Annotated in this window: 56 protein-coding genes and 1 tRNA gene (2 of these 57 running past the window's edge); 26 read left to right on the top strand and 31 right to left on the bottom strand. The window is 50.0% G+C overall.

Annotated elements, in window-relative coordinates:
- The 11 genes from K7H08_RS01400 to K7H08_RS01350 all read left to right on the top strand — a co-directional run.
- On the top strand, positions 1 to 1,061 hold the 3' portion of the coding sequence (locus K7H08_RS01400; protein ID WP_231657006.1) for a UDP-glucose dehydrogenase family protein. The gene continues 322 nt to the left of window position 1, outside the view; 1,061 of the gene's 1,383 nt are visible here — the last part of the coding sequence; its start codon lies off the left edge, out of view; it ends in the stop codon at positions 1,059 to 1,061.
- Positions 1,062 to 1,144: 83 nt separating this feature from the next.
- Positions 1,145 to 1,768: a sugar transferase gene (locus tag K7H08_RS01395; RefSeq protein ID WP_231657005.1), complete on the top strand. Its 624-nt coding sequence runs from the start codon at positions 1,145 to 1,147 to the stop codon at positions 1,766 to 1,768.
- On the top strand, positions 1,761 to 2,837 hold the full coding sequence (locus tag K7H08_RS01390) for a hypothetical protein (RefSeq protein ID WP_231657004.1): 1,077 nt from the start codon (positions 1,761 to 1,763) through the stop codon (positions 2,835 to 2,837). The genes K7H08_RS01395 and K7H08_RS01390 overlap by 8 nt, the downstream gene beginning before the upstream one ends.
- Complete coding sequence (locus tag K7H08_RS01385; protein WP_231657003.1) at positions 2,830 to 4,035, top strand: DegT/DnrJ/EryC1/StrS family aminotransferase; 1,206 nt, start codon at positions 2,830 to 2,832, stop codon at positions 4,033 to 4,035. The genes K7H08_RS01390 and K7H08_RS01385 overlap by 8 nt, the downstream gene beginning before the upstream one ends.
- A 158-nt stretch (positions 4,036 to 4,193) precedes the next feature.
- Positions 4,194 to 5,408: a glycosyltransferase family 4 protein gene (locus K7H08_RS01380; protein WP_231657002.1), complete on the top strand. Its 1,215-nt coding sequence runs from the start codon at positions 4,194 to 4,196 to the stop codon at positions 5,406 to 5,408.
- Between the two features lie 88 nt (positions 5,409 to 5,496).
- Positions 5,497 to 6,417 carry a glycosyltransferase family A protein gene (locus tag K7H08_RS01375; RefSeq protein WP_051626481.1) on the top strand — a complete coding sequence of 307 codons (921 nt, stop codon included), beginning with the start codon at positions 5,497 to 5,499 and terminating at the stop codon, positions 6,415 to 6,417.
- A 27-nt stretch (positions 6,418 to 6,444) separates the two neighbouring features.
- Positions 6,445 to 6,906 (top strand): glycerol-3-phosphate cytidylyltransferase, encoded by a 462-nt coding sequence (tagD, locus tag K7H08_RS01370; RefSeq protein WP_038484831.1) that lies wholly within the window; start codon positions 6,445 to 6,447, stop codon positions 6,904 to 6,906.
- Positions 6,907 to 6,946: 40 nt separating this feature from the next.
- Positions 6,947 to 8,158, top strand: coding sequence for a CDP-glycerol glycerophosphotransferase family protein (locus tag K7H08_RS01365; RefSeq protein WP_231657001.1), 1,212 nt, complete (start codon positions 6,947 to 6,949; stop codon positions 8,156 to 8,158).
- A 79-nt stretch (positions 8,159 to 8,237) separates the two neighbouring features.
- The gene (locus tag K7H08_RS01360) at positions 8,238 to 9,179 is read left to right on the top strand and encodes a glycosyltransferase (protein WP_231657000.1); all 942 of its coding nucleotides are present in this window, start codon (positions 8,238 to 8,240) and stop codon (positions 9,177 to 9,179) included.
- A 316-nt stretch (positions 9,180 to 9,495) separates the two neighbouring features.
- Complete coding sequence (locus K7H08_RS01355) at positions 9,496 to 9,894, top strand: antitoxin Xre-like helix-turn-helix domain-containing protein (protein ID WP_095603026.1); 399 nt, start codon at positions 9,496 to 9,498, stop codon at positions 9,892 to 9,894.
- Positions 9,888 to 10,604, top strand: a complete 717-nt coding sequence (locus K7H08_RS01350; RefSeq protein ID WP_231656999.1) for an RES family NAD+ phosphorylase — start codon at positions 9,888 to 9,890, stop codon at positions 10,602 to 10,604. The genes K7H08_RS01355 and K7H08_RS01350 overlap by 7 nt, the downstream gene beginning before the upstream one ends.
- A 14-nt stretch (positions 10,605 to 10,618) precedes the next feature.
- On the opposite strand, the gene mntR is transcribed toward K7H08_RS01350, so the two are convergent.
- Positions 10,619 to 11,095, bottom strand: coding sequence for a manganese-binding transcriptional regulator MntR (mntR, locus tag K7H08_RS01345; protein ID WP_038484825.1), 477 nt, complete (start codon positions 11,093 to 11,095; stop codon positions 10,619 to 10,621).
- Between the two features lie 153 nt (positions 11,096 to 11,248).
- Here mntR and K7H08_RS01340 point away from each other — a divergent pair, with 153 nt between their 5' ends.
- Entirely contained in the window at positions 11,249 to 11,389 is a 141-nt protein-coding gene (locus K7H08_RS01340) for a hypothetical protein (protein ID WP_198349692.1), read from the top strand.
- Here K7H08_RS01340 and K7H08_RS01335 read toward each other — a convergent pair.
- From K7H08_RS01335 to K7H08_RS01325, 4 genes are read right to left on the bottom strand one after another with little or no spacing between them, the layout of a single operon-like run.
- Positions 11,386 to 12,924, bottom strand: coding sequence for a cation:proton antiporter domain-containing protein (locus tag K7H08_RS01335; RefSeq protein WP_231656998.1), 1,539 nt, complete (start codon positions 12,922 to 12,924; stop codon positions 11,386 to 11,388). The two genes, K7H08_RS01340 and K7H08_RS01335, sit on opposite strands and share 4 nt — an antisense overlap.
- A 29-nt stretch (positions 12,925 to 12,953) precedes the next feature.
- Positions 12,954 to 13,403 carry an ion channel gene (locus K7H08_RS01330; RefSeq protein WP_038484818.1) on the bottom strand — a complete coding sequence of 150 codons (450 nt, stop codon included), beginning with the start codon at positions 13,401 to 13,403 and terminating at the stop codon, positions 12,954 to 12,956.
- A 35-nt stretch (positions 13,404 to 13,438) separates the two neighbouring features.
- Entirely contained in the window at positions 13,439 to 13,570 is a 132-nt protein-coding gene (locus K7H08_RS18345) for a hypothetical protein (protein WP_269438752.1), read from the bottom strand.
- Positions 13,567 to 14,775, bottom strand: coding sequence for an MFS transporter (locus K7H08_RS01325; protein ID WP_231656997.1), 1,209 nt, complete (start codon positions 14,773 to 14,775; stop codon positions 13,567 to 13,569). Before K7H08_RS01325 ends, K7H08_RS18345 begins: the two co-directional genes overlap by 4 nt.
- A 325-nt stretch (positions 14,776 to 15,100) precedes the next feature.
- On the opposite strand from K7H08_RS01325, the gene fabI reads away from it, so the two are divergent.
- From fabI to K7H08_RS01305, 4 genes are all read left to right on the top strand, one after another.
- Positions 15,101 to 15,874: an enoyl-ACP reductase FabI gene (gene fabI / locus K7H08_RS01320; protein ID WP_038484812.1), complete on the top strand. Its 774-nt coding sequence runs from the start codon at positions 15,101 to 15,103 to the stop codon at positions 15,872 to 15,874.
- 58 nt (positions 15,875 to 15,932) lie between these two features.
- Positions 15,933 to 17,360 carry a bifunctional enoyl-CoA hydratase/phosphate acetyltransferase gene (locus tag K7H08_RS01315; protein WP_231656996.1) on the top strand — a complete coding sequence of 476 codons (1,428 nt, stop codon included), beginning with the start codon at positions 15,933 to 15,935 and terminating at the stop codon, positions 17,358 to 17,360.
- Between the two features lie 2 nt (positions 17,361 to 17,362).
- Positions 17,363 to 18,598, top strand: coding sequence for an acetate/propionate family kinase (locus K7H08_RS01310; RefSeq protein WP_231656995.1), 1,236 nt, complete (start codon positions 17,363 to 17,365; stop codon positions 18,596 to 18,598).
- Positions 18,599 to 18,782: 184 nt separating this feature from the next.
- Complete coding sequence (locus tag K7H08_RS01305; RefSeq protein WP_038484802.1) at positions 18,783 to 20,129, top strand: Na+/H+ antiporter family protein; 1,347 nt, start codon at positions 18,783 to 18,785, stop codon at positions 20,127 to 20,129.
- Positions 20,130 to 20,203: 74 nt separating this feature from the next.
- On the opposite strand, the gene K7H08_RS01300 is transcribed toward K7H08_RS01305, so the two are convergent.
- From K7H08_RS01300 to K7H08_RS01285, 4 genes are all read right to left on the bottom strand, one after another.
- The gene (locus K7H08_RS01300; protein ID WP_120386887.1) at positions 20,204 to 20,938 is read right to left on the bottom strand and encodes an RNA methyltransferase; all 735 of its coding nucleotides are present in this window, start codon (positions 20,936 to 20,938) and stop codon (positions 20,204 to 20,206) included.
- A gap of 156 nt (positions 20,939 to 21,094) precedes the next feature.
- Entirely contained in the window at positions 21,095 to 22,738 is a 1,644-nt protein-coding gene (groL, locus tag K7H08_RS01295) for a chaperonin GroEL (protein WP_030072731.1), read from the bottom strand.
- Between the two features lie 58 nt (positions 22,739 to 22,796).
- Positions 22,797 to 23,090: a co-chaperone GroES gene (locus K7H08_RS01290; protein ID WP_038484796.1), complete on the bottom strand. Its 294-nt coding sequence runs from the start codon at positions 23,088 to 23,090 to the stop codon at positions 22,797 to 22,799.
- Between the two features lie 230 nt (positions 23,091 to 23,320).
- Positions 23,321 to 23,791, bottom strand: coding sequence for an FxsA family protein (locus K7H08_RS01285; RefSeq protein ID WP_231656994.1), 471 nt, complete (start codon positions 23,789 to 23,791; stop codon positions 23,321 to 23,323).
- 229 nt (positions 23,792 to 24,020) lie between these two features.
- On the opposite strand from K7H08_RS01285, the gene K7H08_RS01280 reads away from it, so the two are divergent.
- On the top strand, positions 24,021 to 24,782 hold the full coding sequence (locus tag K7H08_RS01280; protein ID WP_038484790.1) for an SDR family oxidoreductase: 762 nt from the start codon (positions 24,021 to 24,023) through the stop codon (positions 24,780 to 24,782).
- A gap of 79 nt (positions 24,783 to 24,861) precedes the next feature.
- Here K7H08_RS01280 and K7H08_RS01275 read toward each other — a convergent pair whose 3' ends face one another.
- From K7H08_RS01275 to K7H08_RS01265, 3 genes are all read right to left on the bottom strand, one after another.
- A complete protein-coding gene (locus K7H08_RS01275; protein WP_231656993.1) occupies positions 24,862 to 25,902 on the bottom strand; it encodes a hypothetical protein in 1,041 nt (346 codons plus the stop codon).
- Positions 25,903 to 25,941: 39 nt separating this feature from the next.
- The gene (locus tag K7H08_RS01270; protein WP_231656992.1) at positions 25,942 to 26,571 is read right to left on the bottom strand and encodes a hypothetical protein; all 630 of its coding nucleotides are present in this window, start codon (positions 26,569 to 26,571) and stop codon (positions 25,942 to 25,944) included.
- 158 nt (positions 26,572 to 26,729) lie between these two features.
- Positions 26,730 to 26,814: transfer RNA gene (locus K7H08_RS01265), tRNA-Leu, on the bottom strand.
- A gap of 86 nt (positions 26,815 to 26,900) precedes the next feature.
- On the opposite strand from K7H08_RS01265, the gene K7H08_RS01260 reads away from it, so the two are divergent.
- Together K7H08_RS01260 and K7H08_RS01255 are read left to right on the top strand one after the other, a co-directional pair.
- Positions 26,901 to 27,383: a ComF family protein gene (locus K7H08_RS01260; protein WP_231656991.1), complete on the top strand. Its 483-nt coding sequence runs from the start codon at positions 26,901 to 26,903 to the stop codon at positions 27,381 to 27,383.
- Between the two features lie 270 nt (positions 27,384 to 27,653).
- A complete protein-coding gene (locus K7H08_RS01255; protein ID WP_038484778.1) occupies positions 27,654 to 28,628 on the top strand; it encodes a serine/threonine protein kinase in 975 nt (324 codons plus the stop codon).
- Positions 28,629 to 28,684: 56 nt separating this feature from the next.
- Here K7H08_RS01255 and K7H08_RS01250 read toward each other — a convergent pair whose 3' ends face one another.
- Complete coding sequence (locus K7H08_RS01250) at positions 28,685 to 29,278, bottom strand: hypothetical protein (protein WP_120386890.1); 594 nt, start codon at positions 29,276 to 29,278, stop codon at positions 28,685 to 28,687.
- Positions 29,279 to 29,575: 297 nt separating this feature from the next.
- On the opposite strand from K7H08_RS01250, the gene folE reads away from it, so the two are divergent.
- Entirely contained in the window at positions 29,576 to 30,127 is a 552-nt protein-coding gene (gene folE, locus K7H08_RS01245; RefSeq protein WP_038484772.1) for a GTP cyclohydrolase I FolE, read from the top strand.
- 119 nt (positions 30,128 to 30,246) lie between these two features.
- Complete coding sequence (locus tag K7H08_RS01240) at positions 30,247 to 31,704, top strand: NAD-dependent succinate-semialdehyde dehydrogenase (protein ID WP_038484769.1); 1,458 nt, start codon at positions 30,247 to 30,249, stop codon at positions 31,702 to 31,704.
- Positions 31,705 to 31,818: 114 nt separating this feature from the next.
- Here K7H08_RS01240 and purH read toward each other — a convergent pair whose 3' ends face one another.
- The 8 genes from purH to ppa form a co-directional block, all read right to left on the bottom strand.
- The gene (gene purH, locus K7H08_RS01235; protein ID WP_231656990.1) at positions 31,819 to 33,399 is read right to left on the bottom strand and encodes a bifunctional phosphoribosylaminoimidazolecarboxamide formyltransferase/IMP cyclohydrolase; all 1,581 of its coding nucleotides are present in this window, start codon (positions 33,397 to 33,399) and stop codon (positions 31,819 to 31,821) included.
- 60 nt (positions 33,400 to 33,459) lie between these two features.
- Entirely contained in the window at positions 33,460 to 33,783 is a 324-nt protein-coding gene (gene fis / locus K7H08_RS01230; RefSeq protein ID WP_231656989.1) for a DNA-binding transcriptional regulator Fis, read from the bottom strand.
- The gene (gene dusB, locus K7H08_RS01225; protein ID WP_231656988.1) at positions 33,780 to 34,820 is read right to left on the bottom strand and encodes a tRNA dihydrouridine synthase DusB; all 1,041 of its coding nucleotides are present in this window, start codon (positions 34,818 to 34,820) and stop codon (positions 33,780 to 33,782) included. Before dusB ends, fis begins: the two co-directional genes overlap by 4 nt.
- Before the next feature lie 99 nt (positions 34,821 to 34,919).
- On the bottom strand, positions 34,920 to 35,831 hold the full coding sequence (gene prmA / locus K7H08_RS01220) for a 50S ribosomal protein L11 methyltransferase (protein WP_231656987.1): 912 nt from the start codon (positions 35,829 to 35,831) through the stop codon (positions 34,920 to 34,922).
- Positions 35,832 to 35,961: 130 nt separating this feature from the next.
- The gene (gene accC, locus K7H08_RS01215; RefSeq protein WP_038484756.1) at positions 35,962 to 37,302 is read right to left on the bottom strand and encodes an acetyl-CoA carboxylase biotin carboxylase subunit; all 1,341 of its coding nucleotides are present in this window, start codon (positions 37,300 to 37,302) and stop codon (positions 35,962 to 35,964) included.
- Positions 37,303 to 37,332: 30 nt separating this feature from the next.
- Positions 37,333 to 37,797 (bottom strand): acetyl-CoA carboxylase biotin carboxyl carrier protein, encoded by a 465-nt coding sequence (accB, locus tag K7H08_RS01210; RefSeq protein WP_038484753.1) that lies wholly within the window; start codon positions 37,795 to 37,797, stop codon positions 37,333 to 37,335.
- A gap of 296 nt (positions 37,798 to 38,093) precedes the next feature.
- Entirely contained in the window at positions 38,094 to 39,974 is a 1,881-nt protein-coding gene (dsbD, locus tag K7H08_RS01205; RefSeq protein ID WP_231656986.1) for a protein-disulfide reductase DsbD, read from the bottom strand.
- Between the two features lie 217 nt (positions 39,975 to 40,191).
- Entirely contained in the window at positions 40,192 to 40,722 is a 531-nt protein-coding gene (ppa, locus tag K7H08_RS01200; RefSeq protein WP_009724723.1) for an inorganic diphosphatase, read from the bottom strand.
- A 257-nt stretch (positions 40,723 to 40,979) separates the two neighbouring features.
- Here ppa and K7H08_RS01195 point away from each other — a divergent pair, with 257 nt between their 5' ends.
- A complete protein-coding gene (locus tag K7H08_RS01195; protein ID WP_038484747.1) occupies positions 40,980 to 42,695 on the top strand; it encodes a bifunctional protein-serine/threonine kinase/phosphatase in 1,716 nt (571 codons plus the stop codon).
- A gap of 91 nt (positions 42,696 to 42,786) precedes the next feature.
- Here the strand turns inward: K7H08_RS01195 and K7H08_RS01190 are convergent, their stop codons facing one another.
- Both K7H08_RS01190 and rnt read right to left on the bottom strand, forming a co-directional pair.
- Positions 42,787 to 44,046, bottom strand: coding sequence for a 6-phosphofructokinase (locus K7H08_RS01190; protein ID WP_038484744.1), 1,260 nt, complete (start codon positions 44,044 to 44,046; stop codon positions 42,787 to 42,789).
- A gap of 199 nt (positions 44,047 to 44,245) precedes the next feature.
- Positions 44,246 to 44,914, bottom strand: coding sequence for a ribonuclease T (gene rnt / locus K7H08_RS01185; RefSeq protein ID WP_038484741.1), 669 nt, complete (start codon positions 44,912 to 44,914; stop codon positions 44,246 to 44,248).
- A 209-nt stretch (positions 44,915 to 45,123) separates the two neighbouring features.
- Between rnt and K7H08_RS01180 the strand changes: the two genes are divergently transcribed.
- From K7H08_RS01180 to K7H08_RS01170, 3 genes are read left to right on the top strand one after another with little or no spacing between them, the layout of a single operon-like run.
- Complete coding sequence (locus K7H08_RS01180; RefSeq protein WP_038484737.1) at positions 45,124 to 46,344, top strand: argininosuccinate synthase; 1,221 nt, start codon at positions 45,124 to 45,126, stop codon at positions 46,342 to 46,344.
- Between the two features lie 53 nt (positions 46,345 to 46,397).
- On the top strand, positions 46,398 to 46,724 hold the full coding sequence (locus tag K7H08_RS01175) for an HlyU family transcriptional regulator (protein ID WP_038484734.1): 327 nt from the start codon (positions 46,398 to 46,400) through the stop codon (positions 46,722 to 46,724).
- 30 nt (positions 46,725 to 46,754) lie between these two features.
- Positions 46,755 to 47,882, top strand: coding sequence for a DUF294 nucleotidyltransferase-like domain-containing protein (locus tag K7H08_RS01170; RefSeq protein WP_120386897.1), 1,128 nt, complete (start codon positions 46,755 to 46,757; stop codon positions 47,880 to 47,882).
- A gap of 3 nt (positions 47,883 to 47,885) precedes the next feature.
- Here the strand turns inward: K7H08_RS01170 and K7H08_RS01165 are convergent, their stop codons facing one another.
- Genes K7H08_RS01165 through K7H08_RS01150 form a run of 4 tightly spaced genes read right to left on the bottom strand, consistent with a single transcriptional unit; the run spans position 47,886 to position 53,288 of the window.
- On the bottom strand, positions 47,886 to 50,654 hold the full coding sequence (locus K7H08_RS01165; protein ID WP_231656985.1) for an ATP-binding protein: 2,769 nt from the start codon (positions 50,652 to 50,654) through the stop codon (positions 47,886 to 47,888).
- A 2-nt stretch (positions 50,655 to 50,656) separates the two neighbouring features.
- Positions 50,657 to 50,860, bottom strand: a complete 204-nt coding sequence (locus K7H08_RS01160) for a hypothetical protein (RefSeq protein ID WP_038484725.1) — start codon at positions 50,858 to 50,860, stop codon at positions 50,657 to 50,659.
- A complete protein-coding gene (locus K7H08_RS01155) occupies positions 50,857 to 52,917 on the bottom strand; it encodes a 3'-5' exonuclease (protein ID WP_231656984.1) in 2,061 nt (686 codons plus the stop codon). The genes K7H08_RS01160 and K7H08_RS01155 overlap by 4 nt, the downstream gene beginning before the upstream one ends.
- Positions 52,914 to 53,288 carry a response regulator transcription factor gene (locus K7H08_RS01150; RefSeq protein WP_038484719.1) on the bottom strand — a complete coding sequence of 125 codons (375 nt, stop codon included), beginning with the start codon at positions 53,286 to 53,288 and terminating at the stop codon, positions 52,914 to 52,916. The genes K7H08_RS01155 and K7H08_RS01150 overlap by 4 nt, the downstream gene beginning before the upstream one ends.
- A gap of 153 nt (positions 53,289 to 53,441) precedes the next feature.
- Here K7H08_RS01150 and K7H08_RS01145 point away from each other — a divergent pair, with 153 nt between their 5' ends.
- Positions 53,442 to 54,500, top strand: coding sequence for a tRNA-queuosine alpha-mannosyltransferase domain-containing protein (locus K7H08_RS01145; RefSeq protein WP_198349671.1), 1,059 nt, complete (start codon positions 53,442 to 53,444; stop codon positions 54,498 to 54,500).
- A 53-nt stretch (positions 54,501 to 54,553) separates the two neighbouring features.
- On the opposite strand, the gene nth is transcribed toward K7H08_RS01145, so the two are convergent.
- The 4 genes in view from nth to K7H08_RS01125 are tightly spaced (at most 15 nt apart) and all read right to left on the bottom strand, a layout consistent with a single transcriptional unit that may run on beyond the window.
- On the bottom strand, positions 54,554 to 55,192 hold the full coding sequence (nth, locus tag K7H08_RS01140) for an endonuclease III (RefSeq protein ID WP_038484713.1): 639 nt from the start codon (positions 55,190 to 55,192) through the stop codon (positions 54,554 to 54,556).
- Between the two features lie 15 nt (positions 55,193 to 55,207).
- On the bottom strand, positions 55,208 to 55,909 hold the full coding sequence (locus K7H08_RS01135) for an electron transport complex subunit E (protein WP_038484710.1): 702 nt from the start codon (positions 55,907 to 55,909) through the stop codon (positions 55,208 to 55,210).
- On the bottom strand, positions 55,906 to 56,541 hold the full coding sequence (gene rsxG, locus K7H08_RS01130) for an electron transport complex subunit RsxG (protein WP_038484707.1): 636 nt from the start codon (positions 56,539 to 56,541) through the stop codon (positions 55,906 to 55,908). The genes K7H08_RS01135 and rsxG overlap by 4 nt, the downstream gene beginning before the upstream one ends.
- Positions 56,538 to 56,688: the final stretch of an RnfABCDGE type electron transport complex subunit D gene (locus K7H08_RS01125; RefSeq protein WP_038484704.1), read on the bottom strand. It continues 899 nt past the right edge of the window; the window shows 151 of its 1,050 coding nt (coding positions 900-1,050); its start codon lies beyond the right edge, outside the window; its stop codon occupies positions 56,538 to 56,540. The genes rsxG and K7H08_RS01125 overlap by 4 nt, the downstream gene beginning before the upstream one ends.

The raw sequence follows: 56,688 nt of genomic DNA, 5'->3' as shown, positions 1-56,688 counted from the left end.
AACACATGGAGCGCGACCAAGTTATCGTTAACAAATCCACTGTGCCAGTAGGTAGCGCCGACAAAGTTCGTGTCGTGATGGAAGAAGTATTGAAAAGGCGTGGTCGAAGCGACATCAGCTTTGAAGTGGTGTCTAATCCTGAGTTTCTAAAGGAAGGTAGTGCCGTCGTAGACTGCCAAAAGCCAGATCGAATTATTATTGGTACCAGTTGCGATGCAACAATAGAGGTCATGCGAGAATTATATGCGCCTTTTAATCGCAATCACGACAAAGTTATCGTGATGGATGTAAAAAGCGCTGAGTTAACAAAGTATGCTGCTAACTGCATGTTAGCAACCAAGATTAGTTTTATGAACGAAATGGCAAACTTAGCCGAGCTACTGGGAGCCGATATTGAAGCCGTGCGTAAGGGAATCGGCTCGGATCCACGCATTGGCTACCACTTTATTTACCCTGGTGTAGGCTACGGGGGTTCCTGCTTTCCCAAAGACCTACAGGCGCTTATTCACACTGCAAATAGTATCGACTTTGACGCCAAACTGCTCAAAGCGGTGGAATTCCGTAATAAAGAGCAAAAAACCACACTTTTCCAGAAAATAAATCAGCACTTCAATGCACAGTTAAAGGGTAAAACCTTTGCTATTTGGGGTCTTTCCTTCAAGCCCAATACGGACGATATGCGTGATGCGCCCAGCCGAGTGCTTATGGAGGCTCTATGGGCGGCAGGTGCAAAGGTACAGGCCTATGACCCGGAAGCTATGGAAGAAGCGCAGCGAATCTATGGCAGTCGTGAGCATTTAACCCTTTGTGGAACCAAAGAAGCCGCGTTAAAAAATAGTGATGCGTTAATTATCGTTACCGAGTGGCAAAATTTCCGAGCGCCTGATTTTGAGCTTATCAAGGCTCAGTTATCGGAACCGACTATCTTTGATGGTCGAAATCTTTATGAGCCACACAGAATGGAAGCTAAAGGGTTTAACTACTACTCGGTAGGTAGAGCCAACCCAACGCTGTCAATAACATCCCAAGCTGAACGCCATCTGGTAACTGCCAGTAATTAAAGACGATATCTAATATGGTTGTTTTTTTGGGTATTTAATTGTTGTAGCTGGCTTTGTATTGTGTTTTTAATGGTAGGTGGCTCATGTTAAAGCGCCAGATTGATATTGCTATTTCAGTAATAGGGTTAGTATTGCTATCCCCTTTGCTAGTTGTTATAGCACTGCTTGTTCGCTATAAACTAGGCACGCCAGTTCTCTTTCGTCAATATCGTCCAGGGCTAAACGGTAAGCCATTTGAAATCATCAAGTTTCGCTCTATGCGAGATGCCTATGATGAGCAAGGCCGAAAATTATCAGAAAAAGAGCGGCTGACTCCTTTTGGTCGACGTTTGCGTGCTACCAGTCTGGATGAGCTTCCCGAACTATGGAATGTACTGAAAGGAGATATGAGCTTGGTCGGCCCCAGGCCTTTATTAATGGAATATTTGCCTTATTACAGCGCCCACCAATTTCGTCGGCATGAAGCCCGCCCCGGTGTGACAGGTTGGGCACAAGTAAATGGTCGTAATGGTATCTCATGGGAAAAAAAGTTTGATTACGATATTTGGTATGTAGATAACCAGACACTGCTTTTGGATATAAAAATACTACTATTAACAGTGAAAAAAGTTTTTTTCCGCGAAGGTATCAGTTACTCGGGTGATGTAGCGATGCCAAACTTTAAAGAATCAAAACTGAAAAACGACAAAGGTGGACAAAATGGCTAAAAAAATTAATATCCTTGTCACTGGCGTCGGTGGGCCAACGCCACGCAGCTTTGTCAGGTCTATCCTTGATTCTGGAACTGATAGTTATTGTTTTATTGGTGTTGATGCTAACCCGTTAGCGATTGGTCTTTATGATAAATCTTCATATGAACATACCTATTTAGTACCAAGGGCTGATGATGAACGTTACTGGTTAGAAATATCAAAAATAATTGATCATCATCAGATTCAATTTGCGGTTGTATTGCCTGAAGTTGAAGTAGTGGCATGGTCGAAGCGGAAAGACCTTGAAGGCTTGCCTTGTAAAACATTTATTTCTTCAAGCCAGCCTACCGAAGCGATAATAGATAAGAAAAAGCTGCATGAAATACTGATGAATAAGCCTTATATACCCCGTTACTGTACTTTTTTAAACGGCTTTAAAAGCCGTGATCTGACGCTTGATTATCCTTTTTGGGTACGCGGCACTGTTGGTTCAAGCGGTCTAGGTTCTTTAAAAATTACAAGTGAAAAAGAGCTTGATGAATGGATGCAAATAAACCCTCTCATTGAGGAATTCATCGCATCTGAGTTTTTGCCGGGAAGAAACCTTGCGTGTAAGGTTATTTATATGGACGGCAAGATTATACGCTCCGCTTGTGCCGAGAGAGTAACGTATATCATGTCTAAGGTTGCACCTTCTGGAATAACTGGCAACACTGCGTTTGGTCGTATGATTAATGATACTCAGCTTGTGAATATTGCTGATGATGCGATTAGTTCATTTTTTAATCACTATCAATCGAAAGCGAATGGCATATTCACAGTAGATTTCAAAGAGGATGCGCAGGGGAATCCAATGATCACCGAAATAAATGTAAGGTTTGTTGCTTTTATTTCCTCTTTGGCTCAAGCAGGCGCTAATCTTCCTCTAGACTATCTTGAGATGAATCTTAATCCAGACAACTTTTCACACGTATACAAACATTATGAGTTTCCAAAAGGCACAATATTTTTAAGAGATGTGGATGAAAAGCCAGTTGTAATGAATGAAAAAGATCTATTAAATATGGATCCCCACCATGCTTAACGGACCATTTTCTCCTTGGCCTTCCTTTACTCTGGAAGAGGCCCAGGCTGTTCAGGACGTACTGCTTTCCAACAGAGTGAACTATTGGACAGGTAAGGAGTGCGTTGAATTCGAAAAGGAGTTTGCTCAATTTGCCGAGGCTAAGCATGCCATAGCGTTAGCAAATGGGACTAACGCGCTAGACTTAGCTCTAAAAGGGCTGGGTATTGGCGAAAAAGAGCATGAAGAGGTGATTGTTACCTCTCGAACGTTCGTGGCTTCAGCATCATGCATTGCGAATGTCGGGGCTGTGCCAATCTTTGCTGATGTTGATCGCGACTCTCAAAATATCACTGCCGCCACGGTCGCTGAAAAAATTACCCCGCGTACTCGCGCTATTGTTGCCGTACATCTAGCAGGATGGCCCTGCGAAATGCAGGAACTCATGGCGTTGGCAGAGCAATATGGGCTTTATGTAATCGAAGATTGCGCTCAGGCTCATGGCGCTCGTTACCAAGGCCGAAGCGTCGGAGGAATAGGTCATGTGGGGTGTTGGTCGTTCTGCCAGGACAAAATTATGACCACCGGTGGCGAAGGGGGAATGGTCACTACCAATGACACCGCGCTTTGGAAACGAATGTGGGCTTATAAAGATCATGGCAAGAGCTGGGACGCTGTCTATGTGCAAGAACATCCACCGGGTTTCCGCTGGTTGCATGATACGTTTGGCACCAATTGGCGCATGACTGAAATGCAGGCCGTCATTGGTCGTATTCAACTTAAACGGATGCCTGAGTGGAATGCGATTCGCCAGATGAATGCTCAACATATCTGGCAAGCTGCGTTGGATTGTAAAGGGTTGCGTGTACCTGATTTTTGTTTAGATATGACCTCTGGATCACGAAGGCAAGATACCAAGCATGCCGCTTATAAATGCTATGTATTCATTGATCCGCGTCAGCTTCGGGATGGCTGGGATCGCGATCGTATCCTGAGTGATATCAACCTAAGAGGAGTACCCTGTTTTCCAGGCAGTTGCTCTGAAGTATATCTCGAAAAGGCCTTTTTAAACGCTGGCTGGCAGCCACAAAGCAATTTGCCAGTTGCACAAGAGCTTGGTCAAACCAGTCTGATGTTTTTGTGCCATCCGACACTCTCCCAAGAAGAAATTGATAAGACATGTCAAGTGCTCAAAGAGGTCATGGCGCTAGCTGTTTAATCATTTTTTCAAGCCTTCCAGAATTTAAAAGATCATCTGTATTTAAAAGATCAGCTGTCTTTAAAGCTACCTGCATTTAAAGCTCACTATTTAAAATAGCTAATGTCGGCAAACGAGCACTCAAACTGTGTGGCTTGGTGTTTCGTTAAGGAGTTTTTATGAAGCCTAAGGTTGCTACATCGAATAAGCGTTTTTTGCTGATATCGGGCACAAGCTATTCGTTGGTCAATTTTCGAGGGCCACTGGTGCAAGCCTTGATCAAAGCTGGATTAGACGTCCATGTGGCTGCTCCAGGGCTTCTTGAAGACATGACTACTCGCCAGCAACTTGAAGCTTGGGGGGCTGTTGCTCACGACTTTCCGATGCAGAGAAATGGACTAAACCCGTGGCGCGATGCTTTAACGCTGCGCGCACTTTATCGTCTTATGTGCAGAATTCGCCCAGAAATGGTGCTTAGCTACACGATCAAGCCAGTTGTTTACGGACTACTAGCAGCCTGGCTGGCTAGAGTTCCTCGCCGCTATGCATTAGTTACCGGGCTAGGTTACGCATTTGCTAGTCAGGCCAGCGGCAAGCGTGCTCTGGTCTATCAAGTTGTGCGCAGGTTGTATGCCGCGGCACTCAATAGAGCAGACAAGGTGTTTTTTCAGAATCCTGATGATAACGCTTTGTTTCGTGAGTTGGGGATACTGCGTGAGAAGGTGCCTTCGCAGGTTCTCAATGGATCAGGGGTAGACATGAACCATTTTACGGTAGCTCCTATACCCGTAGGCCCACCGCGCTTCTTACTGATTGCTCGCCTGTTGGGCGATAAAGGCGTGCGTCAATATGCTGATGCTGCACGCCGAATCAAACAGCGGCATCCCGAGATAGTATTTCAACTGGCCGGTGATATTGATAGTAATCCCGATACGATTACCCGGGAAGAATTGGATACCTGGATTAAGGAGGGCTCAATTGATCATTTAGGCTGGCTTAATGACGTGCGCCCGGCAATAGCGAATTGCAGTGTTTATGTACTTCCCAGCTATTACCGGGAAGGAACACCCCGTTCAGTGTTGGAAGCCATGGCGATGGGGCGGGCGGTGATCACTACCGATGCGCCTGGATGCCGAGAGACTGTCATTGAGGGTGATAATGGCTACTTGATACCCGTTAGAGATGTCGATGCGCTAGAGGTTTCCATGCAGACGTTCATTGATAGTCCTGCCCTAGTACAAACCATGGGCCGACGTTCGTATGAAATTGCTAAAGATAGGTACAATGTTCATAAAGTTAATGCCGTCATGCTTAAATCGATGGAAATAAAAGGTCTGGTATCGAGTAGCCGAGAGCAAGAGCTAGTTAATAATAATGCTATTAATGAAGTCTGAAAATATAAAATTATTTCCTAAGATTTGATGGTCTGTTGGATAAAACCTATTAATCCTATTCCTAATACAATTATGAGAACCTATTGATATGGCTTTCTTCTCGGTGATCATGCCTGTTTATAATAAGGTGAACACTTTAAGTGATTCCCTGGAGTGTATATATAGGCAAAATTTCAAAGATTTTGAGGTGATTGCCGTAGATGATGGTTCTACAGATGGCTCTCTTGGCATTTTGCAGCAGTATGAGAAGGCCGGTTTATTAAGGCTTTACCAGCGTGATTCTCCCGGTTCAGGAGGATATGCCGCGCGCAACTTAGGGGCAGATAAATCAACCGGTGAGTGGTTGGTTTTTTTTGACGCTGACGACATTATGTTATCAGACCACTTGTCATGTTTTGCCAATGCAATTAGTCAATATTCTGATATTGAGTTATACGTCAATGCTTACCAGAAGATGGAAGGCTGGCGGCGGCTGCCGAGAATAAAAGGACGGGCTAGTGGTCGCCTGAGTCGCTTGGAGGCCTTAGAATTCTTTGCACTTTTCGACTTTATTCACATGAATGGTGCGTGTATTTCGCGTCAGCGTTTTTTATCTATGGGAGGGTTTCCTGCTGGGCTTTATCGCCGAGGTGGCGATGTATATTTCTGGTTGAAAGTGCTCTGCGAATTAAAAACGATTCACTACAACGCCAATGTGACTACTTTATGGCTGCTTGAAAACAGCGATATCACGCGTGATAAACGCAACCTTGTTGGTTTACATCCTGGTGTTGATCTTTTTAAACAGTATGAATCTACATTAAAGCGTAGTGAGCGGCGACAATTGCGTTTGGCAATAAATCGCAAAGTTCTTTCTTGGGCCGTTGAGAAGAAGCTGCTTGGCCAATCAGTGCGCTTGGATTTAGAAGCATTAAGATTGGGAGGGATGAACATGCGTTTATGGCTGCATGCTATCTCATTACTAGTGCCCCAACCTTATTACAATCAGTTGCGTCGCCGTATTAAATAATCTTTGCAAGCAAAGGGGGCAGCACTCATGACCAAGACAGTAATTACTTATGGCACCTTTGACATGTTCCATATTGGCCATCTGAATTTGCTAAGACGTTTGGCTGAAATGGGGGATCGTTTGGTAGTGGGAATCTCAACGGATGAGTTTAACACGCTCAAAGGCAAGCGCACGTTGATTCCATTTGAGCACCGTGCTGAGATTGTACGCTCCTTGCGCTATGTCGACCAAGTGATTCCCGAGACCGACTGGGAACAAAAGCTTCAGGATATCATGCGCTATTCAGTTGACACTTTTGCCATTGGTGATGATTGGAAAGGCCACTTTGACTTTCTTTCACCCCACTGTGAAGTGATATATCTGCCACGTACCGATGGCGTCTCTACGACTCAATTGAAACGTTCACTTAATCCTTTCTATAGCGTTTCACGTGATGAATTAATGAATGCCTTTGACGTGCTCGATACGTTAAGAAAAGACTTCGGCTAATGTTCTTTTGATTGATGGCGATAGTGCCAAGGAAATCACAATGTCCTCTTACACACTTCGTTTAGCAAAACAGCTGGCATGGTTACCGCTGTGCCTGATCGGCGGATGCTTCCCCCGCAATGATCGTTTATGGATATTTGGTGCTTGGCACGGTCGCCAGTTCGCTGACAACACAAGCTATTTGTATCGCCATGTACGTGATCATGAGCCTAGCTTGAGAGCGGTTTGGCTTGCGCATGATCAAGAGGTTGTTAAGCGAGTTCGCGAAGAGGGCGGAGAAGCCTATCTTGCTTACTCAGTCAAAGGAATCCTGTTGTCGCTGCGTGCGCGGCTTTTTCTTGTCACTCATTCGGCAGAAGATGTTAATCCCCATGCGTCATTTGGAGGACAGCTAATCAATCTGACTCATGGAACCCCTCTTAAGCGCTTGGTTCAGGATGCTCGCTCTTCTCGGCTTGGCGTTTTTACCGGCGTATTTGATCGTTACCTGCGCCGAGTACTACCTGGGCAGCGCAGGCCTCAGCAAGTATTAGTGGCTTCCGACGTCGGCCGAGAGCGAATGATCTCTGCCTTCGGTTTACCAAGCGATCGTGTCACTGCCCTTGGCTATCCTCGCTGGAGTGCTTTCCAAGAAAATGCGTCAACATTATTGCAACAGGCTGGCATCGATATATTGGCGTACGACAAGGTAGTGCTATATGCACCGACCCTTAGAATGCAAGGCAAGGGGGGGCTTGATGTGTCCCAAGGAGAACGCCTAGAAGCATTACTGCCATGGCTTGAAAAGCATCGAGTGCTATTGCTAATCCGCGGGCACACCTCGTTGAAAATGAGCGGTGTACAAGCGTTAATGGAGGGGAATGCGAGTATTCGTGAAGCGCCTGTCAGTATATTTCCAGATGTAAATGCTTTATTTCCGGCAGTGGATGTACTTATCACTGACTACTCGAGTTTGATGTTCGACTATGCTTGTTTGAATCGCCCCATCATTTTGATGGCACCTGACCTGGATGATTATCTCAACCTCGATGTAGGGGTTTATGGAGATTATCTTGCTGACGCGCCAGGTCCGGTAATCGAATCTTGGGAGTATTTACCTGAAGCCTGGGACTCCTTGACTAAAAAGGTCCATCACCAGCGCTTAGCAACTTTTGTAGCTCGCCATGCCGCTATGAACGATGGCAGAGAGTGTGAACGCGTCACCTCTCATCTGCGTAACAGCTGTCGCCTCGAAGTAACCAGCCATGCCTGAATGACTGTAAATACAAGATGAGTACGTAGTTTGAATAGAGAATAAAGCTAGCTTCTCAATGATTTTATGGGGATGCGACATGTCATTTTATGAAAAAGGGACAAAGAGCAGGCAGATAGGTGACGATGCCAATGGTGGTGCTCGAGTTGGTTTTCCAAGGGTTTCTGTGATTGTACCGACTTATTATGACTGGTCACGTCTAAAAAAGTGTGTTGCTGCATTAGAGAACCAGTCGCTTGCCCAAGACAATTTTGAAGTCATTATTGTCAATAATGCCTCTGATGATTCTCCGCCAGCAGACTTTTACTTACCCAAAAACTTCACCATGATCAAAGAAGCGAAACCAGGCTCATATGCAGCAAGAAATGCCGCATTAAAGATTTCTCGAGGTGAAATAGTTGCGTTTACTGATTCTGATTGTATCCCAGATCCTTATTGGCTGGAGACAGCTATTAATCGACTCGATAAAGGTGCAGAACGCGTTGCTGGTAAAGTAGAGCTTTTCTTCAAATCTGAAAAACTGACGCTTGTTGAAATTTATGAAAAGGCCTTTGGATTTGATCAAGAACGCTATGCTCAGCGGGGAGGAGCGGTGACTGCTAATATGGTGACTTGGTCAAAAAACTTTGAAATAGTTGGATTTTTTAACGATAACCTTATGTCTGGCGGTGACAATGAATGGGGAGTGCGTGCGAGCGAAAAAGGGATTCCTGTTGAATACGCCCAGGAGGTTATTGTTAACCATCCTGCACGCTCAAATGTAAAGGATATTCTTAAAAAACGAAGGAGAGTGATGGGAGGGCAGTTGCATAAAATGAAAAAGAATTCGAAGAGAAGTTTTATTATAATTTTAGCTAAAGGCTATTTCCCACCAATAAAAGCGCTAAAGTTGTTTTTAGAAAAAGAGTTGACTTTTTCAGAGAGGTTTTTGGCTTATCTGTTGTGTTATTATTTTAAATCTTATTCAGCCACGTACAGGTTGGCGCTACTCCTCGGCCTGGCTAAGCCAGAAAGATCTTAGCTTGAAATTATGTGAGTGGTGAGTGGTGAGTGGTGATGGGTTAGCGGTAGTCGAGTATTGTTTTTATAAATGCCTCGCCGAATGTTAAAGAAATATTCGGCGAGGCATTTTTTTTACTTAATATTTTTAGGGAGCAGCAGACTATCGTCTTCATCAGTAGGTGCCTGATAAGTCTAAGGTTACGCATTGAGGTGAATAGTCTTATGAATTAAGTTGTATTTGTAGATACGGTATTGACAGGCATAGTCTTTGCAGACACAAATTTTTTGATTTAGTATCTATGGATAGGTGGATGCAGACAGGGTACGAGGTGCTTATGCAAACAGCCAGCAATGTTATTCAGGACAAGGCCGCCGCTGCGGCTGGTCTAAAAGCCGCTGTGCGTATTTTGGATAAATGGCGGGCGACAGGTGAGCAGGGCGAATCGATTCTACGCGTCTCCCACAGCAGCTATGCCCGCGCGCGGCGGGGAGATTTGGCTGAGATCAAGTTAGATAGTGATCAATTGGCACGAATCAGTTATTTGCTCAATATTCATGCGGCACTGCGAATGCTGTTTGAAAACCCTGATAATGTTTACGGGTTCGTCTCTATGGCAAATCACAATCCTTACTTTAACGGGCGTACGCCGCTTGAAGTGATCGGTACTGGAGATTTCGCAGCACTTTATGAAACCTTCAAGCGTATTGATAGCTTGCGAGGTGCTCAGTGGTAGATTCGGCGGGAATAAGCGAAGGTTCGCTGCCCCTTTGTCAATCGAAAGAGGTAGTGGGGTATCGCTTAGTCAACAGTAAATTTCCTCCCATTGGGCTGTTTGATGATGTTGCGAGCCTCGATGAGTTTGAAGCGCTTTATGCCCTGCAGGCGCTGACGAATCCAAGGCTGCGTAACGAGGCTGGTGATTTGGGGCTCATTCCTCACAACCAGATTCCCTTTGGTATCCGAGGATGCTCTTATGCGACAGCGCCTTTTACCCACGTTAACCCGGAAGGTTCTCGCTTTAGCGACGGCAGCTTTGGTGTGCTTTACATTGCGGATGCACAACCAACGGCAATCAGTGAAGTGAGGCACCATCAGGAAATCTATTGGAAAAACGTACCATCGTTACATTTTGAACGGTTTATCTTCCGTGGGCTTAAGTGCCTATTTAATGAAAAAGCCTGTCGTGATGGCTTGGCGCTTCAGCCATCCCATGCCATTTATGATGCCGACGATTATCGAGCAGCGCGCACGTTAGGCAGAGAGCTTCGCAAAGAGCAACGTACCGGTTTGCGTTACCATTCTGTTCGGCAACCAGGTGCCACTTGCTGGGCGTTAATGACGCCGCAGTTCGTCCTGGATATTATCCAGACCACTCATATTGAGATGATCTGGAACGGGCGAATAGCCCAAGTGAATCGCCTCTCAGCGGTACCCATCAAGTGAATTCAGTAGAGTAATTATGTTCGCTGTTGCTCGGTGAAGCGCTGCATGATCGTGAGTGTTTTATCACTAACATGATGCTCCATGCCCTCTGCATCAATACGCGCTGTGCTGTCATCAACTCCAAGGGCACGCAAGAAATGCAGCACCACATCGTGGCGTGACCGGGAAATTTCGGCCATTTTTTGCCCTTCTTCGGTCAAGAAGAGCGAGCGATAGGGCTTGCTTGTCACTAGGCCCAGCTCATTCAGGCGGCGAATCATTTTAGAGACGGTAGCTTGGCTAACGGCCATTCGGGTGGCGATATCGGCTGCGCGAGCCTCTCCACGGTGGCGTAATAAGTCGCCGATTAACTCGACATAATCTTCGATCAGTTCCGTTTCGTGGGCATTACGCACCGTCTCATACTGCTGTGCATGCTGTTCCACTGGCGGTAGCGCATCTCCATCTTGGCCGTATGCGGTAGGAGAGTGTTGCTGTTGGTATTCACTCATTGGCAAAATTTATCAAGGTTAGTGGAAACGTTAATTAGTGATGGTAGCGCATTTTTTTAGATAATTGTTAGCCATGGCTAAACTGTTTACATAAAGCTTTTTTGTTGAGCTGCAGCTGTACTTATTGGGATCCTAGCACAGGAGGAAGAAATAATGACCAAGCAGTATGGCTGGTTAATCATTGTGCTAGTAGCGACTTGCTGCTTTTTCCTGATCCTGTTGTTTTCACCCAGGCACAGCGTGTTAATGCGCTTATGGGGGCATCGTAAGATCGGTACTGCCGATAACGCTTAAGAGCGATATTGGAGACTTTCCCATGCCTTCTCTGCGATGCCAATACCAGCCCCTGTCATTAATAAGTAGGTTTGGTCGACACCTGCCTCATGTAATGGGGCTGCTTCATCCTGAAAGTGTATGCCCGCAAGCAGCTGTCCAGTAAAGCCTGCTTTACGCAGCTCGCGAGTTGCAATTAATTTACTTTCAAGCTCTGGGGTGGCCAACGTTACTGCCAACAGCTTGGAAATATCTAATTGATGCCAAAATCCCACGTCTTCTATATCGCCATAGTAGACGTGGCGTTTGTGTTCCGATTTATTAGGATCAGAATCAATACCCGCAACTGACACCCCCTTATCGTTAAAAAAGTCGTAGGCAGCGCTACCTGTGCGTCCCATTCCAAGTATTAACACGGTAGCATTACCGATATTAACGGGTTGTTCATCTGGATGGCGTGTATCACGCTCAAAGCGTGTTAACGACCTTTCCCAGCGATCGAAAAGTCCATGAGCCAAGCGGTTTAGAGGTGCCGAAATGACAAAAGATAATGCGACAGCGATGGCGAGCGGTACCAACCACTCCTCTAAAATACTAGAGGCAACGATTAGGCCAAATTCACTGTAGGCAGTTAGGCTTAAACCTCCCAGAAAAGCGTTACGTGCCCGGATACGAAATGCGATCAACAGCGCAAAAAATAATAGTCCTTTTAAGGGCAGTGCTAAGGCGAGAACTCCAGCAAAAATCAAGGCATTGGTGTCGGGTAGCCCAGCCATTCCTATTTGTAAGAAAAAGCTGATTAGGAGCATTTCCTTTATTCCCCATAGCGCCTTTGAAAGCTCCTGGGCGCGCGGGTGTTTGGCAAGCAATAGACCCATGACTAAGGCACCTACCTCTGAGCTTAACCCGACGGCTTCAAATCCCATTCCACCGATAGCAATTGCTAGCACAGCGCCTAGCAGTACCAGCAGCTCATCGTGTTGGGCAATACTCATTAACCAATAAAGAAGGGGTCTAAGTAGTGGTAGTAAAAATACCAGTAGTGCCCACGAGCTGGGGGTCTGGCCACTATAAAAGCTGAGTACTGCAATGGCGACCAAGTCTTGAATAATTAAAATACCGATGGCAATTCGGCCATGGAGAGCCCGCAATTCTCGCTTCGCCTCAAGTACCTTAGCGGCAAGAACGGTGCTTGAAAATGACAGAGCAATGGCAAGCAATATTGCCTTATCCATAGATAGCGATAAAAACACGACGAAGCCAATCGTAAAAAATAAGCAGGTAATGGCTAGGTGTATAAATGCGCTTCCAAGCACGACGGGCTCAGCAAGGCTCTTCACGTTAAGTTTTAGGCCAATGGTAAAGAGCAGCAATAGAACGCCTAAGTGGGCAAGATGTTCTAGTAATGGACCTGCTTCACTGGGCAGGCCAACGCTAGGGCCGAAGGCGTTGAGTGCAAACCCGGCAGCCAAAAAGCCCACCAAGGGCGGTAAGCTAAGCTGACGGGCAATAATCCCGAAGACAAGAGCAAACGATAAAATAAGCACTTCAAACATGCTGAATCCCTAACATAAAGGTGGCTAGGTTATCTTCCCACCCGCCAATGTTTTTGCATTTCAATAAAGGTGAACGATGCCGACCAAGTGATCAGGACAAAGCCTGTTAATGCCAGCGTTCCGTATAGGAATCGAACGGGGCCTGTTGCATAAATATCCCCATAACCGACTGTGGTGTAGGTGACGGCAGAAAAGAATATATAATCTAATAGATTAAAGCTGTCATAACCTTGCAGGGCGCCAATACCGTTGAGCGCTGTTAGCCACCATCCGGTCATACCAAACAGCCAAATTTCGGCAACGTGCGTCAATAAAACACCAAATGCCATACCAAGGATACGCTGGCGATGAGGCTTATGTGATCGTTCAATTTGTCGTGAGATAAGCCACAGTGATTCGTAGTGAAGCAGCACCGCTAGTACCACAGCGATGAAAGTAGTTATTACGACGACCAAATGTTCGGGGTATGGAATGGTCAAGTAGTAAGAATCCCAAAGTCGCTATGAGAAAATGTTCAGCACAATCGACTGCCAAATAGCAGCAGCGAGCCATCTAAAGAGTGCCAGCCCCACCAGGCTAGCACCACCCCGCCCAGCAGTAGCGTTGCTAGTACGATCAACAGTGTAAACGCTGTTAGTTGCTTCATGAGACCACCTGAGGGGCGACGTTTCGTGCTAACGGTTTTTCGCTAATAAACCAGTGCAGACCAGCGGCGACCAGTGAGAGCACAATGGCAATCTTCCAGACAGTGTCATAATGGCCAGTGAGATCATAAAGATATCCGCCAAGCCAGACACCCATAAATGATCCTAGCTGGTGAAATAAGAATACAATGCCGCCCAGCATGGATAAATGGCGAACACCAAATACAGACGCCACAATGCCGTTGGTTAACGGCACGGTTGAGAGCCAAAGTAGGCCCATGGCGATACCAAATAAATAAGCACTGGTAGAGGTCAGCGGCAACATGACAAAAGCGGCAATTATCGCGCCGCGAATTAAGTATAACCAGCTAAGTAGGCGCGGTTTTGACCAAATTCCTCCCATCCATCCTGCCGTGTAGGTACCCACAATGTTGAACAAACCGACCAGTGCCAACACTGTGGTGCCCACCTGAATGGCCAGACCGTTATCGAATAAATACCCAGGTAGATGGACAGCAATAAATACAACCTGGAAGCCGCAAACGAAAAAACCGAGGCACAGTAGCCAAAAGCCTTTCTGCCCGACCGCCTCATTGAGTGCGTCGCGTAAGCTTAAATCACCCAGCGCGCTGGGACTTGGACGGTCTTTTAACATCGCCCCCAGGGGAATCATCAGCGCCGCAATGGCACCCATAGCTAGAAGAGCTGCTGACCAGCCAAGCCACTCAATTAGCCCTAGTGTGCCGGGTAACATCGCGAATTGTCCAAAAGAGCCAGCGGCACTGACAATGCCCATCGCCATACTGCGTTTTTCGGGGGCCACAGCGCGTCCCACTGCGCCCAAAATTACTGAAAATGTAGTGCCGGATAGGCCTAACCCAATGAGGAAACCAGCGCTTAGAGTCATGCCTAATGCGCTGGTGGAAAGGCTCATAAAGTACAGTCCAGCTACATATAAAATGGCCCCTATGACAATAATTCTCGCCGCTCCGAAACGGTCAGCCAGCGCACCGGTGAAAGGCTGAGAGAGCCCCCAAATTAGGTTTTGAACCGCAAGGGCAAAGGCAAACACGCCGCGCCCCCAGCCGAAATCGCTGCTCATCGGCTCAAGGAAAAGCCCAAAACCATGTCGAAGACCCATAGCAGTGGAAATAACCAAGCTTGCTAGCACGATAAAGAGTAGCGTGCGATGTCGCGGCAATACCATTTTACGTCCCTTATTATGTAGTTTGTTAACGCGTTAACTAACTATCTCACGGGTCGGATTTTTTTAGAAGCTATCAACTGTCGTACGAATTAGCAGTGTCGGTAATAAGTTGAGGGCGGCATACTAGGTAGTATGTTGCAAAGCAACAAGTGTGCTTTGACTAAAGTCGTACGTTTTGTATCACAAATGATCCACGTTTATTAGCGACGCTTAAATGACATAAAAAATGCTTACGTTAGGACAGGTAGGTGTGGGTTATACCGACGAACCTCTTCATTTGTTGGTGTAGGCTTATTTTTCATAATTGATTAGTAGGAGGCCAGTGGTGCTGAATCCTTTTTCTATGCAAGGCAAGGTCGGGATTGTTGCTGGCCTTGCTAATCAAGACAGTATCGCTTTTGGCTGTGCCCAGGCGCTGCATCACGCCGGTGCTGAGTGCTTAGTGACCTACGCTTCTCCCAATGCCGAAAAGTTTGTCACGCCGCTGGTAGGCGATATGGGGGAGCCGGAATTAATGCTGTGTGATGTGCAACACAATGATCAGTTGGATGCGTTATTCGCTCGCGCGCGCAAGCGCTGGGGCCGGCTAGACTTTGTCGTCCACTCGATTGCCTATGCTCCCCTTGATGACTTACACGGACGAGTAGTTGACTGTTCCAAAGAGGGGTTTGCACTCGCTATGGATATCTCTTGCCACTCCTTCATTCGCATGGCCAAGCATGCCGAGCCGCTGATGAAAGAGGGCGGAAGTCTGTTCAATATGACGTACTACGGAGCGGAGAAGGTCGTTGATAACTACAACTTAATGGGCCCCGTGAAAGCCGCATTGGAGTCTGCCACGCGCTATATGGCTGCCGAACTTGGCCCTCAAGGTATCCGTGTTCATGCGGTATCGCCTGGCGCTATTCGCACACGGGCAGCATCTGGACTTAAGGCGTTTGATGAGTTGGCCTATGACGGCGAAACGCGCTCACCATTACGTCGCTTGGCCAGCGTGCAGGATGTCGGCAATGCCGTCGTTTATCTCGCCTCTGATGCTGGAGCATCACTGACGGGTTTAACCCACTACGTAGATGCAGGCCACCATATTCGCTTCTAACGTTTGGGTGATTAAGGAAGTTTCCTAGTTTAAGGAAGTGGTTTAAAGGAGTCACTCGATGTCGGCCAATGACGCTAATGATCTAATTGAAAATCGCACCTATGACGAAATAACGGTCGGTGATGAAGCCCACCTAGAAAAACGCCTGACCATGGAGGACATCAAACTGTTTGCTGTGATGTCAGGTGACATTAATCCGTCACACGTCGACAGCGACTTTGCTAAGAGCAGCCGTTTTCAGGAAGTCATTGCTCATGGCATGTGGGGCGGCGCGCTGATATCCACTGTGCTGGGAACGCAGCTGCCCGGACCGGGCACGGTCTATCTTACCCAGTCGTTGCAGTTTAAGGCACCCGTAAGGCTGGGGGATGTACTGCGGGTATCCGTGCGGGCTATCGAAAAAGACGATCAGCACCATAGGATCACCTTTGCCTGCCGTTGCGAAAATCAACGCGGTGATACGGTCATTGAAGGTGACGCTAGCGTATTGGCACCGATTAAAAAAATTCAACGGCCTCGCGCGTTGCTGCCCAAAGTGCGTTTAACCGAGCGTGGCAGGTTGCATGAGATTCTAACCGCTGCCGATCATCCAGAGCCAATGCCCACCGCAGTCGTTCATCCAGTAGATCAAAGCGCCATTTGTGGTGCGGTTGAATCTGCGGCCCAAGGTTTGATTATTCCTGTGCTGGTTGGGCCTAAAGGGAAAATACAGCTCGCCGCTGAAAAAGCCGAGGTGGATATTAGCGCGTTTGAGCTGGTAGATGTTCCCCACAGTCACGCGGCTGCTGAACAAGCGGTGGCATTAGCACGTCAGGGCCGCGTAGGCGCGTTGATGAAAGGTGCGCTGCACACCGATGAGCTTTTACGTGAAGTGCTTAAGCGCGACACAGGGTTGCGTACCGAGCGGTGCCTAAGTCATGTGATGGCCTTTGATGTGCCAACCTACCCGCGACCATTGTTAATCACGGATGCGGCGATCAATATCTATCCTAAGCTGGCTGAAAAACGCGATATTGTTCAAAACGCGATTGAGTTGGCTCACGCGTTGGGTAACGACAATCCCCGTGTGGCGATTCTATCTGCTGTTGAGACCGTCAACCCCAAAATCACTTCTACGATTGATGCGGCGGCCCTGTGTAAGATGGCTGAACGTGGCCAGATTAGCGGTGGCACCTTAGATGGGCCGCTGGCTTTCGACAATGCTGTCTCAGAAGCGGCGGCGAGAACCAAAGGCATCATTTCGCCAGTGGCAGGGCGCGCCGACATCCTACTTGCACCAGATCTTGAAGCGGCCAATATGTTGATGAAGCAACTTACTCACCTGGCAGATGCGACGGGGGCGGGCGTTGTCGTCGGCGCTAGGGTACCGATCATGCTGACAAGCCGCGCGGATGATGCATTGACGCGCATGGCATCCAGTGCATTAGCGTTACTACTAGCTGACTATCAGCGTCGGAGCCTACTAAGTAGTCCTTCAGGAGCATAATCATGCAGGAAATACTGGTGCTGAATAGTGGTTCTTCCAGCGTCAAGTTTGCTCTTTATCATATCACTGCTGAAGACGCTGCCAGTGGAACTCAGGAGGCGTTGACGCTCGCCTATAGCGGCCATTTTTCGGGCTTGGCAACGTCGCAATGTCGCGTGTCGTTAGCGCATCGCGAACCTGGGCAGCCCCCGCATCGCTATGGTTTGCAAACTCTGGAGGCGCTGGGGCTAACCCCGGCAATAAACCATGAAGAGGCCATTACAAAGTTGATGGCATGGCTTGAGCAGCGTGAGGATAAAGGTACTCTGGTTGCCATTGGGCATCGCGTTGTTCATGGCGGCCAAACCTACTATGAAGCGACTAGGTTAAGCGCTAACGACGTGATCGAGTTGGAAAAATTTTCAAGCTTAGCGCCGCTGCATCAGCCTCATGGACTTGCACCTATCAAATTACTGATGGCGCAGCTGCCAGACGTTCCACAGATCGCATGTTTCGATACCGCGTTTCATGCTCATCAGCCCTGGGTGGCTCGGCAGTTTGCTTTGCCGCGGGAATTGACTGCCAAGGGGTTGATACGTTACGGCTTCCACGGCCTTTCCTACGATTATATTCAGCGCACGCTAGCCAATGTATTACCGGATGATGCACCCCGTTCACGGGTGGTGGTGGCGCATTTGGGTAATGGTGCCAGTATGTGTGCTATCCGCGATGGCGTCAGCGTAGCCTCAAGCATGGGCTTTACTGCGCTTGATGGACTGCCTATGGGGACACGTTCTGGTGCTTTGGATCCAGGGTTGGTGCTTCACTTAATTGGTCATGAAGAAATGAGTGTTGAGGACGTGTCGACGCTTTTATACAAGCGTTCAGGACTGCTCGGTGTCTCCGGAATAAGTAGCGATATGCGCGAGTTGCTTGCAAGTGATACCCCTGAAGCCGAAGAGGCTGTTGAGCTTTACTGCTATCGCGCCGCGCGGGAAATCGCCAGCTTAGCTGGCGCTCTGGGCGGGCTTGATCAATTGGTATTCACCGCCGGTATTGGTGAGCATGCAGCACCTGTGCGTGCACGTATTGTGGCGCAGTGTGACTGGTTGGGTATGCAGCTTGATGAAACAGCCAATAAGCGCGATGCCTGTTGCATCTCTTTTCCAAGTAGCCGTGTGGGCGTTTGGGTCATTCCAACCGATGAAGAGCGAGTGATAGCCAGTGATTGCCTAGCGCTTCTCAATAGGGCGGATTAAACCGAGTTTTAATTCTGCCACCTGATAGTGCCCAGGAGATTACTTGAGCCACTGACCGTAGAGAGGGTTGAGTGTTGTCATTGTTGTGGTGATTACTACTGTCATTACCGCTACCGAGAAACCACTGATCTGATAGAATCCCCAGTTTTTGTAAGCTCACTCACTTATCTAACTGGGAATCTTAATGAACGCGGTAATTCTTGCTGTGCTAGTCATGGTGGCGCTTTCGCTTGCTCGGGTATCCGTGGTGTTTGCACTGGTTGTAGGCGCGCTGGTTGGAGGCTTGGTTGGCGGTCTTTCGTTGGATGAAACGCTCAGTGCATTCAATGATGGTGTTGGTGGAGGCGCGCAAGTAGCCCTTGCTTATGCCACGCTTGGGGCCTTTGCGGTGGCTATTTCCCGTTCAGGGCTTCCAGATATGCTGGCCAATCGCCTGATTACAATGTTGGGAAAAGAAGCGACTGCGGCACATCAGGCACGGGTAAAGATGTTTTTGCTCGTCGCAGTGCTCTTAGTGGCTATCTCATCACAAAACGCCATTCCGGTGCATATAGCGTTTATCCCGGTGCTGATTCCGCCGTTGTTAGTGGTAATGAATCGCCTCCAACTTGACCGCCGTGCGGTGGCTTGTGCACTTACCTTTGGGTTAACCGCTCCGTATATGCTGCTACCTGTTGGTTTTGGCGCGATCTTTTTGAATGATATTCTGCTGGCAAATTTAAATAGCGCTGGCGAGTCACTGGGCTTGGAAATTACCCGGGGCATGGTGCCCATGGCAATGGCTATTCCGGTAGGAGGAATGGCCATTGGCTTACTTGTAGCACTTTTTTTCAGCTACCGTGGGCAGCGTGAATATACTAATAAAGATCTAGTGGCGACTAATGCCCACCAAGGTCACTCGCCTGCAAAGCCTCATACGTTTGGGCTTGTGATGTCGGGCGTGGCTATTGTGGCTGCATTAGGTTTACAGCTTTATACCGGCTCTATGATTATTGGTGGGCTAGTGGGGATTGGTTTGCTTTCGCTGGGCGGTATTTTTAAGTGGCGTGAAGCAGACGATCTATTTACCAGTGGTATGCGCATGATGGCGTTGATCGGCTTCATCATGATTTCAGCAGCGGGCTTTGCAGAAGTAATGAAGGCGACAGGGGATATCGAGTCGCTAGTGACAGGTGCGTTTGAACTGTTTGGTGATAACCGCGGTTTAGCGGCGTTTGTTATGCTGCTGGTAGGCTTGTTTATTACCCTGGGGATTGGCTCATCGTTTTCAACCATTCCCATTATCGCAGCGATTTTTGTACCGCTGGCGGTGCAGTTCGGTTTCTCGCCAATGGCGACGGTTGTACTGGTTGGTACGGCGGCTGCACTGGGCGATGCGGGATCGCCAGCGTCTGATTCCACGCTGGGGCCAACGTCAGGTCTAAATGTTGATGGACAGCATGATCATATGTGGGACAGCGTGGTGCCTACCTTCCTGCACTACAATATACCGCTGATTGCTTTTGGGTGGTTGGCAGCGATGTCGCTTTAAGTTTTTTCACGCAAACCAACACGCAGACCAAGAAGGGCAGCCATGAGCTGCCCTTTTTTATACTAAAACCATGATTATTGCCCAGGTAGATGTGTCTCGAAAGCGCTGAGCAGGCCGCGAAGTAAGGAGAGTTCCTTGCGGCTGGGTTGGGCGCGGGAGAACAGCGCCTGCAGCTGTTCTTCAGTGCGGGCATGGGGCTGGGTAAGAAAGCCACTTTGCTGCATCAGGCGTCCAAGATGCTCCTGGAAGTGCACAAACTGCTCACGGCTGGGCGGCGTGGCTTCAAGTGGCCGTTGGTACATGAAGTGATTATCATCGCGCTTCCGCCAAGCACGGTGTACTTCATAGGCTAAAATCTGCACGGCCTGTGATAGATTTAAAATACCGTATTCAGGGTTGGCAGGTATGCTGACTTGGTGTGTGCAGCAACGTATTTCGTCGTTAGTGAGACCTGAGCGCTCACGCCCGAATACGAGTGCAACCGGCGCTTGTGCGGCGTTCTCAATCACCTGCTGCGCCATGTCATCAGGTTCATCGAAATGCGGAAGTGGCAGGCTGCGGAGCCTTGCGCTTGCACCGACCACCTGTACGCAATCACTAACCGCTTCTTCAAGGCTGCTTACACAACGGGCATTTTCAAGCACATCTGTTGCACCCGCTGCCATGCGAGTTGCTTCGTCATCTGGGAATGCGCGCGGATTAACCAGTAAGAGCTCGGATAAGCCCATGGTTTTCATCGCGCGAGCGGTAGCGCCAATGTTGCCTGGGTGGAAGGTTTGCACTAGTACGATGCGAATATTGGAGAGCACGGTAATGAAGACCTACAGCTGCCGGATAAAGGCGCTGATGGTAGCATGATTTTAACGACCGTTAGAGCTAGAGAGGGGCATTGCCAAATAAAAGAACCCCGCCATGGCGGGGTTCTTAGCGACGTTAAACGTCAGAGCGATAGGCTCAGGGTTGCATTACATCATGCCGCCCATGCCACCCATTCCGCCCATGCCACCCATGTCTGGAGCAGCGTCTTTCTCTTCAGGGTCGTCAGCGATCATGCACTCAGTGGTGATCATCAGGCCAGCGACAGAACCAGCGGACTGCAGTGCAGTACGGGTTACTTTAGCCGGGTCCAGAACACCCATTTCGAACAGGTCGCCGTACTCACCCGTTTGCGCGTTATAGCCGAAGTTGCCTTCACCATCTTTAACGCGGTTGATAACAACAGCAGCTTCTTCACCGGCGTTGGTAACAATCTGACGCAGCGGAGACTGCATAGCGCGCAGCGCCATGTTGATACCATGGTTCTGGTCTTCGTTGTCGCCAGTCAGGCCCTGTACTTTAGCCATGACGCGAACCAGTGCAGTACCGCCACCAGGTACAACGCCTTCTTCTACTGCAGCGCGGGTTGAGTGCAGCGCATCTTCAACACGAGCTTTCTTCTCTTTCATTTCTACTTCGGTAGCCGCACCGACGCGAATAACAGCAACACCGCCTGCCAGCTTGGCAACGCGCTCTTGCAGCTTCTCTTTGTCGTAATCAGAAGAGGTTTCTTCGATTTGCGCACGGATCTGGTTAACGCGTGCTTCGATGTCATTTTCGACACCAGCGCCATCGATGATGGTGGTGTTTTCTTTAGACATCGTCATGCGCTTAGCGGTACCCAGGTGATCCAGGTTCGCTTGCTCAAGCGTCAGGCCAACTTCCTCAGAAATCACGGTGCCGTTAGTCAGGATAGCGATATCCTGCAGCATCGCTTTGCGACGGTCGCCGAAGCCAGGTGCTTTAGCTGCAGCAACTTTAACGATGCCGCGCATATTGTTCACAACCAGCGTTGCTAGCGCTTCGCCTTCGATATCTTCAGCGATAATCGCGAGCGGTTTACCTTGCTTAGCAACCGCTTCCAGCACCGGCAGTAATTCGCGGATGTTGGAGATTTTCTTGTCTACGAGCAGGATGTAAGGGTCTTCCAGCTCGACAGCCATGGTGTCTTGGTTGGTAACGAAGTAGGGCGAGAGGTAGCCGCGATCAAACTGCATACCTTCAACGACTTCCAGCTCGTCTTCGAAGCCACGGCCTTCATCAACGGTGATGACGCCTTCTTTACCGACTTTTTCCATCGCTTCAGCGATGATCTCGCCAATGCGCTTGTCGCCGTTCGCAGAGATTGTGCCTACCTGAGCAATCGACTTGGTGTCGGTGCAAGGAACAGACATTGCCTGAATCTCTTTAACCGCTGCGCTAACCGCTTGGTCGATACCGCGCTTAAGATCCATCGGGTTCATGCCCGCAGTAACGCCTTTCAAGCCTTCTGCGACAATTGCTTGAGCCAGAACCGTTGCCGTAGTGGTACCGTCGCCTGCAGCGTCAGACGTTTTGGAAGCAACTTCCTTAACCATCTGCGCGCCCATGTTTTCGAACTTGTCTTTCAGTTCGATCTCTTTGGCAACCGATACACCATCTTTGGTAACGGTCGGTGCGCCGAAGGACTTGTCCAGTACCACGTTACGGCCTTTCGGACCGAGGGTAACTTTTACTGCGTTGGCCAGAACGTCAACGCCACGTGCCATGCGTTTGCGTGCATCATCGGAGAACTTAACTTGCTTAGCTGCCATGTTCGTTATTTCCTAAACATTGAAATTTAAAAGGAAAAGTAAGTAGTCGAGGCGAGATTTAGCCTTCGACGACTGCCAAGATATCGGCTTCGCTCATGATCAGAACTTCTTCGCCGTTGATTTTCTGTTTCTCAACGCCGAAACCGTCTTTGAAAATCACCGAGTCGCCAACTTTAACGTCCAACGGGCGAACGTCACCGTTGTCGAGAATGCGACCATTACCAACCGCCAGGATTTCACCGCGAGTGGGTTTTTCCTGGGCGTTGCCCGGAAGCACGATGCCGCCAGCGGTTTTCTGCTCTTCTTCCACGCGACGAACAACGACGCGATCGTGCAAAGGACGGATATTCATGCTCACGTTCTCCTGAGTATCGTCAAAGCCCATAAGGGCAGTTAGCTAAATGAGATTTTCGTGGGCCTCTTGCCCGCGAAAAGTGAAGGTAAGTCACCTTCATGTTAATGGCGAAAGCTAGTGCATCCGCCGAACTTGTGTGCTGACTCAAAAGTGGGGGCTGCTCGTAGTCTTTCAAGGGGTAAGTGATAAAAAAATGTGGTTTTTTGGCATTCTTCTTCGATGAGCCTTCAGCGCCGCCTTGCTGTTTCATCGCGGCTAATGAATTCACCTTCAATCGGCCCTTCTTGACTGCTTGAGTGTGATGTCTGGGCCTGTTCGTAGCTTGCTTGCTGCTGTTGGTCAGCAGTGCTTTTTAAGCCTAGCCAGGTGAGGGCTTTAAATATTAACTGGCGAGCGTTAGGCAGCAGGCAGGCGATACCTAGCGCGTCAGAGAGAAAGCCTGGGGCTAAAAGTAGGGCACCGCCGAAAATCAGAGCGGCCCCGGTAAACAGTTCTTGAGAGGGAATTTCGCCCACTTGCATGCGCTGTCGCGCGCGCGCCAGAGTGGAAACACCCTCTTTGCGAATTAGGTGTAGTCCAATGAAACCAGTGCCCAGTACGAGAAGCAGAGTGGTTAATAAACCAATTTGGCTACCGATCGAAAACAGTAGTACAAAATCAACTAACGTAAACAGCGATATAAAAAGAAGAATGGGCATGACAGACTCCATAACAAACGTAATTCGTCAATATGGTGGCAGAATTCACGAAAACAAGCAGCCAGCGTTCGGTTAGCTTGTTTGCGTATGTGTTCTAATGCTCGATATTTCGCTCAATAGCTTCTATGCTGCGATGCACAATGGCGCCATTTTACGAGGCGATATAGGTAGCGCTTAGCAAGCAATTTAAAGTATCGGTCTTTATAAGTATCGGCCTAAGGAGAATCAGATGAACCTGACAAATAAAGTGATCGCGATTACCGGGGGAGCTCGCGGTCTGGGCTTTGCTATGGCGGAGCGGCTAGGCAAGCAAGGTGCTCGGTTGGCGCTTTTGGATATGAGTGCAGCAGCATTGGATGAGGCGGTATCAGCGTTAGCGTCTCAAGATATTCAAGCACACGCATTTGTGACCAATGTGGCTGATGAGCAGTCAGTGCAGCAGGCATTTGCTGACATTGCGGCCCGCATGGGACCGGTAGGCGGTTGTATTAATAATGCAGGGATCACTGACGATGGCTTGCTGATCAAAGCAAAAGAAGGGGTGGTTGAAAAACGTATGTCGCTATCTGCTTGGCAGAAAGTGCTTGATGTCAATTTAACCGGCGTTTTTCTGTGCGGCCGGGAAGCGGCAACGCAGATGGTAGAAGCTGGGCACCAGGGCGTTATTGTCAATATTTCAAGTATTTCCCGAGCCGGAAATATGGGGCAAAGTAACTATGCTGCTGCTAAAGCTGGTGTCCATGCGTTGACAGTTACCTGGGGCAAAGAGCTTGCCCGTTACGGTATTCGCACTGGGACCGTAGCGCCAGGGTTTGTTGAAACCGACATGACAGCTTCCATGCGCCCCGATATGTTGGAAAGAATCTCTTCCAGTGTGCCTCTTAAGCGGTTGGGTAATCCGGATGACATCGCGAAAAGCGTTGCCTTCATTTTTGAAAATGATTACTTCACGGCGCGAATTATCGAGTGCGACGGTGGTTTGCGGCTTTAAATAACGGTAGCAACCAGCTAATAGCCCATTGGCTGAACTGCCAGTGGCCTATCGCGTGTTCGCGGTGGGCCACTAATTGCTAGAAGTGGAAGTAATCGCGCTGGAGTTCGCGCTGGAAATACATTTCTACCCGTAATGTCATCGCCCAGCGCGGGTCGTAGCTAACCTCTCTCTGAAAATGCAGTTCTGGAATGACATCTGCAAACAGTATTCCTTTATGAATATCTCTGCGGTAGCGAGTTTGCAGGTAGTAGTTTGTCATTCGTGGGTTAGACAGGCTTTCGCCAATAGCGATAGCTGAATAGCGAAGTGCACTACGGCGGTTCAAACGCTGGTTTAGCTGCACTACCTCACTGTATTCAAGCGTGTCTTCCTCTTCACGCCATTGCACATTGGTGATAAATCGCAGGTGGCGATTGGTGGAAAGCGGGCGGCCAAAATCCCACTCGGTGCGTGCTGAATAACCTGAGTTGTTAAACCAGGATAGTCGATTGAATGATTCTAGCTGCCAGGGGCTATCCTTAAAGTCCCACAGGCGTTCGCTGGTAAAGCGGACATAGGGGTCAAGAGGCAGACGAAGGCGTACGCCAGCGCCAAAGCGGTTGCTCCAGTTCTCACGTTTGTCTCTACTTTCTAACCAATCAAGGCCGAATGTCGATGTTCTACGATCGCGCTGATCGTTATAGAGCCGCCCAGAGCCTTGATCAGCCAACGTGCCTTGTGATTCTTCTGGATCACTTTCGATGATTAAGCGAAGGCGGTCTTCTGTCGTGGGAAGATCGATGCGATAACGCACGCTAATGTCTCCGCTAGTGCCTTCGCCTTCCATCCAGTCAATTTCCTGGCCAAGGCGGAGGTAAGATCTGTTATCGACAGAAGCTGATTGATCACCACCAAAAAAAGAGTCAATGTTTCTTGATGTGTTGTCTACCCAGTTGCCAATGCTTGCTCGAAATGGCTCAACGCGCGCTTCAGCCCACTCCGGTAAGTCGCTATCTTCCTCCTCAATAGCATAGGTCTCTGCAGTGGTAGCTCCAGCAATAGAGGTTTCAGTAGAATAAGAGAGTGGCGACAGTGCACAAAATACGCCAAGGCAAACGACAGCGAGCACTGATTTCATCGAAGGGTCCCTAGAAGAATGTTGTCCGAATGCGATTTGTTATTTTGCTTTGTACATTTCAATATCTTTAGCCCATTGCAGTACGCGTTGTCTTTCCCGGCGGCTGGTCATACGTTTCGTATCGACCTGCAGCGGGGTTAGTTGTTGAAGCGGGTCGGCTGACAAGTTTAATTCAAAGTGGCGTGTTGCGCCGACAGGCATATCTTCAGAGCTATAAATAGCGATGACGCGTATTTCGAGTTGAGGCGTATGCTGTCTTAAAGAGTGCTTATCAATACCATAGTGGCGGATAAGTTGCTGCAAGATAGCGCCAAAGGATTGTATGTGAAGATAGTCGCCCGACGCTAGGGGGCCTTGGTGTGTCCGATAACCTGCTTTTTCATCATCGCCGCTTTGCTGCTGATATTCCACAACATCAAGCTCATAGCTGTGCTCATTCGTGTGTAATACAGCAACTAAATGCTGAATATAAATGGCTTCACTGCTCATGTTGCTTATCAAGCAGAGCGCGTCTTTGCCAACACCCTTGCCTCTGTTAACGATAATCCTAGGGCGTCGCTGGCGGACATAGCCGTTGTAAAGCAGTTGGGCATAAAATACCCAGACAAGAAGGGTGCAGATGCTGGCAATCGCAGAGATTGCTTGGGCGTTATCTTTAAGCCATTCCATGGGTTGAGATCCTTCTCAAATCAAAGTGGCATTGATAACTGCTAACGTAGCTCAAAAAGAGGTTGGGGTCAGCTAGTTGAGTAATGCTGGGGTCGTAAAACAAAAAAATTCGGTTAGCATGAAGCTACCGAATTTTTCGAAGGTAAAGACCTTTAAATTGGTGCGGATGGGGAGACTCGAACTCCCACACCTTACGGCACTAGAACCTAAATCTAGCGTGTCTACCAATTCCACCACATCCGCTGAAGACGAGGCGTATATTAACAGCATTCGTATTAATGTCAACGGTGTATCATTAAAATTGTTAATTAAACCAGTCTGGGAAAAGTATGTTTCTGACGCGGTTGGTACATGGTGCAAACACTTGGGCCAAAAAGGGGCTGCCAGGCTACTGCGCGTTTTGCCTTTCTCCTGGGCAAACCAGTGGTGGTTGGTGCCAGGAGTGTTTTGAACAGTTGCCATGGAATGCCAATAGCTGCTGGCAGTGTAAAGAGCCTTGGGGTGTTGGGGGCGTAGCATCCGTTCAATCTGTTTGTGGTCACTGCAGAGAGAACCCTCCAGCGTTTACCGTCGCGACGGTGGAGCTTTTATTTGAAGAGCCTATAAGAGAGTTAGTTCATGACTTTAAATTTAATGCGTCGCCCCGTGCGGGAATGTTGCTGGTAGAGCTGATGATGAGTAAAGCTCCCAGCTATTTGGGAGGAGGTCTCTTGCCTGTACCGATGCATACCACTCGAGCGCGGCAGCGTGGTTTTAATCAGTCTCGCTGGTTGGCTGATCAACTAGGCAAGCGGGCAAATTGCCCGTGTTAACGGCTGAATGTCGTCAACAGCTGCCTTCTCAACGGACGTTAAACAGAAATGAGCGAGCAAAAAATTTAGTAGGTGCCTTTCATATTAATGGTCCACTCCAATCACATCTCACGATTATTGACGACGTTGTTACTACTGGCGCGACCTGCCAAGCACTTGCTGAAGCAGCGCTTCGTGCGGGGGCTAAACGTGTCGATGTTTGGGCAGTTGCTCGAACACCTCTGGTGCATAATTGATAGAATGCAGGCTTAATTTGCACAGGAGCGGTATATGCCACACCCGTTTAGTACGCTTTCTCCGGACACAGTGATGTCTGCTGCGGAGTCTGTTGGGATTTGGCCAGCTGGCGAACCGTTTGCACTTAATAGCTATGAAAATCGAGTGCTGATGTTTCGTGACGATGACGGTAAGCGCTGGGTTGTGAAGTTCTATCGTCCTGATCGTTGGGCAGATGAGGTCATTCAGGAAGAGCATGATTTTCTTCAAGAGTTGGCTGCTGCTAATGTGCCCGTTGTTGCGCCCTGGCGGGATCAGCATGGCAAATCACTCCATACTTACCAGCAATTTCGCTTCACGCTTTACCCTCAATGCAGTGGTCAAGCGCCTGAGTTAGACAATCCTTCGCATCTTTTTGCATTGGGTAATGCGTTAGGGCGGTTACATGCAGTGTCATCACGAAAGGCGTTTGTGTACCGTCCAACATTAGAGTGGCAGGGCGATATTCATGATGCTGAGGCCCGTGTTATCGAGAGTAAAAGGCTAAGCAAGCATCAGCAGCGCGCTTATCACAACGTTGTACAGAAAATTCTTCGTCATCTTGAAAAGCACCCCATCGCCAGCAATCAAATGATTCGAACGCATGGTGATTGTCATCTGGGCAATGTTTTAGGAAGAGATGAATCATTTACCTTGGTGGATTTTGACGATTGCCTTATGGCGCCCGCTATCCAAGATATATGGATGCTGTTACCCGTTGATGATCCATCTGGCTGGCGAGCACAGCTAAGTGAAATTGTTGAAGGCTATGAAGAGGAGCAGACATTTCCGCAACAACAGCTGTCGCTAATCGAGCCGTTGCGGGCTTATCGTCTTATCCGATACACCGCGTGGCTTGTTTCTCGCTGGGATGATCCAGCGTTTCCTCGTGCGTTTCCATGGCTGGCGGAGAGCGGTTATTGGGATCAGCACATCCGCCAGCTTGAGCAGCAGTTGTTACAGCTTGAAAAGCCTATTTGGCTAGCATAACAATTGCAACGGTAGTTAATTAAGCATCGGCCCCATTGATGATGAGTGACGTGGTTTTATTCAGGTTGATTGACGGAGCGTGGGTTTTCAGCGCTTGCATCCGGGTCAGGCCGATCTGATGGGATGGGGTTGGCTACGCCTTCTCCATCAGCCTCTCGTCGAGCAGCATTAATCTCCGCTGAAGGGTTATCTTGAGCGTTGATATCGATATTTTCATCCAGTGTTACCACGAATGCTTGGCCTGGCGATAAGGTGCAAGGCGACTCATCACAGGCAAGACCATACTGACCGTCTTCTGCATACGCACCGGCACTAAATGAACCGGTGAAAATAGCGCTTTCAGCATCGTGTGTTTCAATGCAGGTTGCGTCTTGAGTTGTAATGCGAATGCGTCCATTAGTGTACTGTGCATTGGCGACTAAAACGCAGTATTCGGGCAACTGATGCGAGGCACTGCCAGCTTGAGTGGGATGAAGTAAGATATCTTCATAACGCGATTGGCTGTCGGTAAAAGCAAACTCTTCGATGACCTCGACACCGACACTGGCACCTTTAGGTAGTGTTAATGTCTGTTCGGCGGCTAACAAGGGTGTTGCCAATGCAGTTCCCAATAGGGCAGTTAAGAAAAACGGTGCAGGTTTGAATGACATAAGGAACTCTCAGATGAGCGCTACGAATTAAGCTGACTAGTTCGATCCATGATAGCACAGCTTAAATAGTCTCAAAGGGGGGTGCGCGGCACTCTGCCACAGCAGGGTTAGGTGCGTTAAAATAACGGGATGTGGTGTTTGTTATTGTGCAAAAGTTGTTTAGCGTATATTTTTTGTACATGATTGGCGCACAGCTCTCAGCTATTGATAGATAGCAATATTTCGCTGTTGATTAAACGCTTTAGTAGTCCAGACGTTTTTCAGTGGCTAGCACGTACAGTTTTGATGAGGCTTCAAATGACCGACGACATTGCTCAACACTATCGCCACATTATCGCCGCAATCGGTGAAAATCCTGACCGTGAAGGACTGCGTGATACGCCCAAAAGAGCCGCAAAAGCAATGCAGTTCTTGAATGCTGGCTACCAGCAATCACTTGAGGAGATTGTTAATGGCGCAGTATTTGAGTCACAAACAGATGAAATGGTTCTTGTAAAAGACATTGAACTGTACTCCATGTGCGAGCACCACTTGCTACCCTTTATTGGCAAATGCCATATCGCCTATCTGCCTAGCGGAAAAGTACTAGGACTTTCGAAGTTTGCCCGTATTGTTGATATGTATGCTAGGCGTATGCAAATTCAAGAGAACTTGACGCGTGAAATTGCTGAGGCAGTGCAGCAAGTTACCCAATCAAGAGGTGTCGCTGTGGTGATTGAGGCTCGCCATCTTTGTATGATGATGCGCGGTGTGGAAAAGCAAAATTCAAGCATGACATCTTCTGTGATGCTGGGGAGTTTTCGCAGCAACCAAGCAACGCGGCAGGAGTTCTTAACGTTAATCAGTTGAAATATTGGCTAAGAATCTTTGGCAGATTTCATTGCAAAGATTTGGTTAAACACGCGGTTTCGTCTTAGCATGAACAGGTCAATGAGCCCGTGAGGCCAATATTTGGTCAGGAGTCTGTCATGGAAGCGCTGAAAGAAACACAGCTGTATTGCCCGTTTGCCTATATCGATGGTAGCTGGGTAGCCGCCGACAGCGGTGAGCAAATTAATGTCTTAAACCCTGCGACGGGCGAGCCCGTTGGTGATATGCCACGACTGGGCAAAGTTGAGACTGAGCGCGCTATCGATGCGGCGGATGCTGCCTTACCCGCCTGGCGTGCGTTGACAGCTCAAGAACGAGCTGATCTGCTGCTGAAGTGGCATGATCTCATGCTGGAGCATAAACATGATCTCGCTTTGCTCATGACCTACGAGCAAGGCAAGCCAGTAAAAGAGGCAGAGGGCGAGATTGTCTATGCCGCTAGTTTTTTACGTTGGTTTGCAGAAGAAGCGCGCCGTGTTTATGGCGAGACTATTCCCGCCGCTAAATCGAACCAGCGTATTGTGGTGACAAAACAGCCTGTCGGTGTTGTGGGGGCTATTACCCCCTGGAATTTTCCGGCTGCTATGATCACGCGTAAAGCAGGCGCCGCGTTAGCAGCGGGCTGTACGATTGTCGTTAAGCCTGCAAGCCAAACGCCATTTTCTGCAACGGCTCTCGCCATGTTGGCAGAAAGAGCAGGCATTCCCCGTGGCGTGTTTAATGTAGTGCCTGGCAGTGCTGCAGATATCGCCAGTGCACTTACTCAATCACCCAAAGTGCGCAAAATTACCTTTACGGGCTCTACGGAAGTTGGTCGCAAGCTTATGGCTCAGGCGGCTGAGCACGTGCAGAAAATATCCCTTGAGCTGGGTGGCAACGCGCCCTTTATCGTTTTTGAAGATGCAGACCTTGATGCCGCTGTAGAAGGTGCCATGGCTGCGAAGTTTCGTAATGCTGGCCAAACATGCGTATGCACTAACCGGTTTTTGGTGCAGTCCAGCGTTATTAACGCCTTCTGTGAGAAGTTGGCGGTTGCTATGAATAGTGAGCTTTACGTAGGTAATGGCACCGAGCCCAATATTAATATTGGTCCTTTGATCGATGGTGAGGCGGTCAAAAAGGTCAGTGAGCATGTGCAAGATGCGGTCGACAATGGGGCTGAGCTGCTGCTAGGTGGCCATCCGCATCCACTCGGTGGAAACTTCTTTACTCCGACGCTGATTAGCTTTGCAACAGATAAGATGAAGGTGGCCCACGAAGAAACCTTTGGCCCTCTGGCGGCAGTTTTTCCCTTCGATGAAGAGGAAACTGCTATCGAGATGGCTAACGACACTGAGTATGGTTTAGCCTCCTATTTCTACTCACAAGATCTGGGTCGCGTTTGGCGCGTCGCCGATGCACTTGAGTATGGCATGGTGGGAATTAACACCGGCCTCATTTCTAATGCAGCCGCTCCTTTTGGTGGCGTAAAAGCGTCCGGTCTTGGGCGTGAAGGTGGGCATCAAGGTTTGGAAGAGTACCTTGAGACAAAATATCTGTGTATTGATCTAGGTTAAGCGCAGGCGCAAGTGCTACAAATAAATAGTGCTATAAATAAACAGCACTATCAGCAAGCAGGCCCCCATCGGAAAAATCCGCTGGGGGCCTGTTTTTATGGCAAGACGAGGCGATTAATGACGGAAGTGGCGCATGCCAGTAAATACCATGGCAATACCTGCTTCGTTAGCGGCATCAATGACTTCCTGGTCACGCATGGAACCGCCGGGCTGAATAACGGCGGTAATGCCTGCGGCTGCGGCGGCATCAATACCATCGCGGAAGGGGAAGAATGCATCTGACGCCATTACCGAGCCTGGTACTGAAAGACCTTCATCTGCCGCTTTAATGCCCGCAATTTTCGCTGAGTAAACGCGGCTCATTTGGCCTGCGCCAACACCCACTGTTTGACCCTCTTTGGCGTATACAATCGCATTCGATTTAACGAATTTAGCGACTCGCCAAGCAAAACCCAGGTCGCGAAGTTCTTGTTCTGTTGGAACACGTTCACTAACCACGGTCAGCTCTTCGCGGGTTACCATGCCCTGGTCGCGCTCTTGTACCAACAGTCCGCCGTTAACACGTTTAAAGTCAAACGCAGGCTGTGTTTCGCCAGGCCAGTGGGCACTAACATCAAGCAGGCGTACATTCTGCTTCTCTGCCACGATAGCAACTGCCTCATCACTCACGCCGGGTGCGATAATAACTTCAACAAACTGGCGATCAATAATTGCCCGAGCGGTTTCGGCATCTAGCGCCACGTTAAACGCAATAATGCCACCAAAAGCGCTGGTCGGATCGGTAGCGAAGGCTTTGTCATATGCTTCAAGTGCAGTAGCGCCAATAGCTACACCGCAAGGGTTGGCATGTTTGACGATGACACAAGCAGTTTCATCAAACGCTTTAACGCATTCAAATGCTGCATCTGTGTCGGCCACGTTATTGAAGGAGAGTGGCTTACCTTGCAGAGTTTTTGCAGTGGCGACGCTCGGTTCGCTTGCTTGGGGATCCACGTAAAAAGCAGCTTGCTGATGCGGGTTTTCGCCGTATCGCATGTCCTGCTTTTTGTCCAATTGCAGGTTGAAAGTGCGAGCAAACGTTGCGTTTTCGCTAGTCACTTTACGGCCAAGGTAATTGGCAATGGCGCCATCATAACCGGCGGTGTGTTCAAATGCTTTCACGGCTAGATCAAAGCGGGTAGCGGCGCTCACTTGGCCGTCTTGCGCAGCCAGCTCTCCCAATACCCGAGCATAGTCATCGGCCTTTACCACGATGGTGGTAAAGGCGTGATTTTTTGCGCAAGCGCGCACCATGGTCGGCCCGCCGATATCGATATTTTCGATGGCGTCTTCCAGTGTGCAGTCTGGGTTGGCGACAGTGGCAGCAAATGGATAAAGATTAACGACCACCATGTCGATGGGGGTGATGTCGTTCTCTGCCATCACCGCATCATCCTGACCGCGGCGCGCCAGAATTCCACCATGGATTTTGGGGTGCAGTGTTTTTACACGGCCATCCATGATTTCAGGAAAACCAGTGTGCTCAGAGACTTCTTTAACAGGAACAGAATTTTCCTGAAGCAGTCGGAAGGTTCCGCCAGTTGAAAGAAGTTCTACGCCGTGTTGGCTTAAACCGCGGGCGAATTCAACAATGCCGGTTTTATCGGATACGCTCAAAAGGGCGCGACGGACGGGGGTAGCAGTACTATCAGCCATTAGAGTGCTCGTGTGCAGAGTCAAGGAGTTAACATCGAAAATTACAAACGACAACGCCCCTTATGGGGCGTCACCTTCAATCAATCCATAGAGCTTAAGTTTTTTGCGCAATGTGCCACGGTTTAAACCCAATACATCCGCGGCTCGGGTTTGGTTGCCTTCAGTATGTTCCATTACGCAGCTAAGTAGCGGCGCTTCTACTTCGGCCATCACCATCGCGTAGAGATCAGTTGCCTGGCTGCCATCGAGATGCTCGAAGTAACGGCGTATCGCTGTCTCAACCGCTTCTCTAAGTGGTTGGGGCGGTGCGCTCGCGGCGGGGTCCGCCAGAGTGCCTGAGAGACGGTGAGAGAGCTCGTTCGAAAGCAGGTCGCGTTCAGTCATGCAGCATGGCTTCCTTTAGCTAGCAGACGCTCTGCAGCGTCTTGCGTCATGGCATCATTAATCCAATTAAATTGCGATGCTGGGGTGGCAAGCGCATTAAATTGCTGCTTCAGCAGATAATACTGTTTGTCGTTGAAGCGAGGGTCTTCGTTCAAGTACCAACCTAGGTGTTTTCGCGCTATGCGAACACCCATTGTATCGCCATAAAACGTGTGCAGAGCTTGTAAGTGCTCATTGAGAACGTTGCGGCGCTCATCAAGAGTTGGGGGTGTTAGCAGTTCTCCATGGGCAAGATAATGGGTAATCTGCTCGAATATCCATGGGTTGCCTTGCGCCCCGCGGCCAATCATTACTGCATCGGCACCTGTATATGACAAGACCTCTTTGGCCTTTTGAGGGCTGGTAATATCCCCATTGGCGATAACCGGTATCGTCAGGTGCGATTTTATGTCAGCGATAGTGTCGTACTCAGCCCATCCAGTATAGCGCTGCTCTCGATGACGTCCATGTACTGCTAAGGCTTGGATGCCTGCAGATTCCGCGAGTTTAGCAATGCGTAGGCCATTGTTAGCTTCAGCAGACCAGCCTGTGCGAATTTTTAAGGTAACTGGAATATCAACGGCTTTTACAACGGCGTCCAGAATTTCGGCTATTAGGGCTTCATCACGCATTAGGGCCGAACCAGCAGCCTTATTGCAGACCTTTTTAGCCGGGCATCCCATGTTGATATCAATCACCTGGGCGCCTAGTTCGGCGTTAAGGCGCGCAGCATTGGCAAGCATTTCAGCGTCACCCCCGGCAATTTGTACAACCCGTGGGTCGGGCTCGCCTTGGTGATCCATGCGTAGCTTGGACTTTCGGGTATGCCAAAGAGAGGGGTCGGCTGTCACCATTTCGCCGACCACCCATCCAGCACCTAAACGCCTACAAAGTTGGCGAAATGGGCGATCGGTAACGCCAGCCATCGGTGCCAAGATGACTTGGTTGGGTAGCTGGTGAGGCCCTATCATTGGTGGCTGAAAGTTTTGTGTGGTCATTGTGCTGCGCTGTAGATACAGATAAAAATCGCCGAGTAGGCGTTTCAAGGGGGCGTATGATACGCCTACTCGGCGATGGGGTGAAGGCCGTTGGCTAGATTAAACGGCGCGGTAGCCTGATAGACGAACCCACCCTTCGCGAATTGTGGGCTCTTCCATTATCAAGCCCTGGGCTTCGTAGGCTTGCAAGACCTCATTCGCTTGGTTCGCTAAAATGCCAGACAATGCTATTTGTCCGCCGGGTGCGACATGGCCTGCAATCATTGGGGCTAATTCAACTAATGGCCCAGCTAAAATATTGGCGGTGACAACTGGGTAGTGGCCGTCGATCAGCTGTTCAGGATAGTAAAGGGACAATTGTGCGTCGCTAATCTGATTGCGCGCTGCGTTGTCACGGCTTGCCTGAAGTGCCTGTGGATCTATATCAGTAGCATCGGCGTGGGTTGCCCCTAACTTTAGCGCGGCAATGGCAAGAATGCCTGAGCCGCAGCCCACATCTAGGACGGTTTTATCTTCCAGTCCGCCGCTAACCGCAAGGCTATCCAGCCACTCCAGGCAAAGCGCTGTCGTGGGATGGGTGCCAGTGCCAAAGGCAAGGCCTGGGTCAAGAATGAGATTGACGGCATTGGCTTCTGGGGGCTCATGCCAGCTTGGCACAATCCATAGCCGTTGGCCCATTCGCAACGGCGTAAAGTCATCCATCCACTCTCTTTCCCAGTCTCTATCGGCTAATAGTTCATACGCAATGTCTGGACAGGGTTCGCCGGGGACTTGCTCAGACCAAGCGGCTTGAATGCGCTCAAGCATGGCTTCAATGCCGTCTAAGTCGTCATATAGGCCAGTGAGAATTGTATCTTGCCAAAGCGGGGTAGTACCTCGCTCTGGTTCGAAAACAGGATCATCGTGGGCATCTTGAAGGCCAATGGCCGTCGCGCCTTCCTCTAACAGTAGATCTTCTAGTAGTTCGGCTTGTTCTGGAGCAACGTGGGCTTTGAGTTGGAGCCAGGGCATCAGTAATCTCCACTGCGTGCGTGCATTCACGCAAAGGTAAAAAACAATAACGGGGTGGCTATGGCCACCCCGTTGAGTATTATCAGCTATCTATTCAGCTCAGCGCCTTTGCAGATATTAATTTCTGGTATTAGCTACTGAGTTTCTTTTCAAGATAGTGAATGTTGACGCCACCTTGGCGGAAATAACTATCTCTCACCAAATCTTTTTGCAGATCAATATTGGTCTTGATCCCCTCGACTAGCAGCTCATCTAGGGCGTTGCGCATACGCGTCAGGGCAATCTCGCGATCAGCCCCCCAGGTGATTAGCTTGCCGATCAGTGAGTCATAATGAGGCGGTACGGTGTAGCCAGTGTACAGATGAGAGTCCATACGCACGCCAAGGCCGCCCGGAGCATGGAACAGGGTGACTTTGCCCGGAGAGGGCATAAACGTACGCGAGTCTTCCGCATTGATCCTGCACTCAAAAGCATGGCCATTGATCTTTACGTCTTCTTGGCGAATCGAAAGTGGCAGGCCGGAGGCAATGCGCAACTGTTCCTTAACGATATCTACGCCTGTGACCATCTCGGTGACAGGGTGCTCTACCTGTACACGGGTATTCATTTCAATAAAGAAGAAATCACCGTCTTCGTATAGAAACTCAAAGGTGCCCGCGCCACGATAGTTAATTTCGAGGCACGCTTGGCGGCATGCTTCTAGCACCTTTGCACGCGCTTCCGGGTCGATTCCAGGGGCCGGCGCTTCTTCCAGAACCTTTTGGTGACGACGCTGTAGAGAACAGTCGCGATCATAAAGGTGGATAGCATTGCCTTGGCCGTCAGCCAGCACCTGGACCTCAACGTGGCGGGGTTTCTCAAGGAATTTTTCCATGTAAACCGTGCCATCGCCAAACGCTGAGTGCGCCTCAGTGCGAGTGACAGTAATAGCTGAAAGCAGATGGCCTTCAGTGTGCACCACCCGCATGCCGCGGCCACCACCACCTGCAGCAGCTTTGATAATTACCGGATAGCCAATGCGGCGTGCAGTGGCTAGGTTGGTGGCTTCATCGTCACCTAACGGGCCGTCTGAGCCAGGTACGGTAGGAACGCCAGCAATCTTCATTGCTTCAATGGCACTAACTTTATCACCCATCAGGCGGATAGTTTCCGCGCGCGGGCCAATAAAGGTAAAGCCAGAGCGCTCAACCTGCTCAGCAAAATTAGCGTTTTCCGAGAGAAAGCCGTAGCCAGGATGAATGGCGCTTGAATCTGTCACTTCAGCAGCGCTTATTAATGCAGGAATATTCAAGTACGACTGCGCTGAGGAGGCGGGGCCGATGCATACCGCTTCGTCGGCCAAGCGAACATGCATCAATTCACGGTCGGCTTTGGAGTGAACCGCAACGGTTTTAATCCCTAGCTCTTTACAGGCCCGGAGAATACGAAGGGCAATCTCGCCGCGGTTTGCGATAAGTACCTTGTCCAGCATGGGAGAATCCACCCGTGTTGTTGTGAAAGATTAAGCGATGACGATCATAGGTTGATCGAATTCCACCGGCTCTCCGTCTTCCACTAGGATGGCCTCGACGACGCCGTCGCGATCGGCTTCAATTTGATTCATCATTTTCATTGCTTCAACGATACATACCGTATCGCCTTGCTTAACCGTATCGCCAACTTCCACAAACGATTTGGCGCCCGGTGCTGGGCTACGGTAGAACGTGCCTACCATGGGTGAATTAACCGCTTCACCTTGATAGCTTACGCCTTGGGGCTCTGCATCAGCAGCCGGAGCGCTGGGTTGAGCTGGTGCCTGCTGCATAGGCGGCATTTGAGCGTACTGTGGCATCGGCTGAGGCTGCCATGTTGCACCATTCGGATGGCGGCTGATGCGGACGGACTCTTCGCCTTCCTGAATTTCGATTTCGCTAATGTTTGATTCTTCGAGGAGTTCAATCAGTTTTTTAACTTTACGAATATCCATACCTGTTGCCCCAAAAGTGATGAAAGTTAATCGCAATGCAGTTGAGTATTGTATCGCCAACTGCATTGAGCGCCGTTACAGCGCAGTAAACCTTGTTTGAAAATGAAGAGAACGCTGCACGATGTTGAACGTTACCCGGTGCTAAGTCCTAAAACATGAAGATTTTAGCTGATATGGCTGCGAAGTTTGCCGAAAAAGTACGGGCATGTCTAGTGAAGGCCGACATAAGCTCGTTGCTGGTTATTTAAACAACCGTTTGACGACGTTCGCGACACTAGGTGGTCACAGGCTTAAGCTCAGCCTTGTTGCCAGCGCCGTAACGCTTCCAGGTGGTGTACCAGTTGGGTAGCCGTTATTTCGCCTTGAATGCGCGCATCTCGTACTTCTTCGCCCTGGCTAAAAAAAAGCAGGCTTGGTGGGCCGAATAAGTTAAATCGGTTTAGCAGTTCCCGACTTTGCGCATCCGTATTGGTGACATCGACCTCAATCAGGCGGAAATCGTTAAATGCAGCGACCACATTGGGGTCTGGAAAAACATCGCGCTCCATTAGCTTGCAGGAGATACACCAGTCAGCAGTGAAATTAACAAAGGCAGGCTGTTGGGCGCTCGCGGCTTCAGAGAGTGCGGTTTCAAGTGCGCTCAGTTCATCAACTTGCTGAAAAGCAAGCGTTGCTTGCGGCGTGCCGCTGTCCGTTGAGGAGCTGGATACCGTTAAGGGGCGCAATGGGTTGCTGCCGCCCTGGGCAGCGCCAATGACAAGAGCAATGCCCCATGCCAGTAACATCAGTCCTAATGTTTGTCGTGCTTTAGGCCAGCCTTGTGACTGATTCATATTTAAGGCGCCCAGCATGAGTGCGCTACCTATGGCCAGCGCTGCCCAGAGCAAAAGCGCTATCGAAGGCGGTACTAATCGCTCAACCATCCAAATGGCAACGCCCAGTAACAGCAATCCGAAAGCAATTTTAACGCCGTTCATCCAAGCGCCTGAGCGGGGTAGCATCGTTGCCCCAAAGGTGCCCACTAATAGCAGTGGCACACCCATGCCTAGGCCTAGTGCAAATAAAACAGCTCCGCCCATGGCAGCGTTTCCGGTCGAGGAAATAAACACCAACGCACCGGCAAGTGGGGCTGTTACACAGGGTGAAACCACTAATACCGATAGTGCGCCTGCCAGGGCTAGGCCTGCAGGGCCGCTTTGCTGTGCACGTGCTTGCCAGCCGTCAATTTTTGAGGCCAGTCGCGGCGAAACCCTTAAATCAAACGCCCCGAACATAGCTAAGGCAAATAGCGTAAATAGAACAGCAAAGGTAATCAGCACCGGCGCTGATTGCAGGTGGGCCTGAAGATTTAAGCCCGCGCCAAACAGACCCATCAACACACCGACTAACGCGTAGGTGGACGCCATGCCCAAAACATAGCTGGCTGAGAGTACAAATGCTCGGGGTCGAGTTGGTTTTTGTCCTACGATAATTGAAGACAAAATAGGCACCATCGGTAGGACGCAGGGCGTGAAAGTAAGGCCCAGTCCAGCGATAAAAAATAACCCCAAGGCAAGAGGGAGGCTGGCGCTGCCGAGCAATGCGCTAAAGCGGCTGTCTTCGCTTTGTGGAGCTGAAAATTCAGTGCTGCTATTGGTGCCCGCGGTTTGACTAATTTGCTGGTCATCGCTGCCTTCATCGCCTGACAGTGCATGATCTGCAGCGTCCCAGTCAGCAAAGGCCGTGGGAGGAGATGACTCTAAGGCTTCGAGCGATATAGTTTCTGGCGGATAGCAAAGACCTGCGTCGGCACAACCTTGGAACGTCAGTTCAATATCGATCGGGCCACTATAGGAGGGGGAAAATGGCGTTTCAAAGACTAATTTGTCACGAAAAACATACACATCGCCCATGAATTCATCAGTTGTGAATGTTCCTTGCGGAAGTAGCGGTTCATCAAGGGATACAGCGTCCGTTTTGCTGCTAACGCTAAATTGATGGCGGTATAAATAATAGTCGTCCGCAATATCGATACCAATATAAATGGCGCTGCCATCATGCCAAGCAGTAGGCTGAAAGGCTTCTAGAACAGGTAAAAAATCGCTTTGATTACTGGAAGAGGAAAACCACTGAGCATGGGCTAGCAGGGGAAGCCAGCAGAGTAACAGTAACAGACTTAAACGCTTAAAAGGCAACACGAAGTATCCTTACGCAGACGGATCAGGGAGATTTTGAAATAGCATATCCTACCTTGTGATGTCAGCGTAGATGCTGCGGTGACGTGACGCGCTTCTTCATGCTGCGTTAATGTTGAATCTCAGGCCTCGGAATTAAACGACAGATAATAGAAAAGGCTGCCACATGGGCAGCCTTTAAGAGGAAGTGCGGTCTGACTTTATTGCTCAACCCGATAGATTAAGCTTTTTGGTAAGCCGCGACTGATTTTTCAATCGCTTTGCGTGCCGCTTCAACACCTTCCCAAGACTCTACTTTCACCCACTTACCTTTTTCGAGGTCTTTATAGTTCTCGAAAAAGTGAGCGATTTGCTGACGTAGCAGTTCAGGAAGATCAGTCACTTCTTGAACATCATCATACAGAGTGCTCAGTTTGGGATGCGGGACGCATACCAATTTTGCATCTTCGCCTGCTTCGTCGGTCATATTCAAAATGCCAACAGGGCGAGCGCGAATAATGCTGCCCGGAGCCACGGGGTGGGGGGTAACTACCAAAGCATCCAGCGGGTCGCCATCATCGGCCAGGGTGTGGGGGATAAAGCCGTAGTTAGCCGGATAGAACATGGGGGTTGCCATGAAGCGGTCAACCAGAAGGGCACCCATATCTTTGTCGATTTCATACTTAATCGGCGCGTGATTAGCGGGAATTTCGATCGCCACGTAAATATCGTTGGGCAGATCCTTTCCAGCGGGGATGTTATCGAAGTTCATCGTTTATTCCTTGGCTTGGCTTATTTAGTGCGAAGGCTAAGCAGTTGATGCATTGCATTAATGGCGGAGAATTATACGAAGTTGGCTAGTGGATTACCAATGCGACATAGGTGTGTGCCGCTAACAATGACGATGAATCCAAAAATAAGCGTCGTTTTTCGCCATCACGACGTTTGGCGGGCATCGCTTCCCTTGATCAGCGTGTATCATAACCACTGTGTGGTTCCCATGAAGAGCCTAAAGCCTAGGAGGATGAGTTGGCGCACGCCCAGTTACTAATTAGTTATGGCCAAGCCTTTGTGGCCCCTGATAGGCGTCTACACCGTAGCTCCATGTCGGTGCGGTTGCCTGATGCGCAGCTGTTGAAAGTAAAAGGGGGGTGCGCAGTTATTAGTGACTCGATTTCTCGTAACACCTTGGCTAAACAGGCAGGTGATTTAAGTGTTCGTGGTTTTTTGGCTGACTATTACTCTACGCCTGACCACTGGGACACGAAAACGTCGGCAACCCGGGTGCTTCGTGCTCTCAATGGTTGGTGCTACAGCCAAAGCAAGCATGTTAAAGAAGGAAGTTTCGTATCTTCGCTATCCGCGATGGTCTTTCGCGAGCGTGAAGCGCACCTATTTCATATGGGGGATACGTTAGTTTTTCGATTGCGAGGCGCTGAGTTCGAGCAGCTAACCCGCGACCATGTGACCGATATTGGCGGCTATCGTTACCCCTCACGTGCTTTGGGGATGGATGGAAGCGTCGATATCGACTATACCCATCTACCGCTTAAGCAGGGCGATTTTTTTGTTTTTACTACTCAGGGCGTCCGTGGCACCTTAATGCCATCTGATTACGTTCGCCTGATCCGCCAAAATGCCAGTGATCTAGACGCAGCCTGTGAGTGCCTCGCGAGCGAAGCAAAGCAGCGTGCCCAAGATAGGGGGTATGGAGGTGATCAATTTTGCTTCCAACTGCTGCGTATTGATGAGCTACCGGAAGAGTCTGAAGATCACCCAGGGCTTATTTATGGTGACCTGCCTATTCCCCCTGAACTGACGCCAGGAGAGCGGTTTGATGGGCTTGAGGTGCTGTCGGTGCTGTCACGTAATGCGCAATCAAGAGTTTATCGCGTCCGTGATGTGCATTCAGAGCGTGAAATGGTGATGAAAGCACCCAGCCCAGAACTCTCTTTGCGTAACGCTTATCTGGAACATTTTTTACTGCAGCAATGGGTGGTAGAGCGTGTAAATTCACCCTTTGTAGTCAAAGTAATGCAGTCGTCACGACCACGCCGTTACCTTTATTACTTAATGCAGCACGTTGAAGGTGAAACGCTCCGCCAGTGGGCAGAAAGGCACCCACAAGCGAGTTTGGTGCAGCGTCTGGATATCGCCAATCAACTGGGTAAAGCGGTTCAAGCGTTGCATCATCGCGATATCATTCATCAGCAAATTACCCCTGATAATGTACTGATCGACCCCCACGGCAAACTCGTGTTGGCAGATTTCAGTGCCTGCCACATGCGCGAGGTGGATGGCCATCGCCACTCGGGCGAGCTACTTCGCCAAATTGGTTTTAATGAACACACGGCCCCTGAGTACGCACTGGGTGATAGCGTAGGTCGGCGCAGTGACCAGTATTCATTGGCATCAACGGTCTATTGGTTGCTTACAGGGGCATTGCCTTATACGTTGACGCCTAATCGACTGCGCAGCCATACCGATCTTGAAGAACTCAGCTACCGTAGTGCCCGAACAACCAATCCAGAAATATCGACTGAGCTTGATGACGCGTTACGTCGTGCTCTAGATCCTCAGCGTGCACTACGTTTTAGGCGGCTCTCCGAATTTCTTCATGCCTTAAGAGTCCCGTTAGGGCGCGTGCCCAGTCGTGAGGAGCCTCGCCAAGAGTCACGGCGTTTTTGGCAGGGGGTGGCGGGTATTCTGCTGCTCTTATTGGTGCTTTCTTGGTTATTGCGCTAAAAGCTTAACGTTGCTCACTTAATAAACGCTAACCATAAAAAACGGGGCGATGAATCATTTCATCGCCCCGTTTTTACAACACGCTAACTATTTACAGCGTGAATTTAGGCAGTTTCTGTTCCACTTTTGCGAGCTTTAGCTTAGCTACTTTAGGCAGGCCGTTTTCAAACGGAGGGAAATCCTCGCCCTGAATGAGCGGAGAGAGATACGCTCGGCAAGCGGGTGTAATCGCAAAACCGTTTTCGCTAATGAAATCCCGTGGCATGAATTTTTCTTGGTTAGCCACTTGTGACAGCGGCGCCGAGATGACATCCCACTGATAGGGTTCCTGTGAAATACGGCGTATGGCGGGCATCATGGCATTTTTGCCTGCAAGTGCTAATGTTACCGCCTCGCGGCCCACTGCATAGGCTTGTTCAACGTCGGTTTTAGAGGCCAAATGGCGCGCCGCGCGCTGTAAATAATCAGCAACTGCCCAGTGGTATTTGTAACCAAGGTCTTGCTTCACCATCCCTGCAAGTGTCGGCGCTACGCCGCCTAATTGGCGGTGCCCAAAGGCATCCGTATTGCCGGCATCGGCAAGGAAAGTGCCATCTTCATAGCGTGCGCCTTCAGAAACAACGATGACGCAATAACCGTACTTCTGAACGCACTCTTCAACGCGCGCCATGACCGCTTTACGGTCAAACGATACTTCAGGAAAGATAATCAGGTGAGGCGGCTCGCCTTCGCCTTCACCCGCTAAACCACCTGCAGCTGCAATCCAGCCAGCATGACGGCCCATCACTTCAAGGACGAATACTTTAGTGGATGTGGCGCACATAGACGCAATATCCAATGAGGCTTCAAGCGTAGAGGTGGCGATATATTTGGCAACGCTACCAAACCCGGGGCTGTTGTCGGTAATAGGCAGATCGTTATCAACAGTTTTCGGTACATGAATCGCAGTTAGCGGGTAGCCGAGTTTTTCAGACAGTTGGGACACTTTGAGGCAGGTGTCTGCGCTGTCACCGCCGCCATTGTAGAAGAAGTAGCGAATATCGTGGGCTTTGAAGACTTCGATTAAGCGTTCATATTGAGCACGGTGAGTGTCAATGTCTTTCAGCTTATAGCGGCAGGAACCAAATGCACCGCCAGGCGTGTGGCGCAAGGCAGCAATCGATTCATCGCTCTCTTGAGTCACATCGATGAGGTCTTCCGTTAAGGCACCGATAATGCCGTTATGACCGGCATATACCTTGCCAATCTGGTCGGGCGCTTGTCTGCAAGCTTCGATAACGCCACAGGCGCTGGCATTGATGACGGCGGTAACGCCACCGGACTGGGCGTAAAAGGCATTATGCTGGGCCATGGAAACGTCTCATCTCCTGAAAACGGATGGTTAAAACAGTAGTCAAGCAAAGGACAATAATTATCCTTTGCCTGTGTTAATCGTTGTGCGTTTAGACGCGTGTAATGCTAGAGCACGCTTCTATATAAAATTGTGCAAACGCGGGGTTTGCAGCGGCGAAGTTTAGCGCAAAGCCTCAGTGGGTGCATCTTGGGGCTCATTACTCGCTGTCATCCAGTTCTTGTTCCTGCTGAGCCAGCCGCCATCCGCCTAAGTCTTTATAGCGGTTGACCATCGCACAAAAGAGCTCTGCTGTGCGTTCGGTATCGTAGCGGGCCGAGTGGGCGGACTTGTTATCAAACTCGATACCTGCCGCGCGGCACGCACGAGCAAGCACTGTTTGGCCGTATACAAAGCCTGCCAGGGTTGCTGTGTCAAAGCTGGAAAAAGGGTGAAACGGATTCCGTTTTACGCTGCAGCGGTTCGCCGCCGCATTTAGGAAGCCATGATCAAAGGCAGCATTATGACCAACCAGTATTGCCCGTGAGCACCCATGTGCCTTGATTGATTTGCGGATGGGGCGAAAAATTTCACCTAGCGCTTCAGATTCGCTTAGCGCCACTTGGCGACGCAGTGGGTCATCTAGATTAATGCCTGTGAAATCAAGCGCAGATTGCTCAACGTTCGCGCCTTCAAACGGATGAATGTGATACGCGTAAGTGGCGTCGGGTAATAAATTACCGTCAGGGTCCATGGTAAGCGTCACGGCAGCAATTTCGAGTACTGCGTCACTTTGGGCGTTAAACCCACCCGTTTCTAAATCAATGACAACCGGCAGATAACTGCGAAAACGTTGGGCCATCAATTCGCGGGCAAATGCCTCGCTCATGCAGCTCTCCTTAGTAAAGCGAGTAAGTAGTTAAAATAAGCGGTTAAAGCAACCCCTTTGTTGGCTATGATTCTAGCAGCTTTACCCCTTAGGCGTCGTTGACGGTATTCGCTGAGCATTGAGAGCGCTATACTCGTAGTTTATGTTATTGCACTGCGCTCAGCGCGGTGTCGTTGGGTGAACTACTTTTCATGAACAAGGAGCAAAGAATGTCCGATGTCAAAAAGGTTGTGCTGGCGTATTCAGGCGGCCTGGACACATCCGTTATCGTTAAGTGGTTGCAAGAGACCTACAACTGCGAGGTAGTGACCTTTACAGCCGACATCGGTCAAGGTGAAGAAGTCGAGCCCGCACGCGCTAAGGCTCAAGCACTGGGTGTTAAAGAGATCTATATCGAAGATCTTCGCGAGGAATTTGTTCGCGATTATGTATTCCCAATGTTCCGAGCGAACACCATCTATGAAGGCGAGTATCTCCTCGGCACTTCTATTGCTCGTCCGTTGATTGCTAAGCGCTTAATTGAAATTGCTAATGAGACGGGCGCTGATGCCATTTCTCACGGTGCAACGGGTAAAGGTAACGATCAGGTTCGTTTTGAACTGGGTGGCTACGCACTCAAACCTGGCGTGAAGGTTATTGCGCCCTGGCGCGAGTGGGATCTCACTTCGCGTGAGAAGTTGATGGCTTACTGCGAAGAGCACAATATTCCCGTTGATTTTTCTAATAAAAAGAAAAAATCACCGTACTCCATGGATGCCAACCTGCTGCACATTTCTTATGAAGGCGGCATTTTGGAAGACCCATGGGCCGAAGCAGAAGAGGACATGTGGCGTTGGAGTGTTTCTCCTGAAGCCGCGCCTGAGCAGCCGACTTATGTAGAGCTGACGTTTGAGAATGGCGATATCGTCGCTATTGATGGTGAAGCGCTTAAGCCTCATGAAGTGCTTGAAAAGCTTAATAAACTAGGTGGCGATAATGGTATTGGCCGCCTGGATATCGTTGAAAACCGTTATGTTGGTATGAAGTCCCGTGGTTGCTATGAAACACCGGGGGGCACGATCATGCTCCGTGCTCACCGCGCCATTGAGTCGCTGACGCTTGACCGTGAAGAAGCGCACTTGAAAGATCAACTAATGCCTAAATACGCTGAAGTGATCTACAACGGTTATTGGTGGAGTCCAGAGCGTCGTATGCTACAAGCGGCGATCGACGAAACACAGAAAAACGTTGCGGGCGTTGTTCGCATGAAGCTCTATAAAGGCAATGCAACGGTTGTAGGGCGTAAGTCCGAGCAGTCGTTGTTTGATGAGTCGATTGCAACGTTTGAAGATGATGCGGGCGCGTACGATCAAAAAGACGCAGAAGGCTTTATTAAGCTGAATGCATTGCGTCTACGGATTGCTGCCGGTAAAGGTCGTCAACAGAGCTAAGCATGCTAAGCGGCCAGACGCAGTCTGGCCGCTTTTATTGCGAAGGAGTCCGAATGTTTAAAAAACTATTTTCTGGCCTGTTGGGTGGCGCGGGGGCTGGCGCCTCGGAAGGAGGCACCAAAGCGGCCGAGCCAGTTGAATATAAAGAGTACTTAATTGTGTCTCAGCCTGATAACCAAAGCGGACAATTTCGGGTTAGTGGTTGGATCCGTAAGTTAGATGGCGAGGGCGTTACTCATGAGCACCGCTTTGAACGCTCTGACATGCTGCCAGGTCGTGATGCTTGCGATGCGATGATGGTCGCTAAAGCGCAGCGCTTTATTGATGAAGTGGGTGAGGAGATGTTTACGGCTGATCCTCGTAATGCTAGTGACACCTAGCAAGCTTTTCGTTTAGTTGAGGAGCGGAGTATGCACATGGTGTACCGTGCTTCCCCTTGGCGCTCCTTGGTATGTCATCATGGCTCATTGGATATCTCGGCGCTAAGTGCTCCACTTCGCGATTTTTACGCGCATACCTCTCTTTTTAATCCATCCTTATCTGACGCCTATGCCGCACAGCTCTCTTTTGTTGAGACATTGCTGCGTTATGACTTGCCTGCTTGGCGTATTAGCGAACTCATTAGCGACCACATCGCTTGGCTTTATCGCCAATCGATAGCAGCAGCGCTAGATGAAATGCAGGCACAAGGGTGGGGTAAGCCGCCGGTGGATTACTGCGTTGTTACGCTCGGCTCGGCGGCACGCTTTGAAAGCTTGCTTGGGCCTGACCAGGACAATGCGCTGATTATTGACGACTATCCTGACGCTCGACACGTTGAAATTGATGGCTACTTTCAGGCGCTAGGCGAACGTTTTACACAACGCTTAGATGAAGCGGGCATTCCGCTTTGCCGTGGCCATGTCATGGCGCGTTGGCCAATGTGGCGCAAGCGCTTGAGCGAATGGCAGCAGCAATTTGCAATTTGGAGTGCGGATCGTCAGGTTAAGCGGGTGCAGCAAACCAATATATGGCTCGATTTTTATCCTGTGGCAGGGAATCCTGAGCTCGCACAAACGTTAGGCCAACGGGTGCGTTCAACTCTCTCAAGCGCGCCTTTGTTCATGGATGAAATGGCGGCGTTGTTAGATGAGTTGCCGGTGGCGCTTGACCGGTTTGGTCGCATTGCTTCACATCCTGGGCTAGCTGCTCCCTATGACCAAGCAATCGATCTTAAGCGACAAGGATTGATGCCTCTAATAAGCGCTGCCCGATTACTCTGTGTGCGATACCAGCGAAGTGAGATAGGAACACGTGAACGGCTAACGGCACTTGCCCATTTCACACGTGCGTTGACGAAGGAGCAATCGGACTTACTGATAGCCGCTTTTAACCGTATGCAGCACTTGCTGCTAGAGCAGCAGCGCCACAATAAGTATCACGGGCAGACAGCTGACGGCTGGGTGGACCTGCGACGTCTTCGTGATGATCAGCGGTTACTGCTGAAATTTGATTTACAGCAAATCAAAGCGTTTGTTAACCAAGTAAAGCGCTTATAACGGCTATTCCCCTGTAAGCTGCGAAGAGTTACTTAGAGTTGACTCCTTAGGGGCTGCTGGCAGCTCTAGGGTTAAGCATGCGCCACCTAGCGTTTTAGCGTCTTCCACCCAAAGCCTTCCACCAAGGTGAGCAATAATGCCTCGACTGATAGGTAAGCCAAGGCCGCTACCTTTGGGGCGCCCGCGTGGTGTCTCACCGCTTTGCTGTATTTGATGAAATTTCTCAAATACGCGCTCACGCTCGTCAGCGCTGATACCTGGGCCGTTATCTTCAACGCTTAAACGAAAATGATTACGGTGCCGATAAAGTGCCAGCCGCACTTGAGGCTGCTGGCGGTCAGCAAATTTACTGGCGTTATCGAGCAGGTTAATAATGACTTGCTCCAAGCGGTCTTGGTCACCGACCACCATGGCGGGGTCAGCCGCTAAACTGATATCGAGGGTAATACCTCGATCTTCATGTAAGCGGGCAACTGCATCGATGCTCTGCCTCGCTAGGGCTGCTAGGTCGAGGGTGACAGGATGAAGCGTCAAGCGACCGCTCTCTAAGCGCGCAAGGTCAAGAATTTCCTCGATTAAACGCGAAAGACGCTGGCTCTCATGGACAATAACGCCCAGAAAATGTTGGCGTTTTTCATCGGGTAATTGATCACTATCGCGTAATATTTCGGCAAACGCGCGTATCGAGGTTAGCGGGGTTCGAAGCTCATGACTTACCATCGCGACAAATTCGTCCTTCAGGCGGTCAAGCTCGCGCAGCTGTTCATTGGCACTGCGTAGCTCGTCACTTACGGCGACTAATTCTTGTGATTTTTGCTCTAGTCGACGGTTGTACTCCAGGGTTTGTGACGTGGTGTCTAAAATACTCAAAATCGACTCAAGATCCAGTGCTTCTCCGCGTACCACTGAATTGATTAGTACGCGCGCTGATGCACTGCCAAGAGAGCCTGCTAGCGCCTGCTCTGAACGGGTAATTAGATCGGCCGTTGCCGGTTCGTCTGAGCGGTAGTCGCTTTTATTAATGCTTTGGTTAAACACCCGATGGGTGACTTGGTTGCCAAGGTAGCGAATAAGTAATTCTTTTAAGGCGCCTTGAGTCGTCTGTCCTCTCCATAAAGAGGTCGTTTGCAAGTTAGGGTGTAAGGCGCCAGTGAAAAGGGCGGCTTGGGTTTGCTCAAGTGGCGTAGGGCGGCTAAAAAGTGACACGCCAATCAGTAAGCCAACATTTGCCAGCATACTCCACAGCAGTGCGTGGGAATAAATATCCCAATCTTCCAGGCCAAATAAGCGGTAAGGCATCAGCCATGAAATGCCCCATGGCCCCTGAGTTAGAAACGTTGCATCTAACCAACCGGATTGGGCAAAACCTGGCAGCAGTAACGTATAGCACCAGACTAAAAAGCCTGCGATTAAGCCAGCGGTGGCTCCTTGGCGAGTCGCGCCGCGCCAGTAGAGGCCAATTAACAGGGCTGGGGCAAATTGTGCCACCCCCGCAAAGGAGACAAGCCCGATAGTGACAAGGCTGTAGGAGTCACCAATCAGCGCGTGATATAGATAGCCAAGCAGCAGTATCAAAACGATGGCAATTCGGCGAATGCCCAACAGCCAACCTGCCAACTCGCCGGACGTGCTCAGGTGAAGGCGTTGTGTTCTTAGCAGTAAGGGCATAATGAGCTGGTTACTCACCATGGTAGAAAGTGCAATCGTTTCAACAATCACCATGCCAGTAGCTGCTGAAAGACCGCCTATAAATACGAGTAAGGGTAATCCTTCAAGCCCTGCAGAAAGGGGTAGTGTCAGCACAAAACTATCGGAATCGCCCGCGCCAGCTCCTAACAGAAGACCAGCAAAGGCGATAGGAATAACAAACAGGTTGATTAGCAACATATAAAGCGGAAATAACCAGCTCGCCCTGGCTAAATGCTGTTCATCGACGTTTTCGACAACCAGCACCTGGAACTGACGAGGCAGGGTTAAAAAAGCCAGAAAAGCCAGTATTAGCATTCCGGCCCAGCCAGTGGCACCGCCTGGTACGCTTTCCAATCCCATTTTTTCCGCGACTTCTGGCATCGTGGCGACGCTGGCGAATAGCGCGCTGGGGCCTTCATACAACACAAACACCACAAAAATACCGACGGCCATAAACGCAATTAGCTTCACCAGTGATTCCAAGGCAATAGCAGCAACCATTCCCTCATGTCGTTCACTGGCATCGAGATGGCGGGTGCCGAAAAGTATAATAAATACCGCAAGCACTAAGGCGACCCAAAGCGATTTGTCCAGCCAGAAACGCTCATCAACCAGGGTGGCATCCGCTGTATTGGGGTAGTTCACAAGTATTGCATGGCTAACGGTGATTGCTTTTAACTGCAGGGCAATGTAGGGCGTTATACAAATAAGGGCCATTAATGCAACGAGTGCGCCTAAGCTGGTGCTTTTGCCATAACGAGCACTAATGAAATCAGCAATAGAAGTGATGCGCTGGCGGGATGCGATGCGTACCATTTTGCGAATGACTACAGGGGCGAGAAGCATCGCCAGGGTTGGACCAAGATAGATAAGCAGGAAGCTGGGGCCATGGTCTGCTGCGCGTCCCACGCTGCCATAGAACGTCCAGGCAGTGCAGTAAACGGCAATCGATAGCGCATATACCGTGGGCGAGCCAATTAATGATCGGCCCTGCTCGGCACGACGATCCCCCCACGCGGCGACGACAAATAGAAGCGCCAAATAGCCAAATGCCGTTCCTAGAATCACTGCATCTGTACGCATGATCAGCGTCCCGAACGTTGTTCCATTAACCAGGCGGTGAGGCCAATTACCGCGCCCCAAGCAATAAAGAGATAAAGCGGTAACCAGCTCATGCTCAAAGAGCTGAGCCGGTCAACCATGATAATCAGCGGGGGGCTGAAGAGCAGTATTGCTAGGGCGAATAAGGCTATTAAACGCTCGATTTGCCGTGAGCCTGGATGTTTCATGAGGCGCTAGCATCTTGACGATCAAACGCGTTGGCCTGCAGCGCCAACAGCTGCTCTAACGTGTCCACGCCACGTGCTTCAAGCCGGGGTAACAACGCTAGCCATAATTCAGCGGTTACACGGGCGTCACCAAGCGCCGTGTGGCGAGTGCCTGGTGGGAACGTAAGATCGTATCGTTGTGCCAAGGTATCTAAATCATGCCCATCTAACGCTTCGTCTAATGCTCTTGAGATTAATAAGGTATCGATGACAGGCAAATCAAAGATAACCCCTTTGTTAGTAATGGCGAGCATATCAAACGCGGCATTATGCGCTAATAAAACCGCTTCACCGATGTAATCTCGAAAGCGCGTTAGGACAATATCAAGGGGCGGTGCGCCGGCCACATCAGCATCTGTCAATCCGTGTATCGCTGTACTGGTAGGGGGGATTGGACGTTTCGGATCGACTTTTTGATCAAAGACCTCGCTGGCCAACAGCCGCGCATTGACCACCCGACAAGCCCCTAGGCTAATCACCGTATCCCCTCGGCGAAGCTCAAGGCCGGTGGTCTCAGTATCAAATGCAACCACCTCTAAACTGCGTAACGTGCGGTTAGCCAATTCCTCATCGGGTGGCGGCAGGTCAGCAATGCCGAAATCATGGAACTCTGGTCGCGGAGGTGCGGTTTCTCGAGGCGCCCCAACGCGCTCCATGGCTGGTAGCGGCAGGCGCAGGCGCGCATGAATAGCATCATCGTCAGCAAGGCTCCAAATATCGCTCGCATGCTGGCGCAGTACGTCTGACACCAGCGGATTAAGCGGCAGCGATGGCAGAGGCTGGCGACGCCATTTCGCTAGCTCATGCTCTGGTAAGGGGCTGCCTTGCCAAATTAAGTCCAAATAAACCCGCTTGTTGCCAAGGCATATCTCACCTTCAAAATGGCTAACCGGCAGGTGAGAGTTAAGATGCTTGACTAAGGAATCAAACAGCACAATCAGTGCCGGTGCGTCGCCTTTAAACCAGGCAGGCATGCCGACGGGGGTGATGAGTCGATGCGCTGGATCTAAGCGTTCATCCAGGGCTTGCCAGAAGTCATTCGACCACATGGGAGTCAAACGCTCACCTTGATGTTGCAAATCATCCAATAGCTGCCCGATTTGGCCAACATTATCACCCAGGGTCGCTCCTTCCTCTTGGATTACCTGCTCGAACCGCTGACGTAATGCTGGGTTCTCTGCGCCGTTATGGCGCAGTTGTATCAGTGCATCCGCTGCACTGGTCAGGCTTGCCGTATGTTGGCGTAGTAGGGGTAGCTTGGTGGCGAGTTCTGCTCTAACACCCATTTCATTTGACCAGGACGCGGTTGCATCGCTAAACGTTAGTAGTGTTTCTCCATCACTGCCAGGAACTCGACGTAGCACAACCTTTAACCAGCGGTTATCACAAGGGGCAAGCAGTTCACGGGGCGAACCATCCGCTGGTAGTTGGCTGAGAGCTTGTTGTAGGCTGGCAACGGGTAGTAGCGCTTCTAAGCGTTTACCCAAGCCCAACGCCGTATTATCGACAAAGAAATCTTCCGCGGCCTGATTGAATAGCATCAAACGGCGGTGGTGGTCACATAGCAATAAAGGGGTTTCGAGTACTTGTAGCAGCGTTTCTAATTCGCGGCGTATTTTTGCGGCGCTGCGTGCGCCATCGGCATGAGCCGTGGCTAATTGATTGCGGTCAATGCGCCAGCTCTCACGCACCCTTCGTAGGTCAGGGCCAAGCCCTTTTAGCCAGCCTTCTGGTGGGTGTTCATCACGAGCATCTGGGTTTGCCACTAATCTGGCTAGCTGAACCTGTAAATGGCGTAGAGGGGTGAACAGCATGCGTTCTAGTAGCAGGCCAACTAAAAATATCGTTGCGCCGCCGGAAAAACTGCCCAACCAGAGCGCTACACGGGTAGGGCCAGTAGGCGAAAGCTGAGCATCCAGCCACGCAGCAAAAATAGCGCCCCCCAGCAAGCTGATACCACTTAGCAGCAGCCATAGGCCAATGAGTCGCTGACGTTTAGGGAGCCCGTCACGGGTCATTGCGGGTTACCATTGAGCAGTGATTTAACTTTTTCAATTAGCGACTGGGTCGAAAACGGTTTGGTGATGTAGTCATCAGCCCCTAGCGCTAAGCCTTTCTCACGTTCGATATCTCGCCCATGGGCGGTCAGCATAATGACCGGCAGTTGGGCCGTCGCTTCTGAACGGCGAAGATGCTCTAGTACATCAAAACCGCTGATTCCGGGCAGGCTGATATCAAGCAGCAGCAGGTCGGGGGCGGAATCGTTGATACGTTCGAGTGCGGCTTCTCCGTCGTAGGCGGTGACAACTTGAAAGCCTGCCTGCTCCATTAAAAATTCCAGAGACAGTACAATATTGGGCTCGTCGTCGACCACGAGTACTTTGGCCATGATGCCCTCCCTAAAGGGGTCGTTGTTAGGTGTTTGATTAGAGTGTATGTAGCGCGACAGGTTAGGCCAAGACGACCTTGGCCGAATGCTCGTAACGTCTCTCATCAAGTGGCTGCTTTTTACTTCGCTTAATGGGCTTTTATTAAGGTGTTTATGCGCGTTTTATTATTGTCTGCTTATGAGGCTGTTAGTCACCGCTATTGGGCACAAAGTCTGATGGCTGAAGTAAATGATGTCTCTTGGACGTTGCTGAGCTTGCCGCCACGCCACTTTTCGTGGCGAATCCGCGGTAACCCATTGAGTTGGTGGTTAAAAGAGTATGAGACACTGAGTGAACCCTATGAGGTTGTGTTAGCCACTTCGATGGTCGATATTGCCACGCTCGTTGGCTTATTCCCTCATTTAGGGCGTGCCAGAAAGATTGTTTACTTTCATGAAAACCAGTTTGCTTACCCAGAGTCTAGTGATCAAATCTCCCAGGTGGAGGCCAAAATGGTCAATTTATACGCGGCGTTGGCGGCGGATACGTTGGTGTTTAATACCGCCTACAACCGTGATTCTTTTTTTGACGGCGCGCGGCGGTGGTTAAAAAAGATGCCTGAAAACCTGCCAGCAGCTAAACCGTTAGAGCGTTTACGCCAACAGTCAAAAGTGTTGCCTGTGCCAATAATGCCGTCAGGTAAAGCCTCCCCAACTAACGCACACCCACGGCGGATTATTTGGAATCATCGTTGGGAGTACGATAAAAACCCCGAGGATTTCTTTGCGGTGCTGTTCAAGCTGAGTGAGCAGCAGGTTCCTTTTGAGCTGGCGGTGCTTGGGCAGCGATTTCGTGATGTACCCGCTATTTTTGAAGAGGCAGAAGAACGCTTGGCGGCGCACACGATTTGCTGGGGGCCGCAGCCAGAAGCAGAGTACCGAGCGTTGCTAGCGGGTGGTGGTATTGTGGTCTCTACTACTTGGCACGAGTTCCAGGGGTTAGCCATTATGGAAGCTGCCCAGCGCGGCGCGATTCCGCTAGTACCCGACAGGCTGTGTTTCCCCGAACTCTACCCTAATGACTATCGCTTTGATGGCACGCAAGAGGGGCTTTACCAACGACTGCACGCTTGGTTAACCGATCCCGCTAGCCAACCAGCACTGTTGAATACCCAGCAGTGGCAGTGGCCCGAATGGCGTCGCGCTTACCGTGCGCTTTTGATGGGGCACTGATCACTGAATTGTTGGTCGAGGTCCTGCTTTGCTCACGTTAACAACCAGTGGGCTTAAGCAAGTTCGGTTTTGTCTTTATAGTCGCACAGGTCTTCAATAATGCAGCTGCCGCAGCGTGGTTTGCGGGCAATGCAGGTATAGCGCCCATGTAGAATCAGCCAGTGGTGGGCGTCCTGTTTAAATGCATTTGGAACATGGCGTAGTAGCTTTTGCTCAACCTCAACGACATCTTTGCCTTTGGCGATACCCGTGCGATTAGAAACTCGAAAAATGTGCGTGTCTACGGCGATGGTGGGCTGACCAAACGCGGTGTTTAGAATCACATTGGCGGTCTTTCTCCCTACTCCCGGCAAGGCTTCCAGCGCTTTGCGTGTTTCAGGCACCTCGCCACCATGTTGATTGATCAGCAAGTGACAGGTTTTCATCAGGTTTTCGGCTTTAGTGTTAAACAGCCCGATGGTTTTAATATAACTTTTTAGCCCATCGATACCCAGGTCAATAATCCCTTGGGGCGTATTGGCCACAGGGAAAAGCTTGTCAGTGGCCTTGTTAACGCCAACGTCCGTCGCTTGAGCAGACAGCAGCACTGCTGCTAGCAGTTCAAAGGGCGTGCTCCAGTTTAGCTCAGTCGTGGGATGGGGATTCTCCGCCTGTAGGCGAGCAAAAATTTCATAACGCTTTTGGGCATTCATCGGATGCTCTCTTGGTTATTTGATAGTGCCAGTAACACGTACTCGACGATCTGTTCGGGGCACTGCTTGAGCAGGTTGCGCGCGAGCGCTACGGCGTTGATCAAGTACATTCTTTAACGCAATCAATAGCCCCGCAACGAAAAAAGCCCCGGGCGGCAGCACGAAAAACAAAAACTGATAATCATCTACGAAGGTGAGTTGCCAGTTGGTAGCAATAGGCCCAAATAGTAGCGCCATATCGCTAAACAGCGTGCCTTGCCCAAGCAACTCGCGTAGCGCCCCGAGCAGAATCAATACGGCACCGAACCCGAGGCCCATCATAAAGCCATCAATGGCAGCCGGTATGACTGGCTGGCGGGAAGCGAACGCATCTGCACGCCCTAAAATGGCGCAGTTAGTGACAATCAGCGGAATAAAAATCCCCAACACTTGGTAAAGCGAATAGGCAAATGCAGCCATTAAAAGCTCAGCGCAGGTCACGAAAGCGGCAATCACCATGACAAAGGCAGGCAGTCTTACTGCGCTGGGAACCTGGTGGCGAATCAACGAAATAGTAGTGCTAGCGCACACCATGACAAGCAGGGTAGCGAATGCCAATCCCAGTGCATTGACAACGCTACCACTAACAGCCAGTAAGGGGCATAGCCCCAATAACTGAACGAGAGCAGGGTTATTCGACCATAGGCCGTTTCGGGCTAGTTCGCGCCACTGACTCATGGGGTGGACTCTTCGAAGGTGATAGGGAGTTCTGTTTCGGTGACATAGCTCAGTGCACTATGGACAGCGTTGACGACTGCGCGTGGCGTAATGGTGGCGCCCGTAAAAGCGTCAAAGTGGCCACCATCTTTACGCACGGCCCATCCACCCGGTGGCAGGCTGTTTAAACTCAAGCCATTAAACTCGGTTATCCAGTCACTTCGCTGGCGCTCAATGTCATCGCCAAGCCCAGGCGTTTCTTGGTGCTGGGTAACGCGTACACCGGTAATGCGTTGTTGCTGGTCAATGCCCACCAGTAGCCGAATTTCGCCATTGTAACCTTGGCGAGTAACGACCGGCAGGATGACGACCCGTTGATGATCGCGCTGGACGTACCATCCCTGTTGAGGTTCGCGGTGCCCCAACTGTTTCGGGTTAGGGAGCTTGAATACGCCATCTAAAACCGTTTGAACCGCTATATCTGTTAATGCGGCAGGCAATACATCCTGCAGTTGGCGGTGTTGATAGGCTAGCTGATGATCAGCGATACGCTCGGCAGTCACCGCACGGGTCAACGCAACGCTGCCAGCAGTGACCAGTGAGAACATTCCTAAGGCGAAAGCGCCGCGTAGCATGGCTTGGCGGGGCGTCATGGTGAGTCACCGTGCTTTGCATGCTGCTGTACTTTAGGCTGGCCCGTAGGGCGTGGAACGGTATAGATATCCAATAGCGGTACACATAAGTTCATCAGTAAAACGGCAAATGCCACGGCATCGGGGTAGCCGCCAAACGTGCGAATA

The sequence above is a fragment of the Halomonas sp. IOP_6 genome, assembly GCF_021151565.1.
GTDB lineage: Bacteria > Pseudomonadota > Gammaproteobacteria > Pseudomonadales > Halomonadaceae > Vreelandella > Vreelandella alkaliphila.
Note: the sequence above shows the minus strand (reverse complement) of the source record. Positions and strands in the feature narration are given on the sequence as shown.

Bases quoted from the DNA above. Each gene is read 5' to 3' on its own strand.
- K7H08_RS01395 (WP_231657005.1), top strand. From the start codon at position 1,145: ATGTTAAAGCGCCAGATTGATATTGCTATTTCAGTAATAGGGTTAGTA.
- K7H08_RS01390 (WP_231657004.1), top strand. From the start codon at position 1,761: ATGGCTAAAAAAATTAATATCCTTGTCACTGGCGTCGGTGGGCCAACG.
- K7H08_RS01385 (WP_231657003.1), top strand. From the start codon at position 2,830: ATGCTTAACGGACCATTTTCTCCTTGGCCTTCCTTTACTCTGGAAGAG.
- K7H08_RS01380 (WP_231657002.1), top strand. From the start codon at position 4,194: ATGAAGCCTAAGGTTGCTACATCGAATAAGCGTTTTTTGCTGATATCG.
- K7H08_RS01375 (WP_051626481.1), top strand. From the start codon at position 5,497: ATGGCTTTCTTCTCGGTGATCATGCCTGTTTATAATAAGGTGAACACT.
- tagD (WP_038484831.1), top strand. From the start codon at position 6,445: ATGACCAAGACAGTAATTACTTATGGCACCTTTGACATGTTCCATATT.
- K7H08_RS01365 (WP_231657001.1), top strand. From the start codon at position 6,947: ATGTCCTCTTACACACTTCGTTTAGCAAAACAGCTGGCATGGTTACCG.
- K7H08_RS01360 (WP_231657000.1), top strand. From the start codon at position 8,238: ATGTCATTTTATGAAAAAGGGACAAAGAGCAGGCAGATAGGTGACGAT.
- K7H08_RS01355 (WP_095603026.1), top strand. From the start codon at position 9,496: ATGCAAACAGCCAGCAATGTTATTCAGGACAAGGCCGCCGCTGCGGCT.
- mntR (WP_038484825.1), bottom strand. From the start codon at position 11,095: ATGAGTGAATACCAACAGCAACACTCTCCTACCGCATACGGCCAAGAT.
- K7H08_RS01340 (WP_198349692.1), top strand. From the start codon at position 11,249: ATGACCAAGCAGTATGGCTGGTTAATCATTGTGCTAGTAGCGACTTGC.
- K7H08_RS01335 (WP_231656998.1), bottom strand. From the start codon at position 12,924: ATGTTTGAAGTGCTTATTTTATCGTTTGCTCTTGTCTTCGGGATTATT.
- K7H08_RS18345 (WP_269438752.1), bottom strand. From the start codon at position 13,570: ATGAAGCAACTAACAGCGTTTACACTGTTGATCGTACTAGCAACGCTA.
- K7H08_RS01325 (WP_231656997.1), bottom strand. From the start codon at position 14,775: ATGGTATTGCCGCGACATCGCACGCTACTCTTTATCGTGCTAGCAAGC.
- K7H08_RS01315 (WP_231656996.1), top strand. From the start codon at position 15,933: ATGTCGGCCAATGACGCTAATGATCTAATTGAAAATCGCACCTATGAC.
- K7H08_RS01310 (WP_231656995.1), top strand. From the start codon at position 17,363: ATGCAGGAAATACTGGTGCTGAATAGTGGTTCTTCCAGCGTCAAGTTT.
- K7H08_RS01305 (WP_038484802.1), top strand. From the start codon at position 18,783: ATGAACGCGGTAATTCTTGCTGTGCTAGTCATGGTGGCGCTTTCGCTT.
- groL (WP_030072731.1), bottom strand. From the start codon at position 22,738: ATGGCAGCTAAGCAAGTTAAGTTCTCCGATGATGCACGCAAACGCATG.
- K7H08_RS01290 (WP_038484796.1), bottom strand. From the start codon at position 23,090: ATGAATATCCGTCCTTTGCACGATCGCGTCGTTGTTCGTCGCGTGGAA.
- K7H08_RS01285 (WP_231656994.1), bottom strand. From the start codon at position 23,791: ATGCCCATTCTTCTTTTTATATCGCTGTTTACGTTAGTTGATTTTGTA.
- K7H08_RS01280 (WP_038484790.1), top strand. From the start codon at position 24,021: ATGAACCTGACAAATAAAGTGATCGCGATTACCGGGGGAGCTCGCGGT.
- K7H08_RS01275 (WP_231656993.1), bottom strand. From the start codon at position 25,902: ATGAAATCAGTGCTCGCTGTCGTTTGCCTTGGCGTATTTTGTGCACTG.
- K7H08_RS01270 (WP_231656992.1), bottom strand. From the start codon at position 26,571: ATGGAATGGCTTAAAGATAACGCCCAAGCAATCTCTGCGATTGCCAGC.
- K7H08_RS01260 (WP_231656991.1), top strand. From the start codon at position 26,901: ATGTTTCTGACGCGGTTGGTACATGGTGCAAACACTTGGGCCAAAAAG.
- K7H08_RS01255 (WP_038484778.1), top strand. From the start codon at position 27,654: ATGCCACACCCGTTTAGTACGCTTTCTCCGGACACAGTGATGTCTGCT.
- K7H08_RS01250 (WP_120386890.1), bottom strand. From the start codon at position 29,278: ATGTCATTCAAACCTGCACCGTTTTTCTTAACTGCCCTATTGGGAACT.
- folE (WP_038484772.1), top strand. From the start codon at position 29,576: ATGACCGACGACATTGCTCAACACTATCGCCACATTATCGCCGCAATC.
- K7H08_RS01240 (WP_038484769.1), top strand. From the start codon at position 30,247: ATGGAAGCGCTGAAAGAAACACAGCTGTATTGCCCGTTTGCCTATATC.
- purH (WP_231656990.1), bottom strand. From the start codon at position 33,399: ATGGCTGATAGTACTGCTACCCCCGTCCGTCGCGCCCTTTTGAGCGTA.
- fis (WP_231656989.1), bottom strand. From the start codon at position 33,783: ATGACTGAACGCGACCTGCTTTCGAACGAGCTCTCTCACCGTCTCTCA.
- dusB (WP_231656988.1), bottom strand. From the start codon at position 34,820: ATGACCACACAAAACTTTCAGCCACCAATGATAGGGCCTCACCAGCTA.
- prmA (WP_231656987.1), bottom strand. From the start codon at position 35,831: ATGCCCTGGCTCCAACTCAAAGCCCACGTTGCTCCAGAACAAGCCGAA.
- accC (WP_038484756.1), bottom strand. From the start codon at position 37,302: ATGCTGGACAAGGTACTTATCGCAAACCGCGGCGAGATTGCCCTTCGT.
- accB (WP_038484753.1), bottom strand. From the start codon at position 37,797: ATGGATATTCGTAAAGTTAAAAAACTGATTGAACTCCTCGAAGAATCA.
- ppa (WP_009724723.1), bottom strand. From the start codon at position 40,722: ATGAACTTCGATAACATCCCCGCTGGAAAGGATCTGCCCAACGATATT.
- K7H08_RS01190 (WP_038484744.1), bottom strand. From the start codon at position 44,046: ATGGCCCAGCATAATGCCTTTTACGCCCAGTCCGGTGGCGTTACCGCC.
- rnt (WP_038484741.1), bottom strand. From the start codon at position 44,914: ATGAGCGAGGCATTTGCCCGCGAATTGATGGCCCAACGTTTTCGCAGT.
- K7H08_RS01180 (WP_038484737.1), top strand. From the start codon at position 45,124: ATGTCCGATGTCAAAAAGGTTGTGCTGGCGTATTCAGGCGGCCTGGAC.
- K7H08_RS01175 (WP_038484734.1), top strand. From the start codon at position 46,398: ATGTTTAAAAAACTATTTTCTGGCCTGTTGGGTGGCGCGGGGGCTGGC.
- K7H08_RS01170 (WP_120386897.1), top strand. From the start codon at position 46,755: ATGCACATGGTGTACCGTGCTTCCCCTTGGCGCTCCTTGGTATGTCAT.
- K7H08_RS01165 (WP_231656985.1), bottom strand. From the start codon at position 50,654: ATGCGTACAGATGCAGTGATTCTAGGAACGGCATTTGGCTATTTGGCG.
- K7H08_RS01160 (WP_038484725.1), bottom strand. From the start codon at position 50,860: ATGAAACATCCAGGCTCACGGCAAATCGAGCGTTTAATAGCCTTATTC.
- K7H08_RS01155 (WP_231656984.1), bottom strand. From the start codon at position 52,917: ATGACCCGTGACGGGCTCCCTAAACGTCAGCGACTCATTGGCCTATGG.
- K7H08_RS01150 (WP_038484719.1), bottom strand. From the start codon at position 53,288: ATGGCCAAAGTACTCGTGGTCGACGACGAGCCCAATATTGTACTGTCT.
- K7H08_RS01145 (WP_198349671.1), top strand. From the start codon at position 53,442: ATGCGCGTTTTATTATTGTCTGCTTATGAGGCTGTTAGTCACCGCTAT.
- nth (WP_038484713.1), bottom strand. From the start codon at position 55,192: ATGAATGCCCAAAAGCGTTATGAAATTTTTGCTCGCCTACAGGCGGAG.
- K7H08_RS01135 (WP_038484710.1), bottom strand. From the start codon at position 55,909: ATGAGTCAGTGGCGCGAACTAGCCCGAAACGGCCTATGGTCGAATAAC.
- rsxG (WP_038484707.1), bottom strand. From the start codon at position 56,541: ATGACGCCCCGCCAAGCCATGCTACGCGGCGCTTTCGCCTTAGGAATG.